Origin of the sequence: Loktanella atrilutea (assembly GCF_900128995.1) — a bacterium.
GTDB classification, from domain to species: Bacteria; Pseudomonadota; Alphaproteobacteria; order Rhodobacterales; family Rhodobacteraceae; genus Loktanella; species Loktanella atrilutea.
In genome coordinates this window covers 1-56561 of record NZ_FQUE01000006.1, presented here as the reverse complement: position 1 = coordinate 56561, position 56561 = coordinate 1, and the positions used below count along the sequence as shown (strand labels likewise).

General features: G+C 67.2%; 56 protein-coding genes (1 of these 56 running past the window's edge). 39 read left to right on the top strand and 17 right to left on the bottom strand.

What is annotated here, in order from left to right:
* The 10 genes from betC to BUA54_RS13085 all read left to right on the top strand — a co-directional run.
* On the top strand, positions 1-1278 hold the 3' portion of the coding sequence (gene betC / locus BUA54_RS13130; protein ID WP_072857714.1) for a choline-sulfatase. 225 nt of this gene lie to the left of the window's left edge; the window shows 1278 of its 1503 coding nt (coding positions 226-1503); the start codon falls outside the window, past its left edge; its stop codon occupies positions 1276-1278.
* 38 nt (positions 1279-1316) lie between these two features.
* Positions 1317-2777 carry a betaine-aldehyde dehydrogenase gene (gene betB / locus BUA54_RS13125; protein WP_072857713.1) on the top strand — a complete coding sequence of 487 codons (1461 nt, stop codon included), beginning with the start codon at positions 1317-1319 and terminating at the stop codon, positions 2775-2777.
* Between the two features lie 73 nt (positions 2778-2850).
* On the top strand, positions 2851-4509 hold the full coding sequence (betA, locus tag BUA54_RS13120; RefSeq protein WP_072857712.1) for a choline dehydrogenase: 1659 nt from the start codon (positions 2851-2853) through the stop codon (positions 4507-4509).
* A gap of 400 nt (positions 4510-4909) precedes the next feature.
* A complete protein-coding gene (locus BUA54_RS13115; RefSeq protein WP_072857711.1) occupies positions 4910-6436 on the top strand; it encodes an acyl-CoA carboxylase subunit beta in 1527 nt (508 codons plus the stop codon).
* A gap of 140 nt (positions 6437-6576) precedes the next feature.
* Positions 6577-6840, top strand: a complete 264-nt coding sequence (locus BUA54_RS13110) for a DUF7218 family protein (protein WP_072857710.1) — start codon at positions 6577-6579, stop codon at positions 6838-6840.
* Positions 6738-7205: a DUF6497 family protein gene (locus BUA54_RS13105; RefSeq protein WP_281250647.1), complete on the top strand. Its 468-nt coding sequence runs from the start codon at positions 6738-6740 to the stop codon at positions 7203-7205. The genes BUA54_RS13110 and BUA54_RS13105 overlap by 103 nt, the downstream gene beginning before the upstream one ends.
* Positions 7206-7536: 331 nt before the next feature.
* A complete protein-coding gene (locus tag BUA54_RS13100) occupies positions 7537-7881 on the top strand; it encodes a hypothetical protein (RefSeq protein ID WP_072857708.1) in 345 nt (114 codons plus the stop codon).
* Between the two features lie 190 nt (positions 7882-8071).
* Positions 8072-8299: a hypothetical protein gene (locus tag BUA54_RS13095; RefSeq protein WP_072857707.1), complete on the top strand. Its 228-nt coding sequence runs from the start codon at positions 8072-8074 to the stop codon at positions 8297-8299.
* A gap of 87 nt (positions 8300-8386) precedes the next feature.
* Positions 8387-10384, top strand: coding sequence for an acetyl-CoA carboxylase biotin carboxylase subunit (locus BUA54_RS13090; RefSeq protein ID WP_072857706.1), 1998 nt, complete (start codon positions 8387-8389; stop codon positions 10382-10384).
* Positions 10381-10761: a hypothetical protein gene (locus BUA54_RS13085; RefSeq protein ID WP_143155424.1), complete on the top strand. Its 381-nt coding sequence runs from the start codon at positions 10381-10383 to the stop codon at positions 10759-10761. Before BUA54_RS13090 ends, BUA54_RS13085 begins: the two co-directional genes overlap by 4 nt.
* Before the next feature lie 7 nt (positions 10762-10768).
* On the opposite strand, the gene BUA54_RS13080 is transcribed toward BUA54_RS13085, so the two are convergent.
* Positions 10769-11299: a DUF4174 domain-containing protein gene (locus BUA54_RS13080; protein WP_245810669.1), complete on the bottom strand. Its 531-nt coding sequence runs from the start codon at positions 11297-11299 to the stop codon at positions 10769-10771.
* A gap of 255 nt (positions 11300-11554) precedes the next feature.
* Between BUA54_RS13080 and scpA the strand changes: the two genes are divergently transcribed.
* The 6 genes from scpA to BUA54_RS13050 all read left to right on the top strand — a co-directional run bounded on the left by scpA (position 11555) and on the right by BUA54_RS13050 (position 17013).
* Positions 11555-13681 (top strand): methylmalonyl-CoA mutase, encoded by a 2127-nt coding sequence (gene scpA / locus BUA54_RS13075; protein ID WP_072857704.1) that lies wholly within the window; start codon positions 11555-11557, stop codon positions 13679-13681.
* Between the two features lie 117 nt (positions 13682-13798).
* On the top strand, positions 13799-14404 hold the full coding sequence (locus BUA54_RS13070; protein WP_072857703.1) for a VOC family protein: 606 nt from the start codon (positions 13799-13801) through the stop codon (positions 14402-14404).
* Positions 14401-14892: a GNAT family N-acetyltransferase gene (locus BUA54_RS13065; RefSeq protein ID WP_245810667.1), complete on the top strand. Its 492-nt coding sequence runs from the start codon at positions 14401-14403 to the stop codon at positions 14890-14892. The genes BUA54_RS13070 and BUA54_RS13065 overlap by 4 nt, the downstream gene beginning before the upstream one ends.
* Positions 14893-14902: 10 nt before the next feature.
* The gene (locus BUA54_RS13060; protein ID WP_072857702.1) at positions 14903-15583 is read left to right on the top strand and encodes a molecular chaperone DjiA; all 681 of its coding nucleotides are present in this window, start codon (positions 14903-14905) and stop codon (positions 15581-15583) included.
* Between the two features lie 8 nt (positions 15584-15591).
* Complete coding sequence (locus tag BUA54_RS13055) at positions 15592-16623, top strand: endonuclease/exonuclease/phosphatase family protein (RefSeq protein ID WP_072857867.1); 1032 nt, start codon at positions 15592-15594, stop codon at positions 16621-16623.
* A gap of 3 nt (positions 16624-16626) precedes the next feature.
* A complete protein-coding gene (locus tag BUA54_RS13050) occupies positions 16627-17013 on the top strand; it encodes a hypothetical protein (protein WP_072857701.1) in 387 nt (128 codons plus the stop codon).
* On the opposite strand, the gene BUA54_RS13045 is transcribed toward BUA54_RS13050, so the two are convergent.
* The 4 genes from BUA54_RS13045 to BUA54_RS13030 are packed head-to-tail and all read right to left on the bottom strand — an operon-like array spanning position 17010 to position 22571.
* Complete coding sequence (locus BUA54_RS13045) at positions 17010-18578, bottom strand: Ppx/GppA family phosphatase (RefSeq protein WP_245810665.1); 1569 nt, start codon at positions 18576-18578, stop codon at positions 17010-17012. The genes BUA54_RS13050 and BUA54_RS13045 overlap by 4 nt on opposite strands.
* A gap of 57 nt (positions 18579-18635) precedes the next feature.
* Entirely contained in the window at positions 18636-20801 is a 2166-nt protein-coding gene (locus tag BUA54_RS13040; RefSeq protein ID WP_072857865.1) for an RNA degradosome polyphosphate kinase, read from the bottom strand.
* Between the two features lie 52 nt (positions 20802-20853).
* Positions 20854-21510, bottom strand: a complete 657-nt coding sequence (locus tag BUA54_RS13035) for a P-loop NTPase family protein (RefSeq protein ID WP_072857700.1) — start codon at positions 21508-21510, stop codon at positions 20854-20856.
* 2 nt (positions 21511-21512) lie between these two features.
* A complete protein-coding gene (locus BUA54_RS13030) occupies positions 21513-22571 on the bottom strand; it encodes an AI-2E family transporter (RefSeq protein ID WP_072857699.1) in 1059 nt (352 codons plus the stop codon).
* Between the two features lie 129 nt (positions 22572-22700).
* Here BUA54_RS13030 and proS point away from each other — a divergent pair, with 129 nt between their 5' ends.
* From proS to BUA54_RS12985, 10 genes are all read left to right on the top strand, one after another.
* Complete coding sequence (gene proS / locus BUA54_RS13025) at positions 22701-24038, top strand: proline--tRNA ligase (protein ID WP_072857698.1); 1338 nt, start codon at positions 22701-22703, stop codon at positions 24036-24038.
* Positions 24039-24143: 105 nt separating this feature from the next.
* Positions 24144-24710 (top strand): peroxiredoxin, encoded by a 567-nt coding sequence (locus tag BUA54_RS13020; protein WP_072857697.1) that lies wholly within the window; start codon positions 24144-24146, stop codon positions 24708-24710.
* Entirely contained in the window at positions 24707-25315 is a 609-nt protein-coding gene (locus BUA54_RS13015) for a DUF2937 family protein (protein ID WP_072857696.1), read from the top strand. The genes BUA54_RS13020 and BUA54_RS13015 overlap by 4 nt, the downstream gene beginning before the upstream one ends.
* A gap of 13 nt (positions 25316-25328) precedes the next feature.
* Positions 25329-26036: a ThuA domain-containing protein gene (locus tag BUA54_RS13010; protein ID WP_072857695.1), complete on the top strand. Its 708-nt coding sequence runs from the start codon at positions 25329-25331 to the stop codon at positions 26034-26036.
* Between the two features lie 129 nt (positions 26037-26165).
* Complete coding sequence (locus BUA54_RS13005) at positions 26166-27761, top strand: OpgD/OpgG family glucan biosynthesis protein (protein ID WP_072857694.1); 1596 nt, start codon at positions 26166-26168, stop codon at positions 27759-27761.
* Positions 27746-27904, top strand: a complete 159-nt coding sequence (locus BUA54_RS21260; RefSeq protein WP_178352749.1) for a hypothetical protein — start codon at positions 27746-27748, stop codon at positions 27902-27904. The genes BUA54_RS13005 and BUA54_RS21260 overlap by 16 nt, the downstream gene beginning before the upstream one ends.
* 1 nt (position 27905) lies before the next feature.
* Positions 27906-29693 (top strand): glucans biosynthesis glucosyltransferase MdoH, encoded by a 1788-nt coding sequence (gene mdoH, locus BUA54_RS13000; protein ID WP_072857693.1) that lies wholly within the window; start codon positions 27906-27908, stop codon positions 29691-29693.
* A complete protein-coding gene (locus tag BUA54_RS12995) occupies positions 29668-30930 on the top strand; it encodes an OpgC family protein (RefSeq protein WP_084114396.1) in 1263 nt (420 codons plus the stop codon). The genes mdoH and BUA54_RS12995 overlap by 26 nt, the downstream gene beginning before the upstream one ends.
* An 84-nt stretch (positions 30931-31014) precedes the next feature.
* A complete protein-coding gene (locus tag BUA54_RS12990; RefSeq protein ID WP_072857692.1) occupies positions 31015-31296 on the top strand; it encodes a helix-turn-helix domain-containing protein in 282 nt (93 codons plus the stop codon).
* Positions 31297-31568: 272 nt separating this feature from the next.
* A complete protein-coding gene (locus BUA54_RS12985; RefSeq protein ID WP_072857691.1) occupies positions 31569-32654 on the top strand; it encodes a TRAP transporter substrate-binding protein in 1086 nt (361 codons plus the stop codon).
* 165 nt (positions 32655-32819) lie between these two features.
* On the opposite strand, the gene BUA54_RS12980 is transcribed toward BUA54_RS12985, so the two are convergent.
* A complete protein-coding gene (locus BUA54_RS12980; RefSeq protein ID WP_072857690.1) occupies positions 32820-34211 on the bottom strand; it encodes a TRAP transporter large permease in 1392 nt (463 codons plus the stop codon).
* The gene (locus BUA54_RS12975) at positions 34211-34798 is read right to left on the bottom strand and encodes a TRAP transporter small permease subunit (RefSeq protein ID WP_072857689.1); all 588 of its coding nucleotides are present in this window, start codon (positions 34796-34798) and stop codon (positions 34211-34213) included. Before BUA54_RS12975 ends, BUA54_RS12980 begins: the two co-directional genes overlap by 1 nt.
* Positions 34799-35060: 262 nt before the next feature.
* Here BUA54_RS12975 and BUA54_RS12970 point away from each other — a divergent pair, with 262 nt between their 5' ends.
* From BUA54_RS12970 to BUA54_RS12935, 8 genes are all read left to right on the top strand, one after another.
* A complete protein-coding gene (locus BUA54_RS12970) occupies positions 35061-36098 on the top strand; it encodes a LacI family DNA-binding transcriptional regulator (RefSeq protein ID WP_072857688.1) in 1038 nt (345 codons plus the stop codon).
* Between the two features lie 109 nt (positions 36099-36207).
* Positions 36208-37524, top strand: coding sequence for an ABC transporter substrate-binding protein (locus tag BUA54_RS12965; protein WP_072857687.1), 1317 nt, complete (start codon positions 36208-36210; stop codon positions 37522-37524).
* Between the two features lie 119 nt (positions 37525-37643).
* Positions 37644-38510, top strand: coding sequence for a carbohydrate ABC transporter permease (locus BUA54_RS12960; RefSeq protein WP_072857686.1), 867 nt, complete (start codon positions 37644-37646; stop codon positions 38508-38510).
* A 12-nt stretch (positions 38511-38522) separates the two neighbouring features.
* Positions 38523-39353, top strand: coding sequence for a carbohydrate ABC transporter permease (locus BUA54_RS12955; RefSeq protein ID WP_072857685.1), 831 nt, complete (start codon positions 38523-38525; stop codon positions 39351-39353).
* An 11-nt stretch (positions 39354-39364) separates the two neighbouring features.
* Positions 39365-40369: an ABC transporter ATP-binding protein gene (locus BUA54_RS12950; protein ID WP_072857684.1), complete on the top strand. Its 1005-nt coding sequence runs from the start codon at positions 39365-39367 to the stop codon at positions 40367-40369.
* Complete coding sequence (locus BUA54_RS12945; RefSeq protein WP_072857683.1) at positions 40366-41139, top strand: L-iditol 2-dehydrogenase; 774 nt, start codon at positions 40366-40368, stop codon at positions 41137-41139. The genes BUA54_RS12950 and BUA54_RS12945 overlap by 4 nt, the downstream gene beginning before the upstream one ends.
* A 39-nt stretch (positions 41140-41178) precedes the next feature.
* The gene (locus BUA54_RS12940) at positions 41179-42639 is read left to right on the top strand and encodes a mannitol dehydrogenase family protein (protein ID WP_072857682.1); all 1461 of its coding nucleotides are present in this window, start codon (positions 41179-41181) and stop codon (positions 42637-42639) included.
* A 54-nt stretch (positions 42640-42693) separates the two neighbouring features.
* Positions 42694-44034 carry an ABC1 kinase family protein gene (locus tag BUA54_RS12935; RefSeq protein WP_072857681.1) on the top strand — a complete coding sequence of 447 codons (1341 nt, stop codon included), beginning with the start codon at positions 42694-42696 and terminating at the stop codon, positions 44032-44034.
* Here the strand turns inward: BUA54_RS12935 and BUA54_RS12930 are convergent.
* Genes BUA54_RS12930 through BUA54_RS12910 form a run of 5 tightly spaced genes read right to left on the bottom strand, consistent with a single transcriptional unit; the run spans position 44009 to position 50373 of the window.
* Complete coding sequence (locus tag BUA54_RS12930) at positions 44009-45463, bottom strand: alpha/beta hydrolase (protein ID WP_072857680.1); 1455 nt, start codon at positions 45461-45463, stop codon at positions 44009-44011. The genes BUA54_RS12935 and BUA54_RS12930 overlap by 26 nt on opposite strands.
* Before the next feature lie 54 nt (positions 45464-45517).
* The gene (locus BUA54_RS12925) at positions 45518-46591 is read right to left on the bottom strand and encodes a DUF1513 domain-containing protein (protein WP_072857679.1); all 1074 of its coding nucleotides are present in this window, start codon (positions 46589-46591) and stop codon (positions 45518-45520) included.
* A gap of 3 nt (positions 46592-46594) precedes the next feature.
* Positions 46595-47599, bottom strand: coding sequence for an imelysin family protein (locus BUA54_RS12920; RefSeq protein WP_072857678.1), 1005 nt, complete (start codon positions 47597-47599; stop codon positions 46595-46597).
* A gap of 3 nt (positions 47600-47602) precedes the next feature.
* A complete protein-coding gene (locus BUA54_RS12915) occupies positions 47603-49132 on the bottom strand; it encodes a di-heme oxidoreductase family protein (protein ID WP_072857677.1) in 1530 nt (509 codons plus the stop codon).
* The gene (locus tag BUA54_RS12910) at positions 49132-50373 is read right to left on the bottom strand and encodes an imelysin family protein (RefSeq protein ID WP_245810683.1); all 1242 of its coding nucleotides are present in this window, start codon (positions 50371-50373) and stop codon (positions 49132-49134) included. Before BUA54_RS12910 ends, BUA54_RS12915 begins: the two co-directional genes overlap by 1 nt.
* Positions 50374-50568: 195 nt before the next feature.
* Between BUA54_RS12910 and BUA54_RS12905 the strand changes: the two genes are divergently transcribed.
* Positions 50569-50898, top strand: coding sequence for a GFA family protein (locus tag BUA54_RS12905; RefSeq protein WP_072857675.1), 330 nt, complete (start codon positions 50569-50571; stop codon positions 50896-50898).
* A gap of 18 nt (positions 50899-50916) precedes the next feature.
* On the opposite strand, the gene BUA54_RS12900 is transcribed toward BUA54_RS12905, so the two are convergent.
* Together BUA54_RS12900 and BUA54_RS12895 are read right to left on the bottom strand one after the other, a co-directional pair.
* Positions 50917-51138, bottom strand: a complete 222-nt coding sequence (locus tag BUA54_RS12900; RefSeq protein WP_072857674.1) for a DUF4287 domain-containing protein — start codon at positions 51136-51138, stop codon at positions 50917-50919.
* A 9-nt stretch (positions 51139-51147) separates the two neighbouring features.
* A complete protein-coding gene (locus tag BUA54_RS12895; RefSeq protein WP_072857673.1) occupies positions 51148-51795 on the bottom strand; it encodes a carbonic anhydrase in 648 nt (215 codons plus the stop codon).
* 147 nt (positions 51796-51942) lie between these two features.
* Here BUA54_RS12895 and BUA54_RS12890 point away from each other — a divergent pair, with 147 nt between their 5' ends.
* The 3 genes from BUA54_RS12890 to BUA54_RS12880 all read left to right on the top strand — a co-directional run bounded on the left by BUA54_RS12890 (position 51943) and on the right by BUA54_RS12880 (position 54606).
* Complete coding sequence (locus BUA54_RS12890; protein ID WP_072857672.1) at positions 51943-52317, top strand: hypothetical protein; 375 nt, start codon at positions 51943-51945, stop codon at positions 52315-52317.
* A 61-nt stretch (positions 52318-52378) separates the two neighbouring features.
* Positions 52379-53758: a leucyl aminopeptidase family protein gene (locus BUA54_RS12885; RefSeq protein ID WP_072857671.1), complete on the top strand. Its 1380-nt coding sequence runs from the start codon at positions 52379-52381 to the stop codon at positions 53756-53758.
* Complete coding sequence (locus BUA54_RS12880) at positions 53755-54606, top strand: C40 family peptidase (protein ID WP_072857670.1); 852 nt, start codon at positions 53755-53757, stop codon at positions 54604-54606. Before BUA54_RS12885 ends, BUA54_RS12880 begins: the two co-directional genes overlap by 4 nt.
* An 83-nt stretch (positions 54607-54689) precedes the next feature.
* Here the strand turns inward: BUA54_RS12880 and BUA54_RS12875 are convergent, their stop codons facing one another.
* The 3 genes from BUA54_RS12875 to BUA54_RS21255 form a co-directional block, all read right to left on the bottom strand.
* The gene (locus tag BUA54_RS12875; protein WP_072857669.1) at positions 54690-55031 is read right to left on the bottom strand and encodes a DUF2794 domain-containing protein; all 342 of its coding nucleotides are present in this window, start codon (positions 55029-55031) and stop codon (positions 54690-54692) included.
* A gap of 211 nt (positions 55032-55242) precedes the next feature.
* Positions 55243-55563: an I78 family peptidase inhibitor gene (locus BUA54_RS12870; RefSeq protein WP_072857668.1), complete on the bottom strand. Its 321-nt coding sequence runs from the start codon at positions 55561-55563 to the stop codon at positions 55243-55245.
* Positions 55554-55844, bottom strand: a complete 291-nt coding sequence (locus BUA54_RS21255) for an I78 family peptidase inhibitor (RefSeq protein ID WP_072857667.1) — start codon at positions 55842-55844, stop codon at positions 55554-55556. Before BUA54_RS21255 ends, BUA54_RS12870 begins: the two co-directional genes overlap by 10 nt.
* A 106-nt stretch (positions 55845-55950) precedes the next feature.
* Between BUA54_RS21255 and BUA54_RS12860 the strand changes: the two genes are divergently transcribed.
* Positions 55951-56561, top strand: a 611-nt coding sequence (locus BUA54_RS12860; protein WP_178352748.1) for an alcohol dehydrogenase catalytic domain-containing protein, incomplete at its 3' end; no start/stop codon positions are given.

Here is a 56561-nt window from a genome sequence, read left to right as displayed (position 1 = left end):
TTCCCGTCCGCCCTGCCGACCTACGCCCACCACCTCCGGCGCGCGGGCTACCAGACGGCGCTGTCGGGCAAGATGCACATGGTCGGCCCCGACCAGTTGCACGGGTTCGAGGAGCGCCTGACCACCGACATCTATCCCGCCGACTTCGGCTGGACGCCGGATTACCGCAAGCCGGGAGAGCGCATCGACTGGTGGTATCACAACATGGGCTCCGTCACCGGCGCCGGCGTGGCCGAAATCACCAACCAGATGGAATACGACGACGAGGTCGCCTACAACGCGACCCGCAAGCTCTACGACCTCGCCCGCGGTCACGACGACCGGCCTTGGTGCCTGACCGTCAGCTTCACCCACCCGCACGACCCCTACGTTGCGCGGCGGAAATACTGGGACCTTTACGAAGACTGCGACCATCTGATGCCGCAGGTCGGCCCGATCCCCTACGACCAGCAGGACGCACACAGCCAGCGCATCCTCGACGCCAACGACCGCGACAACTTCGACATCACCGAAGACCACATCCGCACCGCGCGCCGCGCCTATTTCGCGAACATCAGCTACATCGACGACAAGATCGGAGAGATCCTTCAGGTGCTGGAGGATACCGGGCAGGACCCGATCATCCTCTTCGTCTCCGACCACGGCGACATGCTGGGCGAGCGTGGGCTGTGGTTCAAGATGAGCTTCTACGACGGCTCCTCCCGTGTGCCATTGATGATCGCCGCACCCCAGATGCGCCCCGGCCTCGTCACCGATCCCGTCAGCACCATCGACGTCTGCCCGACGCTCTGCGCGCTGGCCGGCGTCGATATGTCGGAAGTCATGCCCTGGACCGAAGGCCAGTCCCTCGTCCCGCAAGGGCAGGGCGAGGCGCGCGAAGCCCCGGTCGCGATGGAATACGCCGCCGAAGGCACAATCGCGCCGATGGTCTCGCTCCGCCAGGGTCGCTGGAAGTTCAACATGTGCGCGCCGGACCCCGACCAGATTTTCGATCTGGACGCCGACCCGCACGAGCTGACGAACCTGGCCGAGGACCCCGCCCATCAGGACACCCGTGCCGCGCTGCGCGAACGGGCGGAGGCCCGCTGGGACCTCGACCGCTTCGACGCCGACGTCCGCCACAGTCAGGCCGGTCGCTGGGTCGTCTACGAGGCGCTGCGCAACGGCGCCTATTACCCGTGGGACTACCAGCCGCTGCAAAAGGCGTCAGAGCGCTACATGCGCAACCACATGGACCTCAACGTCCTCGAATCGAACCAGCGTTTCCCGCGCGACTGATCCTCGCTTTTTCCGAAATACTCCCGCCGGAGGCATCCATGCCCTACGACACACAGCCCACCGCCAGTCATTTCATCGCTGGTGAATACGTCGAAGACACGGCCGGCGACCCGATCGACGTGGTCTATCCCTACACCGGAAAGGTCATCGCCCGCGTCCACGCCGCCACCCCCGCGATCGCCGACCGCGCGCTGCAGGCGGCCAGTGATGCGCAGGCCGCATGGGCCGCGATGACCGGCACCGAACGCGGCCGCATCCTGCGCCGCGCCGCCGACATCATGCGCGAAAGGAATCACGACCTCTCGGTCCTCGAATCCTGCGACACCGGCAAACCACTGTCGGAAACCACCGTGGCCGACGCGACCTCCGGCGCCGATGCGCTGGAATACTTCGGCGGCATGGCGGCCACGATCACCGGAGAGCACATCCCGCTGGCGGGCGGCGATTTCGTCTATACCCGGCGCGAACCGCTCGGCGTCTGCGTCGGCATCGGCGCGTGGAACTATCCCACCCAGATCGCCTGCTGGAAGGGCGCGCCGGCACTGGCCTGCGGCAACACCATGGTGTTCAAGCCGTCCGAGACGACGCCGCTCTGCGCCCTGAAGGTGGCCGAGATCCTGACCGAGGCGGGTGCGCCGCCGGGCGTTTACAACGTCGTGCAGGGCATGGGGGCGGTGGGGGCGTCGCTGATCACCGACCCCCGCGTCGCCAAGGTGTCGCTCACGGGGTCCGTGCCGACGGGGCAAAAGGTCTATGCCGCCGCCGCCGAGGGTCTGCGCAACGTCACGATGGAACTGGGGGGCAAGTCCCCGCAGGTCGTTTTCGACGATGCGGATCTCGAGGATGCGGTCTCCGGCGCCATTCTCGGCAATTTCTATTCGACGGGGCAGGTCTGCTCCAACGGCACGCGCGTCTTCGTCCAGCGCGGTCTCGTCGATGCCTTCCTGACTCGTCTGACCGAACGGCTCGCGGACGTCGTCATGGGCGACCCGATGGACATGGCCACCAACTTCGGCCCCATGGTCAGCGCGCGGCAGCGTGATCTGGTCGAGGCCTGCATCGCCAAGGGCAAGGCGGCCGGCGCGCGTCTCGTCCACGGCGGCAACAGGCCGGACCGCGAGGGGTTCTTCCTCGAACCCACCGTCTTCGCCGACGTGACCGATGACATGGCACTGGCCACGGACGAGATTTTCGGGCCCGTCATGTCGGTCCTGACCTTCGATACCGAGGAAGAGGCCCTGCGCCGCGCCAACGCCACGCCCTACGGGCTGGCCGCCAGCGTGTTCACGAAAGACCTGACCCGCGCCCACCGCATGGCGGCGGGGTTCGAGGCGGGGACCTGCTACATCAATACGCACAACCTCGCCCCGGTCGAGGCCCCCTTCGGCGGGTCCAAGATGTCCGGCGTGGGCCGCGAGAACAGCAAGGCCGCCATCGAATTCTACACCCAGATCAAGGGGATATACGTCGCCATGAACCCGGTCGAGGCGCCGTTCTGATGCGCGCCGGGATGAACCGGGGCGCCGAATTTTCTAGAAAATTCGGAGACGCCTGCGACGGGCGGTGGCTTTCATGAAGGCCGACTACGTCATCGTCGGCGCGGGCAGTGCCGGTTGCGCCATGGCCTACCGTCTGGCCGAGGCGGGCAAGGATGTGCTGGTGATCGAACACGGCGGATCCGACGCCGGGCCCTTCATCCAGATGCCGGCGGCGCTGTCCTACCCGATGAACATGAAGACCTACGACTGGGGTTTCCGCACCCAGCCGGAACCGCATCTCGGCAACCGCACGCTCGCCACGCCGCGCGGCAAGGTGATTGGCGGGTCGTCGTCGATCAACGGGATGGTCTACGTGCGCGGACACGCCCGCGACTTCGACACCTGGGCGCGGATGGGGGCCGCGGGCTGGTCCTACGCCGACGTGCTGCCCTACTACAAGCGGATGGAACACTGGCACGCGGGCATTCACGGCGGCGACCCCGACTGGCGCGGCAAGGACGGCCCCCTGCACGTCACGCGCGGACCCCGGCGCAATCCTCTGGTCAAGGCCTTCGTCGAGGCAGGCAAGCAGGCGGGCTACCCCACGACCGACGACTACAACGGCCAGCAGCAGGAAGGTTTCGGCCCCTTCGACGCCACGATCTATCTCGGCCGCCGCTGGTCCGCCGCCAATGCCTACCTGCGCCCCGCGCAGAAGACCGGCCGCTGCCGCGTCATCCGCGCCTTCGCACGCCGGGTCGTCATCGCGGATGGCCGCGCCACGGGGGTGGAGGTCACGCGCCGCGGCGTGACCGAGATCATCCACGCCGGCGTGGAAGTCATCATCGCCGCCTCGGCCATCAACAGCCCGAAGCTGCTGATGTTGTCCGGCATCGGTCCCGCCGCGCATCTGGCGGACCATGGCATCCCGGTCGTGGCCGACCGTCCGGGCGTCGGGCGGAACCTGCAGGACCATCTGGAACTTTACCTGCAGCAGGCCGCGACCCAGCCGGTGACGCTTTTCACCTACTGGAAGCTGTTCTGGAAGGTCCTGATCGGCGCGCAGTGGCTGTTCGGCAAGCGCGGCCTCGGCACCTCGAACCAGTTCGAAAGTGCGGGCTTCGTCCGGTCCCGCGCCGGGGTGGAATATCCCGACATCCAGTTCCACTTCCTGCCGCTGGCGATCCGCTACGACGGCAAGGTCGCCGCCGAAGGACACGGCTTTCAGGCTCACGTCGGTCCGATGCGCTCGCCCTCGCGCGGGAGCGTGACACTGGCCAGCGCCGACCCGCAGGCCGCTCCGCTGATCCGCTTCAACTACATGTCCGATCCGCAGGACTGGGAGGATTTCCGCACCTGCATCCGCCTGACGCGGGAAATCTTCGCGCAGGAGGCCTTCGCCCCGTTCCGCGGCCACGAGATCCAGCCGGGCGACGCCGTGCAGTCGGACGCGGAACTCGACGCCTTCATCCGGGAACACGCCGAAAGCGCCTATCATCCCTGCGGCACCTGCCGGATGGGGGCTGCGGATGATCCGCTGGCCGTCGTCGATCCCCAGTGCCGGGTGATCGGCGTGGACGGACTGCGCGTCGCGGACAGTTCGATCTTTCCGCAGATCACCAACGGCAACCTGAACGCGCCGTCGATCATGGTCGGCGAAAAGGCGGCGGACCATATCCTGGGCCGCGACCCCCTGCCTGCAGCCAATACGGCACCCTGGATCCATCCGGACTGGCGGACGCAGCAACGGTGACCGCACTGCAACGCCGGGCAAGGAAGAATGTATCGGTCCTGTCCCTGCCGCGTTTTCACCCTAGGCTGCATCTGTGCGAATCGTTTTAAGTGTTTGTTTACCTTTTTGTGCATTCGCAGCCCGCGCCGACCTCCCGAGGCCGGCGCGGGTGATTCCCGGCAGGTCCAGTTTGCCGCTTCCGTGCTGATGCACCTCGCGTGGTTCGCCGGGCGACCCGGCAGCATCGGACTCCCGAGCCGGCGGTCACGCGTTCGACCTGCGCCGCCGCACCGTTCGGGCGAATGCCGCCGGTCAGGAATTGTTGCGGCTGCGCCGATCGATTTCGCGCTTTGGGCTTCACCTGCAGGACGGTGGCACCTATGGTCGTGCAAATTCAAGGCGCAGGCTGCGGGGGAACACCATGAAGGATCATCTGGACGCTCTGGCGGCCCGCCGGGCCGAGTCGCACCTCGGCGGCGGGCAGGCCCGGATCGATGCCCAGCACGCCAAGGGCAAGCTGACCGCCCGCGAACGGATCGACCTGCTGCTCGATCAGGGCTCCTTCGAGGAATTCGATGCCTTCGTCACCCACCGCGCCATCGATTTCGGCATGCAGGACAGCACCCCGATGGGCGACGGGGTCGTGACCGGCTGGGGCACGATCAACGGGCGCATGGTCTATGTCTTCAGCCAGGACTTCACCGTCTTCGGCGGGTCGCTGTCGGAAACCCACGCGCAGAAGATCTGCAAGATCATGGACATGGCGATGCAAAACGGCGCGCCGGTGATCGGGATCAACGATTCCGGCGGCGCCCGCATCCAGGAAGGGGTGGCAAGCCTCGCCGGTTACGCAGAGGTGTTCCAGCGCAACATCATGGCCTCGGGCGTAGTGCCGCAGATCAGCCTGATCATGGGGCCTTGTGCGGGTGGTGCGGTCTATTCGCCGGCGATGACCGATTTCATCTTCATGGTGCGCGATACTTCCTACATGTTCGTGACCGGGCCAGACGTGGTCAAGACCGTGACGAACGAAGTCGTGACGGCGGAGGAACTGGGGGGCGCCACCACGCACACGAAGAAGTCGAGCGTGGCGGACGCGGCCTTTGCCAATGACGTCGAGGCGATCGCCGAATGCCGGAGGCTCTTCGACTTCCTGCCGCTGAACAACCGCAAGACGGTGCCGACGCGGCCGTTCTTCGACGACGTGAACCGGGTCGAGGACAGCCTCGACACCCTGATCCCCGACAATGCCAACGCACCCTACGACATGAAGGAACTGATCCTCAAACTGGCGGACGAGGGCGATTTCCACGAGTTGCAGGCGGATTTCGCGCGCAACATCCTGACCGGCTTCATCCGGCTCGAAGGGTCGACCGTGGGCGTCGTGGCCAACCAGCCGATGGTTCTGGCGGGCTGCCTCGACATCGACAGCAGCCGCAAGGCCGCGCGTTTCGTGCGGTTCTGCGACGCCTTCGAGATCCCGATTCTGACGCTGGTCGACGTGCCGGGCTTCCTGCCGGGGACAAGCCAGGAATACGGCGGCGTCATCAAGCATGGGGCGAAGCTGCTTTTTGCCTACGGCGAGGCGACGGTGCCCAAGGTCACGGTCATCACCCGCAAGGCCTATGGCGGGGCCTACGATGTGATGGCCTCCAAGCACCTGCGCGGCGATTTCAACTACGCCTGGCCCACGGCCGAGATCGCCGTGATGGGCGCCAAGGGCGCGACGGAGATCATCTATCGCGGCCGGTCCACCGAGGAGATTGCCGAACGGACCAAGGAATACGAGGACCGCTTCGCCAATCCCTTCGTCGCCGCGTCCAAGGGTTTCATCGACGAGGTCATCATGCCCCGGTCCACCCGGCGGCGCGTGTGCCGGGCCTTTGCATCCCTGCGCGGCAAATCCCTGCAGAACCCGTGGAAGAAACATGACAACATTCCGCTGTAGGGGCGCCGATTTTTCTGGAAAAATCGCTGGGGGGCCAGCCCCCCGTCCGCCGGAGGCGGACTCCCCCCGGAGTATTTCCGAAAAAGCGAGGACTGGAACCACAGCGTCGTCGCGACCGTTGCGCCCTGAAGGAGTGCGCGATGACCAAGGATCACGGACCGAGCATCAAGGACGACGAGACTTACGAGGCCTTGCTGGAGCAGGGTGCGTCGAAGGAGAAGGCGGCGCGGATCGCCAATGCGCAGGCGTCGCCGGATCAGCATCCGGGCGAGAAGGGCGGCGCGGCACCGCCCTACGAGGAGTGGACCAAGGACGACCTGTACGCCCGCGCGCAGGAACTGGACGTGGACGGCCGGTCCGGCATGACCAAGGACGCGTTGATCGCCGCATTGCGGGACCGCTGATTGCGGCCCTGCTCTGGGCCGGGGCGGCGGGGGCGCAGCAGATCGCCGTGCCCTCGGGTCTGGAGATCTCGCTATACGACGTCATCCTCGATGCGAACAGCCAGGTCGCGCGGTTCCGGTTCCTCGTGCCCGACATCGCGCCGGATGCGGGCAACAAGACCTTCGGGGACGTGATCGACGACCTGCAGTACGTCTGCGACAGCGTAATCGTTCCGGCCCTGCATGATAACGGCTGGGTGTCCGGCGACGTGGTGCTGTCGGTCTCTGATCGGCCCGTCGACTTCGGCGCCTATGATTCGCAGGTCGTGCAATTCTTTCAGCCCTTCCGCCTGGAAGGCGACACCTGCGTCTGGGAGGACTTCTGATGTCACGCAGCCGATTGGCGGGGATCCGCCCACGGGGCGGTGCATTCGCGCCACTGTCTCGTCCGTCGCGCCGGACCCGGCTGGGCAGATGTTCCGGACCTGATAAGACTGGGGCAGGGGCGCGACGCATGACGCCCCGGCAACAATGGCGGACCGGTGATCAACGCCGGCCGCATCAGGCAGACGGATCAGGCACATGTCGAACGGTATCAAGGTATTCTGGGTCGTGGCTTTCATGGCGGTCGTGGCCGTCAGCGCATCGCAGGGGCAGGCCCGTGGCAGCCTGCCGGAGGTCGCGACCGACCACTAGTCCCCGGCCGGGCGCCGCGTGATGGAAAAGCATCGCGGCTTTCCCGGGCGCCTGCCCGGCACGGACTATCAGTTCACCATCCGGCGTGGCCACAAGGACGGGGCCACCCGGCTGGTGGCGCGGGAGCGCTATGCCGATCGCCGCGCGCCGGACCGGCGCGCCGACGCCGCATTCATGGAGGCGCTCTGGCAGCATTTCGGCGAGGCACCCTTCGTGCGCGGCAACCTCGACGCCGGCCGGCTGAGCTGGCTGTTCGGGCGCGAGGTCGTGGCGGCGGAAGACCCTTTCGATCCCGAAAGCTACGATGCGCTGCTGAGGATCGACGTGGACCGGGCGCGGATCGCCTTCCCGGACATCTTTGCATGACGGCCGGGACCGGCCCTGACGGCACCCCTGACGGTGCCGTTTGCGGTGCATCGCGGATGCTATCGCATAACATCGCATTTTGCGGGAACTTTTCGGCGGCAAAGCGCCTTTTGTCGGTAATCGGGCTTGAGTTGCCCGTGGACAACGGCGATTTTGCATCCATCGCAAACTTAATCAAAGGCAAGACAACATGTTCAAAGCTTCCTGGCTTCTGGCCCCTATCGCAGCCCTCGGCCTGTCCGCCTGTGCCGGTTCCGGCATCGGTGACACCGACCTGGAGCGCGGCCTCATCGGTGCCGGCGCTGGCGCCGCACTTTCCGGCCCGCTCAACACCGATCCGACCGGCACGGCGCTGGCCGGTGCGGCCGCTGGCCTGCTCTGCGACGACGCCGGCGTCTGCCGTCCGACCCGCCGCTAAGCACGGCGCTTCGGCGCACCGCACGACACTTGATCGCCGTCGGGGACCTTCCCCGGCGGCGATTTTTCGTTTGAAGGACCAAGGCCCATGTTCAAGAAGATCCTGATCGCCAACCGGGGCGAGATCGCCTGCCGCGTCATCAAGACCGCCCGCCGCATGGGGATCGCCACCGTCGCGGTCTACTCCGACGCCGACCGCAACGCGCTGCACGTCAAGATGGCGGACGAGGCGGTGCACATCGGCCCCAGCCCCGCGAACCAGTCCTACATCGTGATCGACCGGATCATGGAGGCGATCAGAGCGACCGGGGCAGAGGCCGTGCATCCGGGCTATGGCTTCCTGTCCGAGAACCCGAAGTTCGCCGAGGCGCTGGAGGCCGCCGGTGTCGCCTTCATCGGTCCGCCGGTAAAGGCGATCGAGGCGATGGGCGACAAGATCACCTCCAAGAAGCTGGCGCAGGTGGCGGGGGTCAACACGGTTCCCGGTCACATGGGCCTGATCGCGGACGCGGAAGAGGCGATCCGGATCGCGGGAGAGATTGGTTACCCCGTCATGATCAAGGCCAGCGCTGGGGGGGGCGGCAAGGGCATGCGCATCGCCTGGAAGGAGGACGAGGTCCGCGACGGCTTTCAGTCATCGAAGAACGAGGCGGCGAACAGCTTCGGCGACGACCGGATCTTCATCGAGAAGTTCGTGACCCAGCCCCGCCATATCGAAATTCAGCTGCTGGCGGATCAGCACGGCAACGCCGTCTATCTGCACGAACGCGAATGCAGCATCCAGCGCCGCAACCAGAAGGTCATCGAGGAGGCGCCGAGCCCATTTCTGGACGAGGAGACCCGTGCCGCCATGGGGGCGCAGTCCGTGGCCCTCGCGCAGGCCGTGGGCTATACCAGTGCCGGCACGGTCGAATTCATCGTCGACGGCGACCGCAACTTCTATTTTCTCGAGATGAACACCCGCCTGCAGGTGGAACACCCGGTGACGGAGCTGATCACCGGCATCGACATCGTCGAGCAGATGATCCGCGTCGCGGCGGGAGAGAAACTGCCCTTCGCGCAGGATGATCTGAAGATCGACGGCTGGGCCATCGAATCGCGCCTCTACGCCGAAGACCCCTACCGCGGCTTCCTGCCCTCTATCGGGCGGCTGACCCGCTATCGTCCCCCGGTCGAGGAGGCGACGGAAGGCCGCGCCGTGCGCAACGACACCGGCGTCTTCGAGGGTGGCGAGATCAGCATGTTCTACGACCCGATGATTGCCAAGCTCTGCACCTGGGCGCCTGACCGGGCCACCGCCATCGCCGAGATGCGGCTCGCCCTCGACGGGTTCGAGCTGGAGGGGATCGGTCACAACCTGCCGTTCCTCGCCGCCGTGATGGATCATCCGAAGTTCACCAGCGGCAACATGACCACCGCCTTCATCGCAGAGGAATTTCCCGACGGCTTCGAAGGTGTCGCTCTTCCCGACGACACGCTGCTGCGGATCGCCGCGGCCACGGTGGCGATGCACCGCATATCAGAAATCCGGCGGACCCGGATCAGCGGCCGGATGAGCAATCACGAACGCTTCGTCGGCACCGACTGGAATGTGGCCGTGCAGGGCCGGTCCTTCGATGCCGTCGTCGCCGCGGACCGGGCCGGCGCCGCCGTCACCATCGACGGCCGCACCCTCCGGGTCGAAAGCGACTGGACACCGGGCCAGCCGCTTGCCCGTCTTCAGGTGGACGGATCGCCGTTGGTGCTGAAGGTCGCGCGGATTTCAGGCGGCTTCCGGGTGCGGCACCGGGGCGCCGACCTCAAGGTGCATGTGCGCAACCCGCGGCAGGCGGAACTCGCCCGCCTGATGCCGGAAAAGGTCGCTGCCGATACGTCGAAGCTGCTGCTGTGCCCGATGCCCGGCCTGATCGTCAAGGTCGACGTGGCCGTGGGCGATACGGTGCACGAGGGGCAGGCGCTCTGCACCGTCGAGGCGATGAAGATGGAAAACATCCTGCGCGCCGAACGCAAGGGGATCGTGTCAAAGGTGAACGCCGGCGTGGGCGACAGCCTTGCGGTCGATGACGTGATCATGGAGTTCGAATGACCCCACGACTGCCACTCGTCGTGATCTGGGCGCTGGCCTGCGTGGTGGCCATCGTGGCGGCATTCGGGGCGCTGGTCGTGATGATCCCCGACGGCACCATCACCTATGCGACGGAATTGCCGGCCACCACCTACACGACGCCGATGATCGCCGTCATCGTGTTCTGGGGCGTGGTGCGGGCCTGCGGCGTCCCGATGGAACCGATGCCCACCTTCGTGCTGGGCGCCGTGGCGGTGTACGCGCTCCTCTACCTCGTAGGGCGGGTCCTGGCGGTGACGGGGTTCAGCCCGCTCTGGGTCTGGGCCGTCAACTTGGCGCTGCTGATGGCGCTGGCCTGGCTGTCGATCAGCCATGCCGTCGGCCGGCGCGGATCATGACGCGGCCTCACTGGTCGACGCCGCGCCGGTCCTGCATCTCCTGCTGGCGCATCGGCATCTTGTCGATCGACCGCGACAGCTCCCTCACGGTCCAGGGGCTGGGTTTGCGCGCCTTGATCTGCCCGTCCTTGCCGATCAGCGACAGCATGAAACCGCGCGGCCGCGCCCGCAGGCGGATGGCGCTGCGATCCGCCGGTGCGGTGTCGAAGATCACGACGACATCGCGCAGGGCCAGATCCTCGGCCCGTTCGGCCAGCAGTTCCATCTGCTGCACGAACTGCGGATCGTTGGGCGAATCGGCAAAGACCAGCACCGGCCGTGCGATCCACTGGAACGCCTCCAGATCGACCTCGCGTGCGTCCAGCGGCACGGTCGGCGCCGCCAGCCAGCGCGCCACCGCATCGACGGGGACGACCGGGGCGGTCGTGGGGTCAGCCGCCGTGTCGGGCAGGGGGGCCGGGGTTGGCGAGGTCTGGGCCATGGCGGCTCCGGTCAGGCTGAGGGCGAAAAGGGCGGCTGCGATGCATGTTCTGATCATGTCATCTCATATAGGGCGGCAAGGCGCCCCTGCGAAGTGCGTCATCTCGGCCCTGCCGACGATCGCAGCGGGCGCTGCCATCGCTTGCACCGTGGGGGCGTCCGGCCGCGCCCCGCACCACGCGCGACGCCCGGCAGGGCCCAGACGATCCGCTTTTGACCTTTGCCGCAGGGACCGCCATCAAGGGGCCATCCGACCCGCGCCGGGCGGGGAACATCCGCAGGCCCGATCACATCATACGAGGGGGGACGACCGATGACCGATAAATCCGACTGGACCAGGATCGCTGCCGGGGAACTGCGCGGCCGCGCGCTCTCCGACCTGACATGGCACACGCTCGAAGGCATCGACGTCCAGCCTCTCTACACGGCAGAGGACGTGGCCGACCTGCCGCACATGGGCGGCATCCCGGGGCAGGCGCCCTACACCCGCGGCGTCAAGGCCACGATGTATGCGGGCCGTCCCTGGACGATCCGCCAGTATGCCGGCTTCTCCACCGCCGAGGAATCCAACGCCTTCTACCGCGCAGCCCTCGCGGGTGGTCAGCAGGGGGTCTCGGTCGCCTTCGACCTCGCCACCCACCGCGGCTACGACAGCGATCACCCTCGGGTCGAGGGGGATGTCGGCAAGGCCGGGGTCGCCATCGACTCGGTCGAGGACATGAAGATCCTCTTCGACGGCATCCCGCTGGACAGGGTCTCGGTCTCGATGACGATGAACGGTGCTGTGATCCCGATCCTTGCCAGCTTCATCGTGGCGGGAGAAGAGCAGGGGCACGACCGCGCCGTCCTCTCCGGCACGATCCAGAACGACATCCTCAAGGAATTCATGGTGCGGAACACCTACGTCTATCCACCCGAACCCAGCATGAGGATCATCTCGGATATCATTGAATATACGGCGAAAGAAATGCCGCGGTTCAACTCCATTTCGATTTCCGGCTACCACATGCAGGAGGCCGGCGCGAACCTCGTGCAGGAGCTCGCCTATACCCTTGCCGACGGGCGCGAATACGTCCGCGCGGCGATCAAGGCCGGCATGGACGTCGATGCCTTCGCACCACGTCTGTCCTTCTTCTTCGCCATCGGCATGAACTTCTTCATGGAGGCGGCGAAGCTGCGAGCCGCCCGCCTGCTCTGGTCCCGCGTGATGGAGGAGTTCCAGCCCCAGGATCCCAAATCCTCGATGCTGCGCACTCACTGCCAGACCAGCGGCGTCAGCCTGCAGGAACAGGACCCCTACAACAACGTCGTCCGCACCGCCTACGAGGCGATGAGCGCCGTGCTCGGCGGCACCCAGTCCCTGCACACCAACGCCCTCGACGAGGCCATCGCGCTGCCCAGCGACTTCGCCGCCCGCATCGCCCGCAACACCCAGCTGATCCTGCAAGAGGAGACGGGCGTCACCAAGGTGGTCGACCCGCTCGCCGGCAGCTACTTCGTCGAAAAGCTGACCCACGATCTGGCAGAGGCGGCATGGGCGCTGATGGACGAGGTCGAGGAGATGGGCGGCATGACCAAGGCCGTCGCCTCCGGCATGCCGAAGATGCGGATCGAGGAGACGGCGGCGAAGCGGCAGGCCGACATCGACCGCGGCACCGAGGTCATCGTCGGCGTCAACAAGTATCGCAAGGACAAGGAAGACCCGATCGACATCCGCGACATCGACAACGCAGGGGTCCGCGACAGCCAGATCGCGCGGTTGCGGAAAACCCGCGACGGTCGCGACCAGCCCGCCTGCGACGCCGCTCTCGCGGAATTGACCCGGCGGGCAAAGGACGGCGGCAACCTGCTGGAAGCCGCCGTCGAAGCTGCCCGGCAGCGCGCCACCGTGGGCGAGATCAGCACGGCAATGGAGGAGGTCTTCGGCCGCCACCGGGCGGAGGTGAAGACCCTCGCCGGTGTCTACGGCGCCGCCTACGAGGGCGATGACGGCTTCGCGCAGATCCAGAAGGACGTGGAGGAATTCGCCGCCGAGGAAGGCCGCCGCCCGCGCATGCTGGTCGTCAAGATGGGGCAGGACGGTCACGACCGGGGTGCCAAGGTCATCGCCACCGCCTTCGCCGATATCGGATTCGACGTCGACGTGGGCCCCCTCTTTCAGACGCCGGAAGAGGCGGCGCAGGACGCCATCGACAACGACGTCCACGTCATCGGCATCAGCAGCCAAGCCGCCGGTCACAAGACCCTCGCCCCCAAGCTCGTCAAGGCGCTGGAAGACGCCGGCGCCGGCGACATCCTCGTGATCTGCGGCGGCGTCATTCCCCAGCAGGACTACCAGTTCCTGACCGACGCGGGCGTCAAGGCGATCTTCGGTCCCGGCACGAACATCCCCAAGGCCGCCGCCGATATCCTCAGGCTGATCCGCGACGCGCGGTCCTGACATGCCTTGCCGGGTATCCGCATTCATCTGGCCGGATAACCTCCCGCCGAAGGCACGTCCGTTCGCGGCGCAAACGGGCGTGCCCGCCGTCCGCGGACCGGACCACCGCCACCAGACATGCTGACCTTCGATCACATCGCCATCGCCTGCACCGACCTCGCCGCCGCGGCGAAGGCGCTGGAACGGCGCCTCGGTGCGCCGTTCCAGCCCGGAGGCCGCCACGACCGCTACGGAACGCATAACCGGCTGATGGGACTGGGCGACCTCTACCTCGAACTCATCGCCGTCGACCCTGCCGCTGCGCCGACCGGTCGGCCTGCCTGGTTCGGTCTCGATCAGTTCAGTGGCCCGCCGCGGCCCGCGAACTGGATCTGCCGGACACAGGATCTGCGTGCCGCCATCGCTGCGGCCCCCGTCGATCCCGGTCCTGCGGTCCCGCTGACACGCGGCGACCTGCACTGGCAGATCACCGTGCCCGATGACGGCCACCTGCCGCTGGACGGCGCCATGCCGACCCTCATCCAATGGGCGAAGGACGCGATGCATCCCACGAAAAATCTTGCAGAATCCGGGTGCCGCCTGATCCGCTGGCAGGTCAGCCACCCGCAGGCCGACCGGCTGCGTGACGCCCTTGACCTGACCGATGCCCGCGTGGTCTTCACCACCGGCGCCGCGGGCTTCGCCGCGACCCTCGATACGCCGAACGGGCGCGTGACCCTGTGACGGTCCGCATCCGCCCTGCGACGGCAGATGATGCCCCGGCCATCGCGGCGATCTGGAACCCGGTGATCCGTGACACCGCGATCACCTTCAACCCCGCGACGAAATCAGAAGCCGAGGTCGCCGCCCTGATCGCCGAACGGCAGGCAGCCCACGGTTTCCTCGTCGCCGTCGCCGACGATGGCATCGCAGGCTTCGCCACATACGCACAGTTCCGCGGCGGGGCGGGCTATCTGCACACGGCAGAGCACTCCGTCATCCTCGGCCCGACGGCACGCGGCCAGGGGATCGGTCGCGCCCTGATGACGGCGCTTTGCGACCACGCCCGCGACCGCGACATGCACAGCCTCATCGCAGCCTGCAGCTCCGAGAATCCGGGCGCGATCTCCTTCCACGAAGCTTTGGGCTTCGCCCGCGTGGCGCATCTGCCGCAGGTCGGTCGCAAGTTCGACCGCTGGATCGACCTTATCCTTCTGCAAAAGATGCTCTAGGGTCGGTCACATGTCTATCTGGACCCGCATAGCCGATGCCATTGCCGCCCTGCGCGCGGGCGAAAGCCTGTCCGCCATCTTCGAAAAGCTGCGCACGCCGCCCGATCGGTCCGTCGCCTTCACCATCGCGGTCATCGCGCTGGGGGCCAAGATGGCCAAGGCCGACGGCACCGTGACAAGGTCAGAGGTCGCAGCCTTCCGAGAGGTCTTCCACATTCCTCCGCAGGAAGAGGCGAACGCCGCGCGCCTGTTCAATATGGCCCGCACCGATGTCGCCGGGTTCGAGGATTACGCCATCCGGATCAAGCGCATGTTCGGCAACGACACCGCGCCGCTCTGCGACCTGATGGAGGGGCTGTTTCACATCGCGCTGGCCGACGGCAGCTATCACCCGTCCGAGGATGCCTTTTTGTCGCGCGTCGCGCAGATCTTCGGCTTCGACGACCGCCGCTTCGCCCGCATCCGAGCGCAATTTGTGCCTGACGCAACCCGCGACCCCTACGACGTTCTGGGCGTCGATCCGGACGCCGACCTCGACACGATCCGCGCCGCGTGGCGTCGGCAGGTGCGCGACACCCACCCCGACCGGATGCTGGCCCGCGGCGTCCCCGAGGAAGCGGTCAAGCTCGCGGAAAAGCGCCTCGTCGCGATCAACCGCGCGTGGGAAGACATCGCGGACCTGCGTCAGTGATCCCGCCGCTGCGGCTGGCGACATGGAACGTGGAATGGTTCAACGCCCTTTTCGATGACGCGGATATGCTGCTGGACGACGACGGCTGGTCTGGACGCTGGGGCGTCACCCGGGCCGAGCAGATCGCGGCTATCGGCACGGTCTTCGCACGCCTCGACGCCGATGCCGTCATGGTGATCGAGGCGCCGGACACCTCGCGCCACCGCAGCACCGTCACCGCGCTGACCGTCTTTGCCGACCGCTTCGGCCTGCGCACACGGGCTGTGTTGACCGGTTTTGCCAACGACACGCAGCAGGAGATCGCGCTGCTTTACGATCCGGACCGCGTCACGGCAGTCCATGCGCCGCTGGACAGCCCTCTGGCGCCCCGGTTCGATGGCAGTTTCACCGTCGATCTGGACAACGACGCCCGCCCGGATACGGTCCGCTGGTCGAAACCTCCGCTGGAGGTCACGCTGACGGCCCCCGGCCATGGCAGCCTGTCGCTGATCGGGGTCCACGCCAAATCCAAGGCGACCCACGTCGACGGCCCGCCCGACCGCCTGCGGCAGGTCCACATCGCCAACCGCCGCAAGCAACTGGCGCAATGCGTCTGGCTACGCGCGCGGGTCGATCAACTGCTGGCCCGGCACCGCCCGCTGCTCGTCATGGGCGATTTCAACGACGGTCCGGGCCTCGACGCGTTCGAGGCGCTTTTCGGCCGGTCCGGCGTCGACATCGTGCTGGGCGAGGACGGTGCCGTCCCCCTGTTCGACCCGCACGCAAGGCTGGCGATGGCGGGGCCCAGCGCCGCGATGCCCGCAACGGCGCGGTTCCGTCACGACGATCGCTACCTGTCGGCGCTGCTCGACTACATCATGGTCAGCTCCGATCTGGCCGCGCGGCAGCCGCGCTGGACGATCTGGCACCCCTTCGATACGCGCGCCTGCTACGACGACCCGGTGCTGCGGTCGGCGCTTTTGCACGCCTCCGATCACTTTCCCGTCGTGATCGACCTGCCGCCCCCCTTGGCAACCCCCGGGGGCGGCCCTACCTCCTAGGGCATGAAACAGTTCATCATCGCCAGCCTGATTGCCGTCGCCGCCGTGCCCGCCATGGCCCAGATGTCCGATCCCCCGCAGGAACAGCAGGACCCGGCCCCCGGCCGCGACCTGATGGAGGAGGGCGCGAAGCTTCTGTTCCGCGGCCTGATGTCCCAGGCGGCACCTGCACTGCGTGACCTGCAGGATCTGGCCGACGACGTCGGCCCCGCGATGAAGATGCTGCGAGAGGAGATGGGCCCGGCGCTGGCCGAGATCATGGCCAATATCGACGACATCTCGAACTACATGCCGCCCAAAATCCTGCCGAACGGTGATATCATCATCCCGCGCAAGCCCGATGCCCCCCGCTACGTCCCGCGCGAAGACGCCGCCGACGTCGAACTCTAGCCCTTGAACTTGACCTCGAAGGTCGCGTCCATCGCCTGTGCCAGCGCCGCCAGCCGCGCCTCGGCGACCTCGCCGTAAAGCGGGCGTGCCCCGGCCGCGAGGGTCAGGGTCAGGTGTTTCGCTTTCGCGTTCCACTTGATCGTCCCCGGTGGGGTGTCGCCATCAAGCCAGAGCATCGCGCCGAACCGCATGGCGCGACCAAGGACGTCCGCCTCCTTCATCTGTTCCGGCGTCAGCATCGCGAAGAGCGGCGCAAAGCGTCCGTCCGGCGTCTTGGAGGAATAGCGCTTCATCAGCGCCAGCCCCAGCTGCACCCGTTCCGAATGTTTCAGCCCGCCCAAGTTTGCGCGCGTCGCGTTGTCAAAGGTGATCTCGGCCCGGTAATCGGGGTGCGCGCGCCAGCTCACGTCATGCAGCAGGCAGGCGGCCTTGATGATCCGCAGCCGCTGCCAGTTGGCGCGGGGAAACAGCGGCTTCACGAAGTCATAGAGCAGCCTGCCAAAGCCGGGCAGGCGGGCGTCCTTGGCCTCGGCAAAGCGGCAGGCCTCGATCAGCGGATCGCGCTCGCGCAGGGCGCGCGGCATTTGCTCGTAGAGCATCCCCTCGCGGATGCCGTAGGACGACACGGCCACGTCGCGCGGCTTGAAGGTGCGCACCAGCTCCTTCAGCACCAGCACCGCCAGCGGCACCAGCGACATCCGGCTGTCGGAAATCCCGCAGCGGCCCCGCAGCTCCTGCAGGTCGGCGGATGCAATGTATTTCGCCGTGTCGCCGATGCGCCGGGCCGTCATGCGGTATTCGTGCAGCACGGTCAGCGGATAGCCGCGCCGTTCCATGTCGACCCGCGCGATGGCCCGCCACGACCCACCGACCAGGAACAGGCGCATCCCCGTCTCGTGGTCCATCTTCGCGTGCAGGTCGGCCACGATCCCCTTGATATGCGTCTTCAGGGCCTTCTTGCCGCCCTTCACCTCGCGCAACTTCAGCGGACCGAGAGGGGATGTCACACGGTGGCCCACACGTCCGTCCGACAGGTCGGCCAATTCCATGCTCGATCCGCCGATGTCGCAGACCATGCCGTAGCTGCCGGGCCAGCCCAGCAGGACGCCCTGCGCCGACAGCCGCGCCTCTTCCTCGCCGTCGATGACCCACAGCTTGATGCCGGTCTCGCGCTCCACCTCCGCCCGGAAATCGGCGCCGTCCGTGGCTTCGCGCACGGCGGCCGTGGCCACGGCGGTCAGCGGCGCGATGCCCATGCCCTCGGCCAGCGCGGCAAAGCGGCGGATCGCGGACAGGGCGCGCACGCGGCCCTGCGGGTTCAGCGTGCCCGTCTCCGACAGGCCGGCGCCCAGCGCGCACATGATCTTTTCGTTGTAGAAATAGGCGGGACTGCGCGCTGCCCCGTCGAACACCACCAACCGGACAGAGTTCGAGCCCACGTCCACGACGCCCACCCGCCCAAGGCTCTGCGACGCTTCGTCATTGAACAGCGGCCGCCCGAAAGGGCCCCAGTCGATGGTCTCGGTGGCGGTGTCGTCCGTCATCGGCTGGTCGTCCCGGGTCATGGCAGGTGATCAACATGTGACGCGCGCGGCGGCGGTGTCAACGCCTGCCGCCCCGCGTCAGTCCTCCGTATGGGTCAGCTGTGGCACGTCGGACGCGCCCGCCGAACCCCGCCCCGACAGCGAGGGGTTCTCCATGAAGAAGCGGTGGCAGTTGAAGGCGAACTCCCCCTCGGGCCATGTGGCGCGTACGAAGGTGCCGTCGGCCTGCATCACCCAGCTTTGCGCCACGTCGGCCATGTTGGCCGCCATGATCTGACTGACGATCTGTGCCTTGACGGTGTTGTTCGTGATCTCGACCAGCGTCTCCACCCGGCGATTGAGGTTCCGGCTCATCCAGTCGGCGGAACTGATGAAGACCCGCGCCTTCTTGCTGGGCAGGGTATGCCCCGCGCCGAAACAGACGATCCGGCTGTGTTCCAAGAACCGGCCCACGATGGACTTGACCCGGATATTCTCCGACAGCCCCACGACGCCCGGCCGCAGCCCGCAGATGCCGCGCACCACAAGGTCGATCTTCACCCCCGCCAGCGACGCCGCATAAAGCGCATCGATCACGTCCTTCTCGATTAGGCTGTTCATCTTGGCCCAGATCACCGCGGGCTTGCCCGCCTGTGCATTGGCGGCCTCCGCCTCGATCATATCGATCAGCCGACCCTTCATGCTGATGGGGGAAATCGCGAGGTTCTCCAGCCCCTCCGGCTGGGCATAGCCCGACAGGTAGTTGAAGACCTTCGTCGCATCCCGCCCCAGCGCCGCGTCGCAGGTGAACAGCGACACGTCCGTGTAGATCCGCGCCGTGATCGGGTGATAGTTTCCGGTGCCGAAGTGGGTATAAGTGACCAGCCTGTCGCCCTCGCGCCGGACAACGGTGCTGATCTTGGCATGGGTCTTGTAGTTCAGGAAGCCATAGACGACATGCGCGCCTGCGCGTTCCAGCCGCCGGGACTGGCGGATGTTGGCGGCCTCGTCGAACCGGGCCTTCAACTCGACCAGAGCCGTGACCGATTTGCCGTCCTCCGCCGCCTCGCACAGCGCCTCGACGATGGGCGACTTCTTGGATGTCCGATACAGCGTCTGCTTGATCGCCACCACGTCCGGATCGCGCGCCGCCTGCGTCAGGAAGCGGATCACCATGTCGAAGGTCTCGTAGGGGTGATGCAGCAGCATGTCCTTCTGCCGGATCGCCGCGAACATGTCGCCGTCGTGGTCCTGCACCCGTTCCGGCACCCGCGGGCTGAACGGCGGCCACAGCAGGTCCGGCCGGTCGTCCAGCACCAGTTCCGCCAGATCGGAAATGCCGATCAGCCCGTCGACGTTGACGACCTCCTCCTCCGTCACATGCAACTCCTGCATGATCAGCACCCGCAGCGGGGCGGGGGCGTTGTCGGAAATCTTCAGCCGCACGACCTCGCCGCGCCGCCGGCGCTTCAACGCGACCTCGAACTCGCGCACCAGATCCTCGGCCTCGTCCTCAAGCTCGAGATCGCTGTCGCGCAGCACCTTGAAGGCGCAGTTCCCCTTGACCTTGTAGCCGGGATAAAGCCGCCCGACGAACTGCAGCAGCAGCTCTTCCAGCGGGACGAAGCGGAAATCATCGCCCGGCAGCCGGACGAACCGCCTGATCTGCGCCGGCACCGGCAACAGGGCCCGGAGGGCCCGCTTGTCGCTGGCGCGTTCCAGTTGCAGCGCAAGGGCGAAGCCCTCGTTCGGCAGGAAGGGGAAGGGGTGCGCCGGATCGATCGCCAGCGGCGACAGCACCGGAAACACCTGTTCGAGGAAGAAATCACCGAGGAAGGCGATATCCTCTTCCGTCAGGTCGGTGCGGTTGAGGATATGGATGTCCGCCGCCGCCATTTCGGTCGTCAGGGCGCGGAACACCGTCTGCTGACGGTCCATCAACTCGCGTGCCTTCACGTCGATCAGGCCCAGCTGTTCCGCGGGCGTCCGCCCGTCCAGACCGGGCGTCGTGTTGCCCGCATGGGCCAGCTCGCGCAGGCCCGCGACCCGCACGGTATAGAACTCGTCAAGGTTCGTGGCGCTGATCGACAGGAACCGCAGGCGTTCCAGCAGCGGCACGCGGGTGTTTTCCGCCTCTTCCAGCACGCGCATGTTGAACCCGATCCACGACAGTTCGCGGTTCACGAAGCGGTCGGCGGTGGTCAGGTCGATGTCCAGCGCGACCGGGTCGGGGGCGCCGTGTTCCAGAAAATCAGCGTTCATCATCGGGGCCTTCTGACCGGTTTTCATGGCAGGCGTGTGACAAGTCTCACAACAGTCACGCCGGGCTGTCCAGCACCTGCGCCGCCAGCTTCACGGTGATCGCCCGCTTGTGTTGCAGCGCCATGGCATCGAGCGCCGCGACGATCCGTTGCGCCGCGGCAAAGGACCGTTCGATCCGCGCCGCAAGGTAGCTGACGACGCCCGGCGGCGGCAGGATCTGGCGATCCGCGAACAGCTTCATCAGCACCGCCTGCAACAGGGCGTCGTCGGGTGCCGCGATGCTGGCGGGCGTCGTCGCCTGCATCCGGCTGGCCAGATCGGGCAGCGCCACGTCCCAGCGTGCCGGCAGGCTGCGCGCGGTCAGCAGCAGGGGCAACCGGTGCGCGACCATGTGATTGTGCAGGTGGAACAGCGCCTCCTCGCGCGCACGGGGCAGGCGGTCCGCATCTTCCACCACCACGGCGCCGTCGGGGCGCAGGTCGTCCGGCAGATCGCCCGCCGCGACGATCCGGGCATCGGCGCGCGCCGCAAGGACACGGGCAAGGTGGCTTTTGCCCGATCCCTCCGGCCCGGTCAGCACCAGTTTGCCCTGCGGCCATGCGGCGGGTGCGCCGACCATGGCATAGGCCTCGCGGTTGGGGGCGGCGACGAAGAAATCCTCGTCTCCCAGCGCCACGCCCACCGGCCAGTCGAAGGTCAGCTGGTGCGCCATGTTCACCGGTCCGTCGCGCCGCGGTACAGGTCGCTGGCACGGTAGCGGTCGAGTGCAAAGCGCATCACCACGCCGATCACCGCGGCGACCGGCACGGCGACCAGCAGGCCCACGAAACCGAACAGCGACCCGAAGACCGACAGCGCGAACAGCAGCCAGACCGGGTGCAGGCCGACGGAGTTGCCGACCAGCTTCGGCGTCAGGATGTTGCCTTCGACGAACTGGCCGGACTGGAAGATCGCCCAGACCGCGATGATCCACGCCCAGTCGCCCCAGAACTGGAACAGCGCCAGCCCGATCGCCAGCCCGCCGCCCACGATGGCGCCGACGTAGGGAATGAAGGTCAGCGCCCCCGCCACCGCACCCACGACCAGCCCGAAGTTCAGGCCGACCAGCGCCAGCGCCACGGCGTAATAGACGCCGAGGATCAGGCAGACGAGGCCCTGACCCCGGATGAAGCTGGCCAGCGTCCGGTCGATCTGTCGTGCAAGGTCGCGTATCGTGTTGACGTGGTCCCGTGGCAGCAACGCATCGACCCGCGCCGTCATGTTGTCCCAGTCCAGCAGCAGATAGACCGCCACGACCGGCACCACGACCAGCAGGACAATGACGTTCACCAGCCCCATCGCCGACGACAGCACCGTGTTCAGCACCTCGCCGCCGCGCGACTGGATCATCTCTCCAATGCTGCTCAGTTGGGTGCGGATGGAACTCCCCTCTTCCAGCAGGTCGGGGAAGCGCGCCGTCAGCCAGCCCTGCAGCTTGTTGAAAAGCTCCGGCGCGGTTGCGATCAGATCCGTCAGCTGGTTGATCAGGGTCGGGATCACCAGCAGGATGATCACCACGAAAAGCACCAGCGCCACCAGCGAGATGATCGCGACAGAGATCGCGCGGCTGAGACCTAGCCGTTCCAGCCGATCCGCCACGGGGTCGAGGATATAGGCGATGGCCCCGCCCAGCAGGAAGGGCATGATGACGTTGCCCAGCAGGTAAAGAAGGACGAAGAACACCACCGCGGCGATGCCCCAGTAAAGCGTCTGTTGGCGCGGTGACATGGCCATCGGCTCATCCTCTGTGCGGGTTCGTCCCTCAATGCCGCAGCGGCGCGCACAGGGCAAGCCATGCTTGCGGGCGGGCAGGGGGCCGATTAGACAGTTCCGCAAACCCAAGCTCAGAAGGTCGAACCCCTCATGCGGATGTCGCGCTACTTCCTCCCCGTCCTCAAGGAAACCCCGCGCGAGGCGCAGATCGTCAGCCACCGCCTGATGCTGCAGGCGGGACTGATCAAGCAGGCGAGCGCCGGCATCTATTCCTGGCTGCCGATGGGCTACAAGATCCTGCGCCGGATCGAGCAGATCGTCCACGAGGAGCAGGCGAAGGCAGGCCACCTCGCCATGCTGATGCCGACGATCCAGTCCGCCGACCTGTGGCGCGAAAGCGGCCGCTACGACGCCTACGGCGACGAGATGCTGCGCATCAAGGACCGCGGCGGGCGCGACATGCTCTTCACCCCCACGGCAGAGGAGCTCGTCACCGACATCTTCCGCGCGCACGTCAATAGCTATAAGGACCTGCCGCTGACGCTCTACCAGATCCAGTGGAAGTTCCGGGACGAGACGCGCCCCCGCTTCGGCGTGATGCGCGGCCGCGAGTTCCTGATGAAGGACGGCTACAACTTCGACCTGACGCAGGAAGACGCGCTGCACGCCTACAACCGCCACCTCGTCACCTATCTGCGCACCTACGAACGCATGGGCCTGCAAGCGATCCCGATGCGCGCCGACAGCGGCCCCATCGGCGGCGAGGACACGCACGAATTTCTCGTATTGGCCGAAACGGGCGAATCCGAGGTCTTCTACGACAGCCAGATCACCGACCTGACCTTCGGCGACCGCGACATCGACTTCACCGACAAGGCCGCCTGCGCGGCGGTGCTGGAGGAGTTCACCTCGCGCTACGCCCGCACCGACGAGACGCATGACGAGGCGGTCTTTGCGCAGGTCCCCGAGGAACGCCGCCGCACCGCGCGCGGCATCGAGGTCGGGCAGATCTTCTACTTCGGCACCAAGTATTCCGACGCCATGGGCGCCACCGTGCAGGGCCCCGACGGCAAGTCCGTGCCCGTCCACATGGGATCGCACGGCATCGGCGTCTCCCGCCTTCTGGGCGCCATCATCGAGGCGAGCCATGACGACAAGGGCATCATCTGGCCCGAAGGCGTGACCCCCTTCCACGTCGGCATCGTCAACCTGCGCCAGGGTGACGGCGAAACCGACGCTGCCTGCGAGGACCTCTACGCCAAGCTCAAGGCCCGCGGCCTCGATCCGCTCTACGACGACCGGGACGAGCGGGCAGGGGCCAAGTTCGGCACGATGGACCTGATCGGCCTGCCGTGGCGCATCACCGTGGGGCCGCGCGGCCTCAAGTCCGGGGTCGTCGAACTCACCTCGCGCCGGACGGGCGAAAGCGAGGAGATCGCGCCGGAAGAGGCCATCGCCCGCATCGCCGCGATCTACGACGGCATCTGATGTCACACCGGGGCGGCGCTTGCGCCGCCCCAAGCCTTGCCGGTGGACAGACCGCCCCGACTCGCGGCACACTCTTCGCAAAACAAGAGCAGCCCGAGGCAATCCATGTCACTCACCTCCGTCGACTGGACGACGATCCCCGCGCCGCGCGACGATGGAGGGGCCGCGCATCTGACCGGCCTTGCAATGCCGCCGGTCGCCTTGCCCGCCACCGATGGCCGCACCGTCGACCTCTCGGCGCTGCCCGGCCTCGCGGTGATTTACATCTACCCGATGACCGGGCGCCCCGACCGCCCGTTGCCCGCTGACTGGGACGCGACGCCGGGCGCACGCGGCTGCACGCCGCAGTCCTGCGCCTACCGCGATCACTTCGCCGATCTGCGCGACCGGGGCGTCGACCACCTCTTCGGCCTCTCGACCCAGACCACCGCCTGGCAGGCCGAGGCAGTCAGCCGCCTGCATCTGCCCTATCCGCTTCTGTCGGACGCGGACCTGTCGCTGACCCGCGCCCTGAACCTGCCGACGTTCCAGGCGGACGGTATGACCCTTCTGAAACGCTGCACCCTGATTCTGCGCGACAGCGTGATCTCGCAGGTGAACTACCCGGTCTATCCCCCCGATCAGGACGCCGCACGGGTCCTTGCATGGCTCGACGATCCGGTCGCGCCATGATCCGGACCCTCGCCCTTGCCGGTGGCATCGCGGGTGCGGCCGTATGTTCGCAATATCCTGAATTTGCGCAGCAATACCTGCAACGCCTCGCGGGGCAGGTGGATGCGCTGGAAATCGTCGTCACGGATTTCGAGGCTTCGGCCATGCGGGCCGGCCTGACCCGGGGGCAGGCCCTGTCGGAACTGAGCGGCACACCCTTCCTTGCCGACCGGCAGGCCGACATGCGCCGCACCTTCCGCCGCTATGCCGTGCTGTCCGACAACCTTGCCACCCTGCGCGCCGCCAGCCCGCTGGACCGCATCACCATGCCGCAGCGCCTTGGCGATCCTGCCACCTTTGCCGCGACGTGGGCTGACTATCGCCCTGCGATGCCGGTGACCGCCGCCGGCGTCGTGACGGGGGGCGTGGGTTTCCTGCTGGGCTGGGCCTTGATCCGCATGCTCTGGTCGCTGCTGATGCGCCCGTTCCGACGCCCCGCACGACCCGCCGCCCCGCGCCGCGCCGCCGCCACCCGGCGGCCGGGCCGCGTCGAACCCATCGTGTTGCGCGACGCGGTTGCAACCCCCGTGCCACGCCTGTCCGGCGTGCGCCGCGACGACCCTTGAAAGGAGCACTGTCATGAAAGCCCTGATCACATGGGGTGGCTGGGACGGCCACGAACCCGACCGCGTCGCCGCCCTGTTCCGCGACATGCTGGTGGCGGAAGGCGTCGATGTTACCATGACTGACAGCCTCGCGCCCTTCGACGATCCCGACCTGCTGCGATCCCTCGACCTGATCGTCCCGGTCTGGACGATGTCAGAGTTGTCCCGCACGGCCGCCACCAACGTGTCAGAGGCCGTGGCCCGCGGCACCGGCCTCGCAGGCTGTCACGGCGGCATGTGCGACGCCTTCCGCGGCAATCCTCTCTGGCAATTCATCACCGGCGCCAACTGGGTCGCCCATCCCGGCGGCGACGGGGTGAAGCATCGCATCACCATCACGTCCGACGACCCCCTCGTCGCCGGCCTGCCGGATTTCGACGTCGAGACAGAGCAATACTACCTGCACACTGACCCCGCCAACATCGTGCTGGCAACCACCCGCACCGATGTCGTGACATGGTATCACAGCCCCAACGGCCCGGTGTACATGCCCGTCGCCTGGACACGGGCCTGGGGCCTTGGCCGGGTCTACTACAATGCGCTGGGCCACCGTGCATCCGTGATCGCCGATGGCCCCCCGGCCGAGATGCTGCGTCGCGGCCTTCTCTGGGCGGCAGAGGGCAAGGCCGCAGCGGCGGGCCGTTCGGTCGATCACCTGCAACACGCGGGCAACCACGGCTGACCCTGCGTCAGCCGTCGAGCGTCCCGAACCCTGCCAAGCAAATCTTCGCGCAATATCGCGGAGTGTCTTGAAGTCGTGAGGTTTTGCCGTGCATTCTGCAGTGCAGCACGAATCGGAAGCCGACGCCAGATGCCCATGCCCGCCCGCCCGTTCCACCCGTCGCGACGGACCTTCCTGCGCGGCGGCCTGTCCGTTGCCGCGCTTGCCGCTGTTCTGCCGTCGGCCCGTCTGGCCGCACAGCAGGCCACGGCTTCCGCCAACGACGCGGTCCCCTTCGACTACGACACCCTGATCGCCCGGGCCAAGACGATGGCGGGCAGCGACTACGAGCCCGTCGCTTCCCTTGGTGCACCCTTCGCCGATCTGGACTACGACGCCTACCGCAACATCCAGTTCAAGGAAGACAGTGCCCTCTGGGCCGGTCCGGCCGCGACCGCGGTTCTGCATGCCTACCACCCCGGCTGGCTTTTCGACACGACCGTGCAACTGTTCGAGGTCGCCGAAGGCCGCGCCCGCCCGCTGGTCTTTACCACCGACGATTTCAACTACTACGGCAAGGCGGCAGAACTGATGCCCGCCGGCACCGACCTGCCGGGCGTCGCGGGCTTCCGCCTGAACGCGCCCCTGAACGCCCCGGACCGCTATGACGAGGTCGTGTCCTTCCTCGGCGCCAGCTATTTCCGCGCGCTGGGGGCGGGCAACCGCTACGGCCTCAGCGCCCGCGGCCTCGCGGTGAATACCGCAACCTCGGAAGAGGAAGAATTTCCGATGTTCACGGCCTTCTGGCTGGAACGTCCCGCCCCCGGCGACACCGCGATCCGCTTCTACGCGCTGCTCGACAGCCAGTCCGTCGTCGGGGCCTACCGCTTCGTGCTGACGCCGGGAGAGACGACGACGATGGACGTCACCACGGACCTCTTCTTCCGCAACGACGTGGCGCAGCTTGGCATCGCGCCGCTGACCTCGATGTTTCTCTTCGGGCCCAACGACCGTGGCCATTTCGACGACTATCGCGAACGGGTCCACGACAGCGAGGCGCTGGTCATCAACACCGAAGCGAACACGCTCTACCGTGTGCTCAATAACCCGCCGCGGCTGGCGAACTCCTATTTCTCGACCCCCGCGCCGCAGTCCTTCGGCCTCGTGCAACGGCATCGCGGCTTCGACGACTACCTTGACGCTGGCGCACATTACGAAATGCGGCCCAGCCTGATGGTGCAGCCGCTGGACGACTGGGGCACCGGTAATGTCCGCCTGATCGAGATCCCGTCAGAGCTGGAAGCCAACGACAACATCGTCGCTTTCTGGATCCCCGCCGGCGACTTTAAGGGCGGCGACGAAAAGCGCCTGTCCTACCGCCTGCTGTGGGGGGCGGAGCCTGCGGGCGCAAGTTCGCAACTCGCACAGGTTTCGCGCACCCTTGCCGGAAATGGAGGCGTCGGCGGCCTGAAGCCGCGCACGGACCGGCGAAAGTTCGTCATCGATTTCGAAGGTGCGTCCCTGGGGGAACCTATTGAAGACTCCCCCGTTAGCGCCCAAGTGGACGTCGTCGGTGGAACCATCACGCAAGAGGTGCTGCAGAAGGTCGATGGACACGATCACATGTGGCGCCTCGTGATCGAGGTTGTTGCCGACAATAACGCGACCGTCGAACTGCGGGCCCATCTGGGTGCAGGCGACCGGCCGCTGACAGAAACCTGGGTATACCAATGGCTCAAAGAGTAAACGACACGACCGAGGTCGCCGGCACCGCTGCGGACTGGCAACCTGCCTATGCTCCGCTCGACATGCCGCGTCAGGTGCTGGAACGCGACCGCGTCGGTGCGCTGGTGATGGCGTTCAGCCGCCTGTTCCTGCGCAACGCCTGACATGCGTCCTGCGGCCTCCGCGCAACCCCATCTGCAACCCGCATCGACCCGCCTGTCCCGATTGGCGGGTCTGGTGTTTGCGGGCCTTTGCGCCGCCGCAGCCGCGGCGACGCTCGCTCAGGCTGGCCTGAACACGGGCTTCGACCCTTGGGATGCCGCAGCCGTCGCCCTCATCGCCCTGACCACGGCCTGGCTGGCCTGGGGCGCGGCACAGGCCTTCATCGGCGTGCCGCCCCTCGGCCCGCTGCCAAAGGTCGATCTCCCCGACGGCCCGTTCCCGGCGACCGTCATCCTCGTCCCGATCTGCAACGAAAACCCGGTCGAGGTCTGCGCCCGGGTCGCCGCCATGCGCCAGTCGATGCGCGACGCAGGTGTGCCCGCCGATTTCGCGATCCTCTCCGACACCTCCGACCCCTTGGCGCTGAAGGCCGAACAGACGGCGCTTTCATCGCTCTTCAGCGAACGTGAAGGGCCGAACCGCGTCTATTACCGTGCCCGCACCGACCACCACGGCCGCAAGGCCGGCAATGTCGAGGATTTCATCCGCACCTCCGGCGGCGCCTACATCTACGCGGTGATGCTCGACGCCGACAGCCTGATGGAAGGCGCCACCATCCACCACCTCGTGGCCCGGATGGAGGCGGACCCCGGCATCGGCCTGCTGCAGACCCTGCCGCGCATCGTCGGTGCCACGACCCTCTTCGGCCGCGCGATGCAGTTCTCCGCCAGCTTCCACTCCGCCGTCTTCGCCCGCGGGCTGGCCAGGATGCAAGGGCCCGCCGGACCGTTCTGGGGCCACAATGCCATCACCCGCGTCCGCGCCGTTGCGCAATGCTGCGCGCTGCCCGAACTGTCGGGGCCGCCCCCCTTCGGCGGCACCATCCTGTCCCACGACTACGTCGAGGCGGCGCTGCTGGTCCGTGGCGGCTGGCGCGTGGAAATGGACCCCCGCATCGGCGGCTCGTTCGAGGAGGGGCCCGAAAACCTGCTCGCCTTCGCCCGCCGCGACCGCCGCTGGTGCCAAGGCAACCTGCAGCACATCCGCCTGCTCGGCGCGCCGGGGCTACGGGGGTGGAGCCGTTTCGTCTTCGTGCAGGGCATCCTGTCCTACCTCGTGTCCGTCGCCTGGGGCGCTTTCCTGATCGTCTCGTTGCTGGCCACCGCCACCGCCGGCGCGCCGAATTACTTCCCGGACGCCTACCAGCTCTTTCCCGTTTTCCCCGACGACAAGACCACGCAGATCGTGGCGCTGGCCTGCGGTGTCGGCGGCCTGCTGCTGCTGCCCAAGATCGCCATCCTGCTGGAGTCGATCGCGACCAACCGCAGCGCCGCCTTCGGCGGCCGCCGCCGGTCTGCCCTGTCGGTCCTGTCGGAAACCCTGCTGACCGCCCTGATCGCCCCCCTGATGCTGATGTACCAGACCCGCGCCGTGGCAGAGGTCGTCTCGGGCCGCGACGGTGGCTGGCCTGCCACCGCAAGGGGCGAAGGGCGGCTGTCGCTGGCCGACGGCTGGCGCGCCGGGCGCTGGATCGTCCTGATCGGCCTCGCCACCTCGGCCTTCGTCTTCTTCGCGGCCCCGGACCTCGTGCTCTGGCTGTTGCCCGTCACGGTGCCGATGATCCTCGCCCCGTTGCTGATCGCCACGACCTCGTGGTCCGGCGGCGGCTGGCTCTTTGCCGTGCCCGAGGATACGGCCCTGTCTCCGGTGATTGCGGGCTATCGCCGGCGTCTCGACATCGACCGCCCGGCAGAGGGGGTGGCCCATGGCGCAATCGCCCGCTCGGCCTGACGCCAAGCTGATTCCGATCCGGCAGGGCCTGATCGCCCCGTCGCGCCCCCGCGACCCGCGCATCGACGCCTTCCGCGGCCTTGCGCTGATGATGATCGTCATCGACCACATGCCCGGCAACCCGTGGGAAAACATCACCGTCCGCAACATCGGCTTCTCCGACGCGGCAGAGGCGTTCTTCATCATGTCGGGCATCGCCGCCGGGATCGCCTATTCGCCCGGCGTGGCCCGCTGGCTCTCGCGGGAAGGGCGGCTCTGGGATGCCATCGCGCCGATGTGGCGGCGCGCGTGGACGCTCTATACCGTGCAGATCCTGCTCAGCGTGCTGGCGCTAGCGCTCTTCGCCTGGTCGGCCACCACCTTCTACCGGGCAGAGTTCCGCGAGATGCACGGCCTGTCGCTGATCTACGACAAGACCGGTCCCGCCCTGCTGGGGCTGGCCACGCTGCGCTACCAGCTTGGCTACGTCAACATCCTGCCGTCCTATATCGTCCTGCTGATCGGCGCGCCCTTCGTCCTCGCCGCCGCAGTCCGTGCGCCGTGGCTGACCTTGGCCGCGAGCGCCGCGCTCTGGCTGGTGGCAGGCCAGCAAGGATGGAACATTCCCTATGCGCCGGGCGGCGGCAACTGGTTCCTCAGCCCGGCCGCATGGCAGTTCATCTTCGTCGTGGGTCTCGTGATCGGCGTCCGGCATCGCAACGACCGCCGCCTCGTGCCCGTGTCCCGTCCGGCCTTCGCCGTCGCCCTGGCGTTGCTGGTCTTCGCCTTCGCCTGGCGGCACATGCCGGGGCTGGCAGAGGTGATGAATCACAAGATGGCGCAGCTGGGCGCGCTGGGTGCACCGCGCAATGTCGTGTCCCACGACAAGACGATCCTCGCCCTGCCGCGCCTGCTGCACATGCTGTTGCTGGTCTACGTCCTGTCCTGCCTGCCCGTCGTCACACGCCTCTGTGCCTCGCGCGCCGCCGGTCCGCTGCGGCTGATGGGCGGTCACGGCCTTCTTGTGTTCGGTCTGGGCACCATGCTGTCGCTGTCAGGCCAGATCCTGATGATCGCAGAAGGCGACATGCCTGTCCTGCCGTGGATCCTACCGCCCATCGCGGTGCTGATCTGCTACGTCGCCGCCCGCATGGCCGATGCGGCACGGGCCAGCCGGCCACCGCGCCTGCGCCAGACCGGCGCCGCCGGGCAGGGCGATGCGACGACCCCGACGAAGGGCGCCACCAGCCTGCGCTAAGCCACGTGCGGCACGATCCGGGCTTGATCGGGCACCGGCCTGACCGATGCAGGACTCACGCCCGCCCAAAGGCCGGACCGCGCCATGGTCTTCACCTTCCGCCAGCTTCAGGTCTTCGTCGCCGCGGCAGAACTGGGGTCCATCTCGCGCGCGGCAAAGGCGCTGTCGATCCCTCGATCCTCGGTGCCAGAGGCGATCCAGCTGCTGGAACGCGACCCCGACGTCGCCCTTTTCGACCGCCGCGCCCGCGGCATCACCCTGACGCACCGCGGCTCTGCCTTCCTGCGCCATGCCCACCTGATACGGACCGACGTCGCCACCGCCGCCACGCCTTCCGATCTGGCGAGCAGACCCCCAATCGCCTGATCCCCGGCGTCGCCCCGCTGGTCGCGGGCTTTGTCCTGTCCAACCCGCTGGCCCGCGTCCGCCGCGCCTATCGAAGGACCGAACTCAGCGTCACCGAGGACACCGGTCACCACCCGCAGCACCCGACCGCCGCCGCACCGCCCCATCCGTCCGTTTTTGCACCGATCCGGGCGCTGGACGGTGGACAAGGCGCACGCTGCCTGCTTTGACTGCGCGTCAAGGGCGTGCCAGAACCCGGCGGCCCCGTGATCATTGTCACAGGAGGTTACACAATGGATCGTCGTTCATTCATCCGCACCGGCGCGCTCGGCGCCACCGCCACGGCCCTCGCCGCACCCGCCGTCGCCCAAGGCAACACGACCTGGCGCATGGTCACCACATGGCCCAAGAACTTCCCCGGCCTCGGCGTCGGCGCCCAGCGTCTGGCCGACCGCATCACCGCCGCCTCCGGCGGCCGCCTGACCGTGCAGGTCTACTCCGCCGGTGAAATGGTGCCGCCGCTGCAGTCCCTCGATGCCGTCATCGACGGCACCGCAGAGATGTCGCACGGCGCCGCCTACTACTGGCAGAACAAGTCCGCGGCACTGTCGTTCTTCACCGGCGTGCCCTACGGCATGACGACGCAGGAACTCGGCGCCTGGGTCCGCTTCATGGGCGGGCAAGAGATCTGGGACGAAGTCTACGACCAGTTCGGCGTGCAGGGCTTCCTGTCCGGCAACACCGGCACGCAGGCCGGCGGCTGGTTCAAGAACGAACTGACCGGTGTCGAGGATATCAACGGCCTGCGCTTCCGCACGCCCGGCCTCGGCGGCCAGGTCTGGGAAAAGCTCGGCGCCACCGTGACCAACATGGCGGCAGGAGAGATCTTCCAGGCGCTGCAGTCAGGCACGCTTGACACCGCCGAATTCGTCGGCCCCTACAACGACCTCGCCCTGGGCTTCTATCAGGTCTGCAAGAACTACTACTTCCCCAGCTTCGTGGAACCGGGCCTCGCCACGGAACTCGTCGTCGACAAGGCGAAGTATCAGGCCCTGCCCGAGGATCTGCAGGCCATCGTGCGGGACTGCTCCCAGGCGGAATACGACATGGTCGCCGCCGACTTCGTCGCCAACGACCCGCGCGCGCTGCAGACGCTGGTCAACGACCACGGCGTCATGGTTCACCAGTTCCCCGACAGCATCCTCGAAGCCGGCGCCAAGGCCTCGATGGAGGTCCTGACCGACCTGCGCGACAACGGCGACGCCATGGTCAAGAAGACGGCGGAAAGCTTCGTCGAGTCGCTCAAGATCCTGCGCACCCGCACCCAGGAAATCGACGCTCCCTTCGTCCAGGCGCGCGAAAAGTACCTCACCCTCTGAGGCTTACCGCCTGCGCAAGATGCAAAAGGCCCGGACATCCCGTCCGGGCCTTTTTCGTCTGCCGTGCCGGACGCGGTCCCCCTTCTTCTCGTCGAAAATACCTCGGGGGGTCCGGGGGGCTGGCCCCCCGGCGGATCGGACCGGCACCCGCCGGTCCGACACCATTCACCCCGCGATCAGCCGCGGCAGCCAGGTCACGATGCCGGGGAACGCGAACAGGATCGCGATCGCGATGATCTGCAGGATCACGAAAGGGATGATCCCCTTGTAGATGGCAGAGGTCGGCAGGTCGGCGGGCGCCACCCCGCGCAGGTAGAACAGCGCAAAGCCGAAGGGCGGCGTCAGAAAGGACGTCTGCAGGTTCACGCCGACCAGCACACCAAGCCAGACCGGGTCCACGTCCAGCGCCAGCAGCACGGGTGCCGTGATCGGGATCACGATGAAGATGATCTCGAAGGTGTCGAGGATGAACCCCAGCAGGAACATGATCGCCATGACGACCGCGACCGCGGCCAGCGTGCCGCCCGGCAGTGTCGACAGGAACTCGTGCACCAGGTTGTCGCCGCCCATCAGCCGGAACACGACGGAAAACACCGACGCGCCCAGCAGGATCACGAAGACCATCGAGGTGATCGTCGCCGTGCTGATCACCGTCTGCCGCAGGATCGAGAACGACAGCCGCCAGCGCAGGGCGGCAAGGATCATCGCGCCGACCGCCCCGACCGAGGCGGCTTCCGTCGGCGTGGCGATTCCGCCCAGAATCGACCCCAGCACCGCCATGATCAGCAACAGGGGCGGCACCAGTGCCACCATGATGTCGCGGCCCAGCGTCGCGCGCTCCTCCGGGCTGACCGGCGTGGCGGGCAGGGACTGCGGATCGACCACTGCCTTGAAGATCGTATAGCCGAGGTAGAGGCCCACCAGCAGCAGCCCCGGCAGGATTGCGCCCGCGAACAGATCGCCCACGGACACCGGCACCGGGGCAAAGTTGCCCTTGGCCATCTGGACCTGCGAATTGATGCCAGACAGCATGTCCCCCATGAAGATCAGCACGGTCGAAGGCGGAATGATCTGCCCCAGGGTGCCCGAGGCGCAGATCACCCCCGTCGCGATCTTGGGATCATAGCCCGCCCGCAGCATCGCCGGCAGGGAAATCAGGCCCATCGTGACCACCGTCGCCCCCACGACCCCGGTGGAGGCCGCCAGCATCGCGCCGACGAGGATGACCGAAATCCCCAGACCGCCGCGCAGGTTGCCGAACAGCTTGCCCATCGTCAGCAGCAGCTGCTCCGCGATCTGTGATCGCTCCAGCATCACCCCCATGAAGATGAAGAGCGGCACCGCCACCAGCACCTCGTTGGTCATGAACCCGATATAGCGGTTCGGCAGAGACCCGAAATTCGACGGATCGAACACGCCCAGCGCCCAGCCCAGCGTGCCGAAGCCAAGGCTGACCCCGGCCAGCGAGAAGGCGACCGGAAAGCCCAGCAGCAGGAAGCCGATGATGCCGAAGAACATGAGACCGGCGAGCGTCTCGCCCAGTGTGACCGGATCCATCAGTGCAGTCCTTCGATCGCTTGTGCCTCGGCATCGGCGGCCTTGACGGGATAGGCCATCATCGCTGGCACCAGTTCGGGACGCCCCGCCAGCACCAGCACCGACCGGCACAGCATGGCGATGCCCTGCAGCGCCAGCAGCACGGCAAAGCCGATGATGAAGGTCTTGAGGATATAAAGCCCCGGCATCCCGCCCACGTTGGCCGAGGCCTCGTGGTACGACCACGCCCGCTGCACGAAGGGCAGGGAGTAGACCAGCACGATCCAGCAGAATGGCAGCAGGAAGACCAGCACGCCCAGCAGGTCGACGGCGGCGCGTGTCCGCATCCGGGCGGGGCGATAGAAGATGTCGACGCGCACATGATCGTCACGCAGCAGGGCAAAGCCTGCGACTGCCATGAACATCGCGCCATTCAGCCAGATATACAGATCCTGCAACCAGAGGAAGCTCGTGGCGAAGACATAGCGCAGCACCACGACGGTGAAGCAGACCAGCACGATGCCAAGGCTCAGCCATGAAAACGTCTGGCCGATCGCCCAGTTCAGCCGGCTGATCGCGGCCGCCACGAAACTCAGACTACGTAACACTGTCCTGCCGTCCTCCCCAACGCACCGGTCCGGACCGGTGGGCCGGTCTGCGCGGATGCCAGTCCTTCTTTAAGGCTTGCCATGGTGCCGTCAACCGTTGCGGCCCGCGGGACCGCAGCCGGTCGGCGCCTGTGGCAGAGGTTCCCGCCCCGTCCAGTCCCGCGGTCAAAATAATTTACCGATGTAAAGAATTGACGGCTTACAGCGCCGCATTTTTGTCATACCCTTTTCCGGCAGAGCCGATCTGCAAAGGATCAGACCCATGCCGAAGCCGAAAATCCACACCATGGAGGAGCTCTCCGCCGCCATCGGCGTCTCGCGTCCCACGCTGTCGCGCTACTTTCAGGACCCGACCAAGGTCAGCCGTTCCTCGGTCGAGCGGATTCGCACCGGGCTGGACCGGGTGGACTATACGCCGAACTTCTTCGCGACCCGGATGAACCGCAAGACGACCGGCATGATCGGCGTCATCATACCCTATCTCAACGACCTCTTCTTCACCCGCCTGCTCGAATCGATCGAACGCGCGGCGATGGCGGCGGGGTACACTGTCATCAGCCAGTGCTCCCATTCCGACCCGGAGATCGAGGCCCGCGCGGCAGAGACCTTCCTGTCGATGAACGTCGACGGCGCGATCGTGGCCCCCTTGGGCAACCACAGCGACCTGCACGTCTACGAAAGGCTGAACGCCCGCATGCCCTTCGTCCTGTTCGATTCCCGCCCCAAGCTGCTGACAGGCGTCGATTTCGTCGGTACCGATCATAAGCAAAGCACCAGCATGATGGTCGATTACCTGTGCCGGGTCGGCAGCCCGCCGGTATTCCTCGCCATGCCGCGGGTGAACTTCAACGCGGTCGAGCGCGAGAATGCCTATATCGCCCGGATGATCGAACGCGACCTCGAACCCGTCGTCATCGGGACCGAGATGACGGCCCCCGGTGCCTACTTCGAATCGCATGGTCTGGCGGTGATGTCCGACCACTTCGCCCGCGGCGCGCTGCTTGACAGCACCGTGCTCTGCGTCAACGACCGTGTCGCCATCGGCGCGTTGCGCGCGGCGGCGCAGCACGGGCTGGAACCGGGTGCCCTGCGCCGGGGCGGCCTGCGAATCGCCGGCCACGACGACTACCCCCTGTGCCCCTTCACCAGCCCGCCGCTGACCACCGTCGCGCAGGATGTCGATGCCATCGGACAGGCCGCCGTGGACCGGTTGCAGGAAAAGTTGCGCGCGGAAAATCAGACCGGAAATCAGATCGTAAAGCTGATGGACGGGGTGATGAAGATCCGAAGTTCTGCGTGAGCGATGATCGATTGCTGCGCTGCGGCAAGGATTATCGAAATTTTGTGTTGACCGGGGGCGAACGCTCCGCCTAGACTTGACGCGTGTAAAAGGCTTGGGAGGGCTTTCAATGAATATGAAGACGACAATCCTCGGCACGACCGTGGGCTTCGGCCTGCTCGTCGGCCTCGCCTCTGCCGCCATGGCGGAAGAGATCACTATCGCCACCGTGAACAACGGCGACATGGTGCGGATGCAGAAACTTGCACCCCAGTGGGAGCAGGAAACCGGCAACACCATCAACTGGGTCGTGCTGGAAGAAAACGTGCTGCGTCAGAACGTGACCACCGACATCTCTACCGGTGGCGGCCAGTACGACATCATGACCATCGGTACCTACGAAGCGCCGATCTGGGGCAAGAACGGCTGGCTGACCTCTCTCGAGGACGGCATGTCCGACGACTGGAACAAGGACGACCTGCTGCCCGCCATCGCCGGCGGCCTGACCGTCGACGGCACGCTCTATGCCGCGCCGTTCTACGGTGAATCCTCGATGGTCATGTACCGCAAGGACCTGATGGAAAAGGCCGGGCTGGAAATGCCCGAGGCCCCCACCTGGGACTTCATCCGCGAAGCGGCGCAGAAGATGACCGACCGCGATGCCGACATCAACGGCATCTGTGCCCGCGGCAAGGCCGGCTGGGGCGAGAACATGGCCTTCCTGACCGCCATGTCCAACTCCTTCGGCGCCCGCTGGTTCGACATGGACTGGAAGCCCCAGTTCGACAGCGAAGAGTGGAAGAACACCATCGACTTCTACCTCGGCATGATGGAGGAATCCGGCCCCGCCGGCGCCGCCAACAACGGCTTCAACGAAAACCTGACACTGTTCCAGCAGGGCAAGTGCGGCATGTGGATCGACGCGACCGTCGCCGCATCCTTCGTGACGAACCCGACCGACAGCACCGTCGCCGATCAGGTCGGTTTCGCGCTGGCCCCCGACAACGGTCTGGGCAAGCGCGGCAACTGGCTCTGGGCATGGTCGCTGGCGATCCCGTCGTCCTCCAAGAAGGTCGACGTGTCCAAGGACTTCATCAGCTGGGCCACCGGTCAGTCCTACACGGAACTGGTCGCCGGTGAAGAAGGCTGGGCCAACGTGCCCCCGGGCACGCGCAAGTCCCTTTACGAGAACCAGGAATACCTGGATGCGGCCCCCTTCGCCAAGATGACGCTCGACAGCATCAACTCTGCCGATCCGCAGAACCCGAGCGTGCAGGAAGTGCCCTACACCGGCGTGCAGTTCGTCGCGATCCCGGAATTCGCGGGCATCGGCACCCAGGTGGGTCAGCAGTTCTCTGACGCGCTGGCCGGCAACCAGACCGCCGAGCAGGCGCTGGAAAACGCCCAGTCGATCACGTCCGAGGAAATGGAAGCCGCAGGCTACTAAGCCCGGCGCACCACGGACCGGGGGCAGGGCATCCTGCCCCCGGTCAGACCATCCGGGTCCTTTCGCAGGTCACAGGCGATCTTCGCAAGCATCCGATCACCTGACGGGAGGAGCCGGTCATGGCGACAGAACATTCCAAGGCATCCGCACGCATCATGATCGCACCGGCCGTCTTCGTGCTGCTGGTGTGGATGCTGGTGCCGCTGTGCATGACGCTCTACTTCTCCTTCGCGGACTACCGTCCGCTGCGGGCGACCTTCGACGCATGGATCGGCTTCGACAACTACGTCTCCTTTCTGACCTCCGACAGCTTCATCAGTTCGGTGATCGTCACGCTGCAGATGGTCGCGGGCATCCTCGTCATCACCATCGGCGGCGGCATCGCGCTGGCGCTTCTGCTCGACCAGCCGATGTTCGGGCAGGGGATCGTCCGCATTCTCGTGATCGCGCCCTTCTTCGTCATGCCCACCGTGTCGGCACTCGTCTGGAAGAACATGTTCTTCAACGCCGACAACGGGCTATTCAGCTATTTGTGGAAGTTCTTCGGCGCCCAGCCCTACGACTTCCTCAGTCAGGCGCCGCTCTTCTCGATCATCGTCATCGTGGCGTGGCAGTGGCTGCCGTTTTCGACCCTGATCCTGCTGACCGCGGTGCAGTCGCTGTCCAGCGAACAACTCGAAGCCGCCGAAATGGACGGCGCGCCGGGCTACAGCCGGTTCTGGTACATCATCCTGCCGCACCTTTCCCGCGCGATCACCGTGGTCATCCTGATCCAGACGATCTTTCTTCTGTCGATCTTCGCGGAAATCTTCGTCACCACCAACGGCGCCTTCGGTACCCGCACGCTGACCTACCTCGTCTACCAGCGCGTGCTGGAAAGCCAGAACATCGGCCTGGGCAGCGCGGGCGGCATCGTCGCCGTCATCCTCGCCAACATCGTTGCGATCTTCCTGATGCGCATCGTCGGCAAGAACCTCGACACCTGAAGGGACGCAGACATGGCACGCGCAATCTCCCCCCGCAAAAAGATGATGTGGACGGTCCTCGCCTGGTTCTTCGGGCTGCTGATCTTCTTTCCGATCCTCTGGACCTTCCTGACCAGCTTCAAGGCCGAAGCGGTGGCGATCGCCGACCCGCCGGTCTGGTTCTTCTTCGACTGGACGACAGAGAATTACACCGCCGTGCTGGGCCGCTCGAACTACCCGCTGGCCCTGATGAACTCCATCGTCATCGCCGTGGGATCGACCCTGCTGGGCATCATCATCGCCGTCCCCGCCGCCTGGGCCATGGCCTTCGTGCCGGGCAGGCGGACCAAGGACGTGCTGATGTGGATGCTCTCGACCAAGATGCTGCCCGCCGTCGGCGTGCTCTATCCGCTGGTCCTGATCGCCAAGTATTTCAACGTCATGGACAGCCGCATCCTGCTGGTGGTCATCCTGATGCTGATCAACCTGCCGATCATCGTCTGGATGCTCTACACCTACTTCCGCGAAATCCCGGGCGAAATCCTCGAAGCCGCGCGGATGGACGGCGCGAGCCTGCGCAACGAGATCATCTACGTCCTGACCCCGATGGCCGTGCCCGGCATCGCCTCGACCATCCTGCTCAACATCATCCTCGCGTGGAACGAGGCGTTCTGGACCATCATCCTGACCACCGTAAGCGCGGCCCCGCTGACGAAATTCATCTCCAGCTTCTCGGCGCCGGAGGGGCTGTTCTACGCCAAGCTCAGCGCCGCCTCGATCATGGCCATTGCGCCGATCCTCGTCATGGGCTGGTTCAGCCAGAAACAACTCGTCCGGGGCCTGACCTTCGGCGCGGTCAAATAGGAGAGACCACCATGGGACGCATCACACTCGACAAGGTCCAGAAGAAGTTCGGCGACGTCGAAGTCATCCCGCCGCTGGACCTGACGGTCGAGGATGGCGAATTCGTCGTCTTCGTCGGCCCCTCGGGCTGCGGCAAGTCGACCCTCCTGCGCCTGATCGCGGGGCTGGAGGATGTCTCGGGCGGAGAGATCCGGATCGACGGCAACCCCGCCACCGACCTGCCCCCCGCCAAGCGCGGTCTCGCCATGGTGTTCCAAAGCTACGCGCTCTACCCGCACATGAGTGTCCGCAAGAACATCGCCTTCCCGATGAAGATGGCGGGCATGCCGCAGGACGAACAGGACCGCCGCATCGCAAAGGCCGCGACCGCGCTGAACCTGACCGACTACCTCGACCGCCGTCCGGGCCAGCTTTCGGGCGGCCAGCGCCAGCGCGTCGCCATCGGCCGCGCCATCGTGCGCGAACCCGCCGCGTTCCTCTTTGACGAACCCCTGTCGAACCTCGACGCCGCCCTGCGCGTCGGCATGCGGATGGAAATCTCCGAACTGCACAAGACCCTCGCCACAACGATGATCTACGTCACCCACGATCAGGTCGAAGCGATGACCATGGCCGACAAGATCGTTGTCCTGCGCGCCGGTCACATCGAACAGGTGGGCTCGCCGCTGGATCTGTACAAAGCCCCCCGCAACACCTTCGTCGCGGGCTTCATCGGCAGCCCCAAGATGAACTTGCTGACCGGTGCTACCGCGCAAAAGCATGACGCGGCCACCATCGGCATCCGTCCCGAACACCTCGACGTCGTGCCAGAGGGCGGCACCTTTACCGGGCGCGTGGGCGTGGCGGAACACCTCGGCTCCGACACCTTCTTTCACGTGCACATCCCCGAGATGGACGAACCCATGACCGTCCGCGCGGGCGGAGAGGTCGGTCTGAAGCACGGCGACACCATCCACCTGAAGCCGCAGATGCAGCACCTGCATCGCTTCGACGCGCAGGGCCTTCGCATCGCATGACACGCCTGACCGACAAATCGGCCCTCATCACCGGCTCCGCCCGCGGCATCGGTCGCGGCTTCGCCGAACGCTATATCAGTGAGGGCGCCACCGTCGCCATCGCCGACATCAACATGGATGCGGCACAGGCCACGGCACGCGACCTTGGCGACCGCGCCTACGCCGTGCAGCTCGACGTCACCGACCAGTCCAGCATCGACGCGGCGATCAGCACCGTCGTGGACAAGGTTGGCAAGCTCGACATCCTGATCAACAATGCGGCCCTCTTCGATGCGGCTGAAACCGTCGACATCACCCGCGCCTCCTACGACAAGCTCTATGCCGTCAACGTCGCGGGCACGCTCTTCACCATGCAGGCCGCCGCCCGCCAGATGATCGCACAGGGCCACGGCGGCAAGATCATCAACATGGCCAGCCAAGCCGGCCGTCGCGGCGAGCCCCTCGTGCTGGTCTATTGTTCCACCAAGGCCGCCGTCATCTCGATGACCCAGTCCGCGGGCCTGAACCTCATCAAGCACGGCATCAACGTCAACGCCATCGCCCCCGGCGTCGTGGACGGAGAGCATTGGGACCACGTCGACAGCATGTTCGCCAAACTGGAAGGCAAACAGCTGGGCCAGAAGAAGGCAGAGGTCGCCGCCGGCGTCCCCGCCGGCCGCTTTGCCGTCCCCGCCGACCTGACCGGCATGGCCGTCTTCCTTGCGTCGGACGAGGCGAACTACATCGTCTCGCAATGCTACAACGTCGACGGCGGCCAGTGGATGAGCTGACCGCCCGTCACCCTTCAAGACCCCTTTGAAAGCCCCATCATGGCCACCCCCCTGTCCCTCGCCACCCTGTCCGACCTGCCAGACGACGTGCGCGTCCCGTCCTACGATCGCGCCGACCTGTCGCCCGGCATCGTCCACATCGGCCTCGGCAACTTCCACCGCGCCCATCAGGCGTGGTATCTGCATCGCCTGATGGACGCAGGACAGGCGCGCGACTGGGCTATCCTTGGCGCCGGCGTCCGCCCCGCCGACGCGGCCGCGCGCGACAAGATGCTGGCCCAGGACTGCCTCACGACCCTGATCGAGCTCGACCCCGCCGGCAAATCGGCAGAGGTCACGGGGTCCATGATCGACTACATCGCCGTGGCCGACGACAACGCCCCCCTGATCGCCGCCATGTCCGCGCCTGAAATCCGTATCGTCGCCCTGACCGTGACCGAGGGCGGCTATTACCAGAAGGACGGCACCTTCGACGCGGCCCACCCCGACATGGCCCACGACGCCGCCCATCCTGACGCGCCGCGCTCCGCCTTCGGCGCCATCGTCGCCGCCCTGCGCGCCCGCCGCGCGGCGGGCAGCGGTCCCTTCACCTGCCAGTCCTGCGACAACCTGCAGGGCAACGGCGACATCCTGCGCCAGACGATCACGGGCCTCGCGCGCCTCTCCGATCCCGACCTCGCCGGTTGGATCGACGCAAACTGCACCTTCCCGAACTCCATGGTCGACTGCATCGTGCCCGCCACCGGCCCCTCTGAACTGGCGCTCGCCCGCGACTTCGGCGTGGCCGACGCCGTCCCCGTCACGCACGAGAACTTCCGCCAGTGGGTGATCGAGGACAAGTTCTGCGCCGGCAGGCCCGCGTGGGAAGACGTTGGCGCCACCATCACCGACGACGTCCACAGCTTCGAATCCATGAAGATCCGCATCCTGAACGGCGGCCATCAGGTCATCGCCAACGCGGGCGAGATCCTGAGCGTCGAGACCATCGCCGGCTGCATGGAACATCCCCTGATCCACGCCCTCTTCCGCAAGGTCGAGACCGAGGAGATCGTCCCCCACGTCCACGCCGTCCCCGGCATGACGCCCGAAGCCTACGTCGACCTGATCGAGACCCGCTTCGCCAACCCCCAGATCCGCGACACCACCCGCCGCGTCGCCTTCGACGGCTCCTCGCGCCACACCGGCTTCGTCCTGCCCGTGATCCGCGACGCCCTCGCCAGCGACACCCCGGTCGAGGGGCTGGCCCTGGTCGAGGCGCTCTGGACCCGCATGTGCGAAGGCACCCGAGAGGACGGCACTACGATCGAACCGAACGACCCGATCTGGTCCGACCTTCAGGCCGCCGCGAAAGCCGCGAAGGACCGCCCCGCCGCATGGCTCGACCAGCCCCTCTACGGCGACCTCGGCCGGAACGACCGCTTCGCCACGGCCTTCGACCGCTGGCTGCGCATGATCTGGGCCGACGGGGCAGGGGCCGCGATCAGGGCATATACCGCCTGACCTGCGACAATCGCGCCGCCTTGGCGGCGACACCATCCCCGCTAGCTCTCGGGGATGGATGACACCCCCTCCCGCGGCCGCCCGGTTCCCGTGCCCTCTGGCCGCCTCTCGCGGCTGACACGGCTTGGCACGATGACCGCCGGCGTCGCCGGCAACATGGCGCTGAACGGCCTCGGCCAGCTGGGCCGCGGCCAGCGCCCCGCCATGCGCGACCTGCTGCTGACCCCCGGCAACATCACCCGCATCGCCGACCAGCTCGCCAACATGCGCGGCGCCGCGATGAAGGTCGGACAGCTCGTCTCGATGGACACCACCGACATGCTCCCGCCGGAACTGGCGCAGATCATGGCCCGCCTGCGCGACGACGCCCACTTCATGCCGCCCGCGCAGCTGCGGCAGGTGCTGGACGCCCAGTGGCCCAAGGGCTGGCTGCAAAGGTTCAAGACCTTCGACGTGCGCCCCATCGCCGCTGCCTCCATCGGGCAGGTCCACCGCGCCGTCCTGCGCGACGGCCGCACCCTCGCGATCAAGGTGCAATACCCCGGCGTCGCCCGCAGCATCGACAGCGACGTGACCAACGTCGGCGCCCTGATCCGCATGACCGGCCTCCTGCCAAAGGGCATCGACCTCGCGCCCTACCTCGCCGAGGCGCGCCAGCAGCTCCACGACGAAACCGACTATTTGCGAGAGGCGGCCCAGCTGCAGCGCTTCGGCACGCTCCTCGCGGACCGGCCGCAGTTCCACGTTCCCGGCCTGCACGCGGACCTCACCACCCCGCAGGTGCTGGCCATGGACTTCGTCCCCGGCACGCCCATCGAATCCGCCGCCGACGCCCCGCAGGCCACCCGCGACCGCATCGCCCACAACCTGATCGCCCTGACGCTGGCGGAGCTCTTCACCTTCAACGCGATGCAGACCGACCCCAACTTCGCCAACTACCGCTGGCAGGCCGACACCGGCCGCATCGTCCTGCTCGACTTCGGCGCCGCCCGCGACATCGCGCCCGAAACGGCCGCCCGCTACAGCGCCCTGATCCGCGTTGGTCTGGCGGGCGACGCCGCGGCCCTCGAACACTGCGCCGAAGACATCGGCTTCATCGGCCCCTCCACCCGGCCCGCGCACCGCGCGCAGATCATCGCCATGATGCAGGAGGTCTTCGCCGCCCTCGACGTGCCCCGGTTCGACTTCGCCGACCAGACCCTCTCGCGCCGCCTCCAGCGTCAGGGCATCGCGCTGGCCGAGGACGGCTTCATCCCCCCGCCGTTGCCCATCGACGTGCTGCTGCTGCAACGGAAATTCGGCGGCACATTCCTCCTCGCCGCGCGCCTTGGCGCAAGGGTCGACGTCATGACGCTCCTGCGCCCCTACCTCACGCCCGGAACAGCGGAAAGCTGACGCCCAGCGCCCAGGCCAGCACCAGTCCCAGCGCCAGCCCCGCCGCCAGCGGCCCCGCCCGCCGCCCGGCCATGCGCCCCATCGTGCCGAAGACCGCATAGAACAGCAGCACCACGGGCGCGATCATCACCAGAAAGAACAGCTCGAACGGGTTCAGCGCCACCGCGATCCCCAGCGACAGGATGAACCCGCCGCGCAGAACGAACCTGCGCCGCAGCGATGCCCCGTGCGTCAGCAGCGCATCCGCCAGCATGAACGGCACCGCCCCCAGCGCCATCGCAGCGATGATCCAGACCCGCTGCGCCACCGGCCAGAAGTTTGCGGCATACCTGTCCAGCGCCACGCCGAACACCACGCTCCACCCCAGCAGCAGCACGAAGGCAAGGGGAGAGAACGCGCCCCACCGCCCGCCCCAGCGCCGGATCAGCCAAAGCTGCAGCAGCCCGAAGACTGCCAGATGCAGCGCCAGATACCCGGCCACCAGCACCGGCAGGCCCTGCGGGTCCACCAGCACCGACACCACCGGCGCCACGACCACCGGCACCAGCGTCACCACCGCCAGCCGCCGCTGTGACAGGGCCAATGTTGGGGGCATCGCTGCCACCGGCGTCACCGGCAAGACCCGCGCCACCGCCCCGAACAGCGCCACGATCCCGCCCAGCAAACCCAGAATCGCCCAGCCCGTATGCCTGATCGCCACGTCAGAGGTCCGCCCATAGGCCCGGTCGATCCAGGCCACCGCCTCGGCCCGCCCGCGCCGGCTGTGCAGGATCGAGACATGCTCCACCCACGGCGCGATCACCGCCCGCCGGGTCACGTCGCCCGCCGTCACCGTCTCGCCCGCCACGGCGCCCGGATCGACCATCTGCGCGGCCTCCACCGCGAAGCCCTTCAACCCTGGCTCTCCCGCCCCCGTCACCAGCAGCAAGTCCTTGGGATGCGTCGCGTCGATCGCCTGCGAAAAGGCCGACAGCAGCACCACCGGCCCGATATCGTCACGCCCGCGCGCCACCCGCACCAGCACATCCGTCGCCATGGAATGCCCCAGCAGCGCGACCGGCCCGCCATTCGCCACCGCATCGATCACCGCCGCCGTCTGGTCCACCAGCCGCTGCGTCGTCCCGTCGAGGGCCGTCACATCCCCCGACATCGGCACCGGATTGCGCCCGTGGCCCTGAAAGTCGAAGGCAAACACCCGGTATCCGGCCTGCGCCAGCGGCAGGCTGTAGCCCTGCAACATCTGCCGCGACCCGGCAAAGCCATGCGCCACCACGACCACCGGCCCGTCGGCACCCTGCCGGGCATAGCGCGTCACCGGCGTCTGTCCGACGGCAAAGCTCTCGATCGTCAGCCCGCGCCGCGCGTCCTGCAGCACGACCAGCGACACCACGACCGCGATCAGCGCCAGCAGCGTGACGGCATGTCTCATGAAGGATCCTCCCCGCCCCATGACCGCACCCGGCGCGGTCAAAGGCAAGGGGCGTCAGACCTTGACGACGTGATTGTCCCAGGCCCGCCGGAACCGCGTGTGCCAGGCCGGCGTTTCGCCCTGCATCCCCAGTACCGTGCCGAACCCGTCGGTCAGCAACAGGGTGTCGCCCACCCCCGCCAGCCCACAGACATCCGCCCGCGCGATCTCGTACAGGAACGCGCCCTCCGCATCGAAGACCTGCGCCCGCCCGCCCTTGGGCGAGGAGATGGCGACGCGGGTGCCGCCGTCGAAGAACGCCACCGACCCCGCATAACCCTGCATTGCCGCATGGGCCTCCGGCCCGGCCTGCACCAGCCGCGCCGCGTCATCGCCCAGGTCGTGCAGACCCAGAAGGGCAGGGGCCGACGTCACGTCCCCCTCCCACTGCATCGCAAAGGCCACGCGCCCCGCATCATTCACCGCCAGATGCCGGATCGAGGCATGGTGCAGCTCCGTCGCCAGCGCCACGCGCTGCACCACATCGCCGTCCGTCGTCAGATAGGTCAGGTTCGGCGCCATGGTGTCGAGGTTCAGCTTCTCGCGGTCCCCCGGACCCGTCTGGATGCCGCCGTTCGCCACGACCAGCGTCTCGGTCCCCGGCAGACGAATCACCTCGTGCGGCCCGATCCCGCCGGATGCGAACTCGCCCACCCGGGCATAGCCGTCGTCCCGCGACCAGACCCCGATCCGGCCCTCGCCGCTCTCGGCCACCACCTCGGAGGTATAGAGCAGCGTGCCATCCTCCGAAAACACCCCATGCCCGTTGAACTCGCGCCCATCCTCCGCCGCCAGCCGCCGCGTCACCGCGCCAGAGGCCGCATTGATCACCAGCGCATAGGTGCCCGGCCGGCGGGCAAAGGCCACGACCTCCGGCGCGCTGGGATGCGCCGCCCCCGCATGGCCGCGCGCGGGCAGCGGCACGCGGAACGTCTCGATGCCCGCTGCCGACAGTCCAAAGACGGCGAAGCCGCCGTCGGGCTCCTGCGCCGCGGCAAGGAACGCGGGACTGCCCGCATCGGCCCAACTCAGCCGGGGCAGGGCGCCGGCAGCCAGCAGACTGCCGAGGAAGGCGCGGCGCGTGGTCATGGGTCAGTCTCCGTCCAGTGAATTCAGGCCCATGCTGACATCCAGCGTCTTGCCCAGTTCCGCATGGACATCCGCCCGCAGGGCGATCAGCGCGGTCTGCAAGGTCTCCAGCTTGAATCGCTCGGCCGGGTCGTCGACGCCGGAAAAGTCAGGATCGTCCAGCGTCTGCGCCAGCCCGATCACCCGCTCGAAATCCGCGTGGGTGCGCGGGGCGTCGGCCGCGTCGGGCACCAGCGCGCGGGCCAGTTCCGCATGCGCCACGAGAGACAGTTCCAGATTGCGCTGCGACCGGCCCGACAGCCGCCCCTCGGCCCGTTTGGGCCGGGGCCGGTCGAAGGTGCCCAGCGGCAGGCCCAGACGTTCGTCGATGTCGAACTGCATGCTGGTCAGAAGGGCGGTAAAGACCACCTGCCGCGCCTCGCTGGCATCAAGGAAGCGCGCGTTCCGCTTGTTGCCCGCCGTCCGCATCACGGTGACGAAGTCGTCCTGCCACGCGGTCTGCACCGCCGCGGCCGACCCGGCCAGATCGGCGGTCATCGCCTGCACCAGCACGCAGCCCGGATCGCCTGCGCCGTAATCGTTGAACTGCGGGTCGAACAGCATCGCCTCCACCGCGTAAAGCCCGCGGGCAGAGATCGGCTGCCCCGGAAACGTCTCTGGCTTGTCCAGCACCGGGTCCTGCCCGGTCAGGATGCGCGACAGGGCGCGGGGGCGGTGGCCATCCACGTCGGGCCAATAGGCGATCGCCTGCCGCCGGCTGCCCTGCTCCAGCGGGCCAAAGCGCAGGTCCTGCACCCCCAGCCATGCATCCATCGCCGCGTTCCAGGCGGCCAGCAGGCCGGCGTTTCCGGGCGTGCAATCCACCTCCGCCGCCTGTGCCAGCGCCGCGGTCGTCTCGGCGAAGGCCGTGACATGCGGCACGGCGAAATCGCTGACCACCCGGTCGACGGCATCGTCGGCGAGGGCGGGCAGGGGCAGGGTCAGCAGGGCGAGAGTGAACAGGCGCATGGGCTACAGACTTTCCAGGTAATGGATCAGGGCGTCGCGGTCGTCTTTCGGCAGGGCGGCCACGGTATCGCGTGACGCCTGCGCCTCGCCACCGTGCCACAGGACCGCTTCCATCAGGGTGCGGGCGCGGCCATCGTGCAGGAAACTGGCGTGGCCCGTCACCTGTTCCGTCAGCCCGATCCCCCACAGCGGCGCCGTGCGCCACTCGGTCCCGCTGGCGCGCTCTTCGGGCCGGTTGTCGGCCAGACCCGGCCCCATGTCATGCAGCAGCAGGTCGGTATAGGGCCAGATCAGCTGAAAGCTCTGCGCCGAATTCTCCGCATCCCGCCCGGTCACGAACTTCGGCGTATGGCACGACGTGCAGCCTGCCTCGTAGAACACCTGTTTGCCGTGCAGCACCTGCGGGTCACCCGCATCCCGCCGCTCCGGCACACCCAGATTGCGGGCGTAGAAGGACACGAGGTCGAGGCTCTCGTCGCTCACCTCCACTCCGGTGCCCGCATCCACGCCCGAGGGCGCATCGATGCAGGCCGTCTGCGCCTCGGTGCAGTCGCCGCTTGCGTTCACGTGCAGCGAGGTGGACAGCCCCATGTCGCCGGAAAACGCCGCCGCCGACTGCTCGCGGACCGACGGCATGCCCGCCTTGTGCCCGAACCGCCCCAGCACGGGCGCGCCCTGCACCGCGGACATCACCATGTTGGCGCGCCCGGAAATCCCGTCGCCGTCCGCATCCTCGGGATCGGCCTTCGCCATGATCTCCGCCGCCGGGATCGCCTCCAGCAAGCCCATGCCGATCATCTGCGGCGCCACGCGCGGCGATGTCATCAGGTCGGCCGGCAGCCCGCCATAGGCCGGGTCGGCGATGGTGTAGTCGGGGACGCGCAGGTGCACGACCTCGCCGCCCGCCAGCGTGACCGGCGTTTCGGTATAGTCGATCTCCAGCCGCGCCTCTGCCGGGACGCCGGGCAGGGAGAAGGTCTGCAATTGCCCGCCGTAGACCGGGTCCGGCACCGTGGCCATCCAGTCGGCCACCTGCGCCATCTCGGCGTCGAAATCGACCGGCGTAGGCGCCGGGATCGACAGCCGCAGGAACAGGGACACCGGCGCCTCGCCTTCGCTGACCGGCGGCCGCCCGCGGCCGTCCTTCACGTGGCAGGCCTGACAGGCGGCGGCGTTCAGCAGCGGCCCCAGCCCGTCCGACGCGGCGGTCGAGGCCGGCGCCGACACCCAGTTGCGCGTGAACAGCCCGTTCCCGAGGTTGAAGGTCATCCGCCCCTCGAGCCCGATATTGGCCGAGGGGTCGGAAAAGGCATCCGCCGTGGTCCGCGCCCGCACGCTTGCGCCGCCGCCCGGCTTGTCCTCGAACCGTTCCGGCGCGGAAAAGTCGGTGGTGGGCGCCGTGACCGCCGCGATCCGCGCCGCCTCGTCCGACGTGCGCGGCAGCAGCGGCGTGTCCGCATCCAGCAAAGGGGCGGCCCCCGCAGGGACCGCCGCCATCAGGACCAGACCCGCAAGGCCGCCGCGCAATCGCATCACTTGAAGACCTCGCCAGATGCCTCCAGCGTGTCGTCGCCCTCGACCACCACGCCGTTCACGTTCAACGCCCGCGACACCCGCTCGATCGACCGGGACTGATCCACCAGCGCGTCGATCAGGGGGGTGATCAGCGCCTCGCCCTCCGGATTGCCGACCTGCAGCAGCATGTCATAGTGCATGCCCTCCGCCTGCGCATCGCGCAGCGCATTCGCCGCGGCGACCGTGTCGGCCAGCTGCGCGGTCAGCGTCTCGGCCAGTTCTGGATCGGCCTCGGCCACCACGTCGCGCAGGGCAGGCCCGGTCGTCACGTCACCGTCGGGGCCGGTGTAGCTGCCCAGCCAGACGTTCTGCATCCCCAGCACGTCGTGGTAGTGGCTGCTCGGCGTGTTGTCGGAAAAGCAGTCGTGCTCTTCCTCCGGGTCGTGCAGGATCAGGCCCAGCTTCACCCGCTGGCCCGCCATCTCGCCATAGGACAGGTTGCCGATGCCGGTCAGCATGGCAGCGATCCCGGCCTGCGGGTCCGTCGTCACCGCCGCCCGCGCCGCGCCGTCATCGGCCCACTGGTCGACCATGAACGACAGGTCGTCGACCAGCAGGTCCGCCGCCACCGTCAGATAGGCGGCCCGCCGGTCGCAGTTGCCGCCCGTGCAGGCGTCGCCCTGCGCATAATCGGTCCAGGGCCGCTGTCCCGCCTCCGGCGCGTCGCTGATCAGATCCTGCCCCCACAGCAGGAACTCGATCGCGTGATAGCCGGTGGCGACATTCGCCTCGCTGCCGTCGGCCTCTTGCAGCACGTCCGACAGCAGGGCGGGGGTGATCTCGGTCGCATCGACCTCCTGCCCGGACAGGGTGAAGGTCGGCGTCGCGATCACGTTCAGCTGCGCGAATTCGTTCTCTCCGGCGCCGAAATAACCGTCGGCGACGGAATCGATCAGACCCTCGTCCAGCGGCCAGGCGTTCACCCGTCCCTCCCAGTCGTCGACGATGGGATTGCCGAAGCGGAAAACCTCTGTCTGCATGTAGGGATCGCGGGCCGCGCGCCACGCGGCGCGGGCGGCGGTCAGCGTCGATTCGGACGGTGCCTCTGTCAGCGCCGCGATGGCATCGCGCAACGCTTCGGCGGTCGTCAGACTATCGCGATACCCCGCCTCTGCGATATCGGCATAGGTTTCCACCACCTGCGCCTGCGACGTCTCGGCCTGCACCTGCGTGGCAAGGCCGGCCACTGTCATCATCATGATACATGTGCGCGTCATCTCAGGGGTGTCCTTTCGATCCCGATGTCCTGCGGCAATGTTTATTAAATCGCTCAGGAAAGTAAACCCGACAAAAATAGTTTTTTACGCGTCATAGGTCGCGCCCGCAGCATCATCGATGCGGACAGCGCCGCTCTGCCGCGCTATGTTCGGCTTGATCCAGCGGAGGGTTCACCAATGCAAATCCAGTGCCACTGCGGACAGGTCACGCTGACGCTGCCCAGTCTGCCGCGTGACCTCAACCAGTGCAGTTGCAGTATCTGCCGCCGCTACGGCGCGCTCTGGGCGTATTTCCCGCCCGCACAGGTGCGGATATCGGGCGCGACGCAGGCCTACATCTGGGGTGAACGGACGATCGCGCTGCACCGCTGCGACATTTGCGGCGTGCTGACCCACTGGGCCAGCCGCGACACCGACCGCGCAAAGATGGGCGTGAACATGCAGAACGCAGATCCCGCCCTGCTTGCCGCGATCCCCCGCCACGACAGCCACGCGCGCGGCGACTGACGCCGGGGCGTCGGGTCCTCAGCCCTTGCCGTCCTTCGTGTCTTCCCGCAGCGTGTCGGCCACCAGCGCGTTCGCGTGGCCGTGCCCCATGCCGTGCGTGTCCTTCAGCCAGCCGACCAACCCCATGTGCGTCAGCCCGGTCTGCTCCCGGATCAGCGCCTTCCATGCGGCGATGGGACGTCCGTATTTCGCCTCGATCGCCGGAAAGTAGGATGCGGGCCCCTTGACCTTATCTGCCATGACCGCGTCTCAGACCGCCGCGAACCGGCGGGTCGCCGGGTCGTAGCATTCCAGCGTGCCCTCGCCGATATGGTTCCACAGCCCGTGCAACGACAGCATCCCGTCGTCCACCGCCTGCTTGACGAAGGGGAAGGTCATCAGGTTCTCCAGACTGACCAGAACCGCCTCCTTCTCCAGCGCGCGCAGGCGGGTCTTGTCGTCGCCCTCCGCCAGCCGGTCGTAGCCGGGCCGCAGGATATCCATCCAGCGCCCGACAAAGCTCGTCTTCTCGTCAAGCTGCGGGGCCTTGCCCTCGCACATGTCGAAACAACCCAGCACGCCGCCGCAACTGGAATGGCCCATCACGACCACATGCGCGACCTTCAGCGCCGTGACCGCATATTCCACCGCGGCAGAGGTGCCGTGCTGCTGCCCGTCCGGCGTGAATGGCGGCACGAGGTTAGCGATGTTGCGATGGATGAAGAACTCGCCCTGATCCGCGCCGAAGATCGAGGTCACATGCACCCGGCTGTCGCAGCAGGAGATGACCATGGCCCGCGGATGCTGCCCGTCCTCGGCCAGCCGCATGTACCAGCTCCGGTTCTCGGTATAAGTCGTGGCCTTCCAGCCGTGGTAGCGCTTGACCAGATATTCCGGCAGCGGTTTGGCGAACTGCATGGCGATCACTCCTTCGGCATTTACGACAGGATTAAGGCGTATTTGACAGGAGTTCGAGGGATTTCATTGACGTGCGTCAACCAAATGGTGACCACGCAAGTCCTAGAAGTGGTCCATCGACAGCATCCTGACCAAAGGCCCGATCCGATGAGCATCGTTACCATTCTTGAGTGCACTCGCAACCCCGCGATGGACCCCGGTCCGCTTAGCGAGATCTACAAGGATCTGGGCGACACGGCGGCGGAGGAGACGATCTGCCGCGCGCTGGAGGATCTGGCGATCCGACTGACCCGCCTGCATGACGTGCGCGCCATCGCCGGCTTCGATGAACTGGCCCGCCAGTCCGGCCGCATGGCCGCCGTGGCGCAGGGCATCGGCCTGACAGAGGTCGCGGCCGCTGCCCGCCACGTCGGTATCTGCGCCCGCCAGCGCGACGGGATCGCGCTGGAAGCCACGCTCTCGCGCCTCGAACGCGGCTTCGACCATGCCATCGGACAGGTCTGGGACTTCCGCGACTTCTGATCCGGCCTTGCCGTCACCGGCCAGACCGTTACCCTGAGGGGGAGCCAGAATGGAACCCCCGATGACCGACCGCACGCCTGCCACCTTCGCCGCTCCCGACTCTGCGGCCATCCCCCTTCACATCATCGACGCCGACGCGACCGACACGATCCCGCAGTCCGCCCGCGCATGGGCGCAGGCCAGCGGCTTCACCGGCGCCGCCGGTGCGATCCTGCTGGTGCCAGGCGCCGACGGCGCCATCGCCATGGCGCTGGTGGGGCAGGGCAGTGCCGCCACCCGCCGCCGCACCCGCTTCGTCACCGCCACCGCCGCCCGCAAGCTGCCCGCCGGCACCTACGCGATCGCCTCCGGCCTCGACGGTCAGGCGCTGGAGGATGCAGCCCTCGGCTGGCTCCTCGAATCCTACAGCTTCGACCGCTACACCAAGCCCAAGCCCGACGCGGCGCAACTGGTGGCCCCCGACGGCATCGACGCCCCCCGGATCGAGGCCATCGCGGCGGGCGAGGCGCTGACCCGCGACCTCATCAACACGCCCACCAGCGACATGAGCCCCGCGGATCTCGAGGATGCGGCCCGCAGCCTCGCCCGCCGCCATGACGCGCGGATCAACGTCATCACCGGCGACGACCTGCTGTCGTCAAACTTCCCGATGATCCACGCCGTCGGCCGCGCCAGCGCCACGCCGCCGCGGCTGATCGACATGTCATGGGGCGACACCGGTCCGCACCTCACCCTCGTCGGCAAGGGCGTCTGCTTCGACACCGGCGGCCTCAACATCAAGCCCGGCAGCTCCATGGGACTGATGAAAAAGGACATGGGCGGCGCCGCCACCGTCCTCGGCCTCGCCCGGATGATCATGGCGCTTGACCTGCCCCTGCGCCTGCGGGTCCTGATCCCGGCGGTGGAAAACTCCATCTCGGGCAATGCCTTCCGCCCGCAGGACATCCTGACCAGCCGCAAGGGCCTCACGGTCGAGATCAACAACACTGACGCCGAAGGCCGCCTCGTGCTCGCCGACGCCCTGGCGCTGGCCTGCGAGGCAGAGACCGACCTCGTGATCTCCATGGCGACCCTGACCGGGGCCGCACGCGTCGCGGTGGGCCCCGACCTCGCGCCCTTCTTCACCGATGACGACGCCAGCGCCGCGGCGCTGACTGCCGGGGCCGCGCAGGTCGCCGATCCGGTCTGGCGGCTGCCCTTCCACGACCCCTACGAAGACATGATCGAACCCGGCATCGCCGACCTCGACAACGCGCCCTCGGGCGGGTTCGCGGGGTCGATCACGGCGGCCCTCTTCCTGCGCCGTTTCACCGACAAACCCTATATCCACTTCGACATCTACGGCTGGAACCCGCAGCCCAAGCCCGCACGCCCCAAGGGTGGCGTCGGCATGGGCGCCCGCGCGATCCTCGCGGCCCTGCCTGACCTGTTGAAGCTATGACGCAAGCCGCGACCCCCGACCGGCGCCTCTGGCCCGCCAATGCCCGCGTCGCCCACCGCACCCTCGCGGGGCAGGTGTACGGCCTGACGCTGGTCGACGGCACCCCCGCCACGCTGACGCACCCGGTGACCGACCTGATGACCGCCCCCGACGGCCGCCGCGACCGTCAGCTCCTGCTCGGCGCCGACGTCAGCGTGCTCGAGGATCGCGCGGGCTGGTCCTTCGTCCACTGTCACGACGGCTACGTGGGCTACGTTCCCTCCGACCGGCTGACGGCAGAGGTGGTGCCGACCCACCGCGTCGGCACCTTCGCCACCCATGCCTATGCCGCCGACGATCTGAAATCCCCGGACGTGCTGCAACTGCCCTTCGGTGCGCGGGTCCGTGTGCTGGACGAACGGCGCCACTTCTACGAAACCCCGCAGGGCTTCATCCCCAAGAAGCATCTCAGGCCGCTCGACCGCCCCTTCAGCAGCCCCGCCACCATCGCGCAGCTTCATTTCGGCGTGCCCTACCTCTGGGGGGGCAATTCGACCCGCGGCCTCGACTGTTCCGGCCTCATTGCCGCCAGCCTGCATGCCTGTGACATGCCCTGTCCCGGCGACGCCGACCTGCAAGAAGGCGCCCTGGGCGAGGCGCTGCCAGAGGACGCGGATCTGCAGCGCGGCGACCTGATCTTCTGGCGTGGCCACGTCGGCATGATGGTGGACGCGGCCACGATGATCCACGCCAACGGCAACGCCATGGCCGTCACCTACGAACCCCTCGCCAACGCGATCCTGCGCATCCGGACGGCCGAGCACAGCGAGGTCACCTCCCGCCGCCGCGTAGAGGGTTTGTCAATCTGAGTTAAGATACTGTTAAAGATTACATAATATGTATCGCATGCGAAACATTTGCTTTTTGCAATGTAATTTTGCGGGCGCCGGTTTCAGTCCACCGGTCGGATCAGTTTCCGCTCCAGCACCCGCAGCACGGCGGCCAGATCGTTGCCCCGCTTCAGGATCTGCCCGTCCATGCTGACCACCGCATACTGCCCCTGTTTCAGCCGCAGCTTGGGCCGCTTCTCGATCCGGTACAGTGGGTTCTCGGCCGTGCGGCGAAAGACGCTGAACACCGCCATGTCGCGCAGGGCGGAAATCCCGTAGTCGCGCCATTCTCCCGCCGCAACCATCCGGCCATACAACGTCAGGATCGGCCCCAGTTCGGTGCGGTGGAACGACACGCGGTCATCTGGCGTCGCGACGAAGGGCGGTGGGGTCTGAATGGTCATGCGCCAGATTTGCGCACTGACCGCCCCAAATCAAGACGCCGCCCCGATTTCGCCGCGAAACCATGCGCCACTGGCCGCAAAACGCCCATCCTGACGCCATCCCGTCCCGCTATCCGGGGCACAGTGCAGGTCCACCCGTCGTCGTGTGACAAAGCCCCACCCAGTGCGCGACGCGGGGGACCTGCATGTCTGCAGGCCGCGCGTCTTCCGCTCAGCCGCAGGTGATCTGCGTGATCCGGTTGTCGGGGCCGATGATGAAGTTGATCCGGTCGGGCTGAAAGTCCTGCGCCGCGATGCTGCCGGGCCGCAGCACCTGCACCGGCCCGAGGATCATAACCTTCTCCAGCACCGTGGCATCCTTGCCCAGCAGGCTGATCTGCCGCCCCGCGCCGCAGGAATTCTCCACCCCCGGACCAGAGGGCACCGCCGATGTATCGACGGTCTGTGGCCCGCGCCCCGGACTGGCCGTGGTCAAGGGGCCGCCGCCACAGGCGGCAGCCATCAGCAGGGGCGCCAGCGCGATCAGCCGCATCGCAGGCCCGTGATCCGGCCGGCCGCGTCGATCTCGATGTTCAGGCGTGTGGGCTTGTATTCCAGCGTGGTCATCTCGCCGGGGTTGATCAGGCGCGCTTCCTGCTCTGGCGGATAGCGCAGGTCGCCCATCGGGCCGCCGATCTTGTCGGCATAGGCGGATGCACCGCAGGCATCGCCGCCGGCGGGCACGGTGCCCGCAGGGGACGCGCCGGGGGCGGTCGCGACAGGTTGGCAGGCCGCCAGCAGCGGAACGATCAGGGTCAGGACATGTATTCTCATGGGCCGCACAATGCCGCGACCCTGTCCGGCTGGCAAGGTCCGGGGTTGCGGTCCGGCCGGATTTCCCCGACCCTTCGCCGCAAATCGATCAGCGAAAGGCAATCCCATGCGAACCCGTGCAGCCGTGGCCCTGAAGGCCGGACAACCCCTCGAGATCATGGAGGTGAACCTCGACGGCCCGAAGGCGGGCGAGGTGCTGGTGGAGATCAAGGCGACCGGCCTGTGCCACACGGACGCCTTCACCCTGTCCGGCGACGATCCCGAGGGCGCGTTTCCGGCGATTCTGGGTCATGAAGGCGCGGGTGTCGTGCTGGAGGTGGGCGAGGGCGTGACCTCGCTGAAGCCCGGCGACCACGTGATCCCGCTCTACACGCCCGAGTGCCGGGAGTGCGAGTACTGCCTCAATCCCAAGACCAACCTCTGCCAGAAGATCCGCACGACGCAAGGCGCCGGCGTGATGCCCGACGGGACCTCGCGGTTCAGCATGCTCGATGGCACGCCGATCCTGCACTACATGGGCTGCTCGACCTTCGCCAACCACACGGTTTTGCCAGAGATCGCGCTGGCCAAGATCCGCGACGACGCGCCCTTCGACAAGGTCTGCTACATCGGCTGCGGCGTCACCACCGGCATCGGGGCCGTGATCAACACCGCCAAGGTGGAATACGGCAGCCGCGCCATCGTCTTCGGTCTGGGCGGCATCGGCCTCAATGTGAT

Coding starts and splice junctions, on each gene's coding strand:
- BUA54_RS13040 (WP_072857865.1), bottom strand. CDS start 20,801: ATGATGAACGCTGATTTTCTGGAACACGGCGCCCCCGACCCGGTCGCG.
- BUA54_RS12885 (WP_072857671.1), top strand. CDS start 52,379: ATGACCGACCGCACGCCTGCCACCTTCGCCGCTCCCGACTCTGCGGCC.
- BUA54_RS12905 (WP_072857675.1), top strand. CDS start 50,569: ATGCAAATCCAGTGCCACTGCGGACAGGTCACGCTGACGCTGCCCAGT.
- BUA54_RS12980 (WP_072857690.1), bottom strand. CDS start 34,211: ATGGATCCGGTCACACTGGGCGAGACGCTCGCCGGTCTCATGTTCTTC.
- BUA54_RS13095 (WP_072857707.1), top strand. CDS start 8,072: ATGTTCAAAGCTTCCTGGCTTCTGGCCCCTATCGCAGCCCTCGGCCTG.
- BUA54_RS12875 (WP_072857669.1), bottom strand. CDS start 55,031: ATGACCATTCAGACCCCACCGCCCTTCGTCGCGACGCCAGATGACCGC.
- scpA (WP_072857704.1), top strand. CDS start 11,555: ATGACCGATAAATCCGACTGGACCAGGATCGCTGCCGGGGAACTGCGC.
- BUA54_RS12940 (WP_072857682.1), top strand. CDS start 41,179: ATGGCCACCCCCCTGTCCCTCGCCACCCTGTCCGACCTGCCAGACGAC.
- BUA54_RS12990 (WP_072857692.1), top strand. CDS start 31,015: ATGGTCTTCACCTTCCGCCAGCTTCAGGTCTTCGTCGCCGCGGCAGAA.
- BUA54_RS12955 (WP_072857685.1), top strand. CDS start 38,523: ATGGCACGCGCAATCTCCCCCCGCAAAAAGATGATGTGGACGGTCCTC.
- BUA54_RS13110 (WP_072857710.1), top strand. CDS start 6,577: ATGACCAAGGATCACGGACCGAGCATCAAGGACGACGAGACTTACGAG.
- BUA54_RS12915 (WP_072857677.1), bottom strand. CDS start 49,132: ATGCGATTGCGCGGCGGCCTTGCGGGTCTGGTCCTGATGGCGGCGGTC.
- BUA54_RS12895 (WP_072857673.1), bottom strand. CDS start 51,795: ATGCAGTTCGCCAAACCGCTGCCGGAATATCTGGTCAAGCGCTACCAC.
- BUA54_RS13045 (WP_245810665.1), bottom strand. CDS start 18,578: ATGACCCGGGACGACCAGCCGATGACGGACGACACCGCCACCGAGACC.
- BUA54_RS13015 (WP_072857696.1), top strand. CDS start 24,707: ATGATCCGGACCCTCGCCCTTGCCGGTGGCATCGCGGGTGCGGCCGTA.
- BUA54_RS13115 (WP_072857711.1), top strand. CDS start 4,910: ATGAAGGATCATCTGGACGCTCTGGCGGCCCGCCGGGCCGAGTCGCAC.
- BUA54_RS13020 (WP_072857697.1), top strand. CDS start 24,144: ATGTCACTCACCTCCGTCGACTGGACGACGATCCCCGCGCCGCGCGAC.
- BUA54_RS12925 (WP_072857679.1), bottom strand. CDS start 46,591: ATGACCACGCGCCGCGCCTTCCTCGGCAGTCTGCTGGCTGCCGGCGCC.
- BUA54_RS12930 (WP_072857680.1), bottom strand. CDS start 45,463: ATGAGACATGCCGTCACGCTGCTGGCGCTGATCGCGGTCGTGGTGTCG.
- BUA54_RS12950 (WP_072857684.1), top strand. CDS start 39,365: ATGGGACGCATCACACTCGACAAGGTCCAGAAGAAGTTCGGCGACGTC.
- BUA54_RS12935 (WP_072857681.1), top strand. CDS start 42,694: ATGGATGACACCCCCTCCCGCGGCCGCCCGGTTCCCGTGCCCTCTGGC.
- BUA54_RS12995 (WP_084114396.1), top strand. CDS start 29,668: ATGGCGCAATCGCCCGCTCGGCCTGACGCCAAGCTGATTCCGATCCGG.
- BUA54_RS13010 (WP_072857695.1), top strand. CDS start 25,329: ATGAAAGCCCTGATCACATGGGGTGGCTGGGACGGCCACGAACCCGAC.
- BUA54_RS13085 (WP_143155424.1), top strand. CDS start 10,381: ATGACCCCACGACTGCCACTCGTCGTGATCTGGGCGCTGGCCTGCGTG.
- BUA54_RS12960 (WP_072857686.1), top strand. CDS start 37,644: ATGGCGACAGAACATTCCAAGGCATCCGCACGCATCATGATCGCACCG.
- BUA54_RS12900 (WP_072857674.1), bottom strand. CDS start 51,138: ATGGCAGATAAGGTCAAGGGGCCCGCATCCTACTTTCCGGCGATCGAG.
- BUA54_RS12910 (WP_245810683.1), bottom strand. CDS start 50,373: ATGATGATGACAGTGGCCGGCCTTGCCACGCAGGTGCAGGCCGAGACG.
- mdoH (WP_072857693.1), top strand. CDS start 27,906: ATGCGTCCTGCGGCCTCCGCGCAACCCCATCTGCAACCCGCATCGACC.
- BUA54_RS13070 (WP_072857703.1), top strand. CDS start 13,799: ATGCTGACCTTCGATCACATCGCCATCGCCTGCACCGACCTCGCCGCC.
- BUA54_RS12965 (WP_072857687.1), top strand. CDS start 36,208: ATGAATATGAAGACGACAATCCTCGGCACGACCGTGGGCTTCGGCCTG.
- BUA54_RS13090 (WP_072857706.1), top strand. CDS start 8,387: ATGTTCAAGAAGATCCTGATCGCCAACCGGGGCGAGATCGCCTGCCGC.
- BUA54_RS12880 (WP_072857670.1), top strand. CDS start 53,755: ATGACGCAAGCCGCGACCCCCGACCGGCGCCTCTGGCCCGCCAATGCC.
- betB (WP_072857713.1), top strand. CDS start 1,317: ATGCCCTACGACACACAGCCCACCGCCAGTCATTTCATCGCTGGTGAA.
- BUA54_RS12945 (WP_072857683.1), top strand. CDS start 40,366: ATGACACGCCTGACCGACAAATCGGCCCTCATCACCGGCTCCGCCCGC.
- betA (WP_072857712.1), top strand. CDS start 2,851: ATGAAGGCCGACTACGTCATCGTCGGCGCGGGCAGTGCCGGTTGCGCC.
- BUA54_RS21255 (WP_072857667.1), bottom strand. CDS start 55,844: ATGAGAATACATGTCCTGACCCTGATCGTTCCGCTGCTGGCGGCCTGC.
- proS (WP_072857698.1), top strand. CDS start 22,701: ATGCGGATGTCGCGCTACTTCCTCCCCGTCCTCAAGGAAACCCCGCGC.
- BUA54_RS13060 (WP_072857702.1), top strand. CDS start 14,903: ATGTCTATCTGGACCCGCATAGCCGATGCCATTGCCGCCCTGCGCGCG.
- BUA54_RS13005 (WP_072857694.1), top strand. CDS start 26,166: ATGCCCATGCCCGCCCGCCCGTTCCACCCGTCGCGACGGACCTTCCTG.
- BUA54_RS21260 (WP_178352749.1), top strand. CDS start 27,746: ATGGCTCAAAGAGTAAACGACACGACCGAGGTCGCCGGCACCGCTGCG.
- BUA54_RS13050 (WP_072857701.1), top strand. CDS start 16,627: ATGAAACAGTTCATCATCGCCAGCCTGATTGCCGTCGCCGCCGTGCCC.
- BUA54_RS12970 (WP_072857688.1), top strand. CDS start 35,061: ATGCCGAAGCCGAAAATCCACACCATGGAGGAGCTCTCCGCCGCCATC.
- BUA54_RS12985 (WP_072857691.1), top strand. CDS start 31,569: ATGGATCGTCGTTCATTCATCCGCACCGGCGCGCTCGGCGCCACCGCC.
- BUA54_RS12920 (WP_072857678.1), bottom strand. CDS start 47,599: ATGCGCCTGTTCACTCTCGCCCTGCTGACCCTGCCCCTGCCCGCCCTC.
- BUA54_RS12890 (WP_072857672.1), top strand. CDS start 51,943: ATGAGCATCGTTACCATTCTTGAGTGCACTCGCAACCCCGCGATGGAC.
- BUA54_RS13030 (WP_072857699.1), bottom strand. CDS start 22,571: ATGGCCATGTCACCGCGCCAACAGACGCTTTACTGGGGCATCGCCGCG.
- BUA54_RS13080 (WP_245810669.1), bottom strand. CDS start 11,299: ATGATCAGAACATGCATCGCAGCCGCCCTTTTCGCCCTCAGCCTGACC.
- BUA54_RS13035 (WP_072857700.1), bottom strand. CDS start 21,510: ATGGCGCACCAGCTGACCTTCGACTGGCCGGTGGGCGTGGCGCTGGGA.
- BUA54_RS13100 (WP_072857708.1), top strand. CDS start 7,537: ATGGAAAAGCATCGCGGCTTTCCCGGGCGCCTGCCCGGCACGGACTAT.
- BUA54_RS12870 (WP_072857668.1), bottom strand. CDS start 55,563: ATGCGGCTGATCGCGCTGGCGCCCCTGCTGATGGCTGCCGCCTGTGGC.